The following is a 57211-nucleotide window of genomic DNA, read 5'->3' on the forward strand; positions in this document are numbered from 1 at the left end:
CCGAGGAGCCGTTCCCAGACGCCAGCACGGGACCAGCGGATGAAGATCTGTGCGGCCCGCCACCAAGGACCAAGATCCTCCGGAATGGCCCGCCATTTCGCCCCGTTCTGATGCCGCCAGAGAATGGCCGAGAGTGTGCGTTGCAGGTCCTGCGGTGGCGTCTTGGCCTTCGGACGGCACGCCTCGACCAGCGGCTCCAGCTCAGACCATTGCGCGTCGCTCAGCATCATCCCTCCTGCCTTGGAGAGASGAAAACGCAAGCCCCGCCAGTCCGTTCAGGCGACGACAGGCCCTAGGAAGAACGCGATCTCCTTGTCGGTGAATTGGCGCTTCGCGCCGAAGAAGCGGCGGTAGAGCGACTGAGCACTTGTATGTTCGACGGCACTCAGCAGCCTTTCCCGATCATCCGGCCGGAGCGCGCGAATTTCCAATGGCCAGCCGTCAGGCATACGTTCGACCGCCGCGTAGTGCGAAAGATCATCCATGCGTGGTCTGCCGAACTAAAACGAAATAAATAGAACGCGTCGTTGATTTCGTCTACCCACAGCTAATGAAATTTGAGGCGCTCAATCACGTGCAGCTCTATCGCGCCGAGTTGCGCTGAGCTCATAGGCGCAGCTTATCAAGCTAGTCTTTCAGATGCGCCTGACACAAAAGCTTATACGCGCTAAGCATTGTCTCTTCCGATCAAGCGGCATCTTTGTTAGGATCCTATAAGGACCACACAACACACTCGCCTCGCCGGGCGCGCGACGGCTGTCCGCTGCTTCAGCGGCATTAACAAGTTGTTCTGAAGCGCCATACTCGGCAGTCGAATAAGCGTCCGCTCATTCCGGCAGGATAGCCGCCAGGGCAGAGGCGACGAGGCCGCAGACTGGCGCTGGCGAACGTGCAGTTGGTGACGGTGTCGGCGCACCTTCGCAATGGCGGCGAACTGTGAGCCGGCGTGACAACTCAGGGCTGCCTGCTGTTGAGGTACACGTGGGCCTGTACGCAACCTGCTTGATAACAGACGTAGGCACCTGCTTCTGTCCACATCCAACACGGCCGCTTCGGCGGGTTGCTCAGAGCCGTCTCTTTGTCGAGAGACCACTTGGCCACGTAGGCCGGAGTGCATTCCCGCGTCGGTATGGCTCCGCTTTGATCCGCCGCCGCTACTGAGCCAACGGCAAAGAGCAACGCAGAGGCAGTCAGGGTGCACCTCATCCCGTCAAGATAGCCGCCGGTGCGCGGGTGTCGAGGCTGCGCAGCTTTGAATGGCCTCCGACCGCAAAGCGCTCCGGTCGAAAATTCATGGCATCCCAGGAAGAACAGTATTGCGAGCAATCGGAAACGATGTATTTTGTTGTTTCCGTGCCGAACAGGTGCTACTCGTCCCTTCTTGGCGGTCGAAACCATGCTAACGCTGGCTGTTCCGTAACAGAGCAATGGAAACCGCTACGCCGAGCGACGGTGCATTGCCGTGGCCAATGCGAACTGGTTCCGCAAGCCGGCATGCCGCCCGGCGCGGCACTCGCTTCGAGGCGCTGGAGCCGCTGCGCCAGGGGGTGCGCCGTCACTTCGGGGCCGTCGCCATGGACGTGGCGCGCGGGCTGAGCGTCCGGCACGATCACGGCGGTTGCTACATGGCGCACAATTTCCAGACTGAGCTCGCCTTCTTGGGGGTGGCGAGCTCGCCCGCTTTCGTGCGAGCGCCGGAAGGCAACGGCTGCGCTGAGCGCTTCATCCGCACGCTGAAGGAGAACCTGCTCTGGGTGCAGAGCTTCGACACCCTGGAAGCCTTGCGCCACGCGCTCCTGGCCTTCCGGGAGACCTACAACACCAATTGGCTTATCCAGCGGCTCGGCTTCCGGTCGCCCGCCACTGTGCGCAAGGAGCGACTTTCACCCGCGGCTCTCGCCGCGTAGGCTCCTTCCCAGTGTCTCACAAACCGAGGGCGCTACACCGAGACCGAGCGCGCCAGGACGGCACTTGATCGGGACCTATCCTGAAAGGTCAGGGCATCCTACCCGAACATCGGAGTGTGAAAAGCATTCAGTGATCAGCGAATAGGTCTGCGGCGCTACAGCAGGGCCGCCAGCCACTTCAGAACCAGGAATTCTACGAAGGCGCCTAAGAGCGCGGCGCTGAAGCTGAGCACTTCAGAGGCTGGCTCAGCGCTCGAGCGCATATTTAGCCCAATCAGGGTACCAAATGTCGTGCAGATCCGCGCGTTTGTATCGATCCAGGTGCCGCAGGTTCGGCACCTCGAGAACAGCATGAGTCGCTCAGCAGCCCCTGCAGATGCTGTCGATCGTCCTCTTCGTCCGCGCGTCCATCGCCTTTTGTCGCGCGTCGAGCTCCTTTTGCATCGTGCCCCGAGCCCGTTCCTTCTCAGCTGCTTCAGCCATCCCGTCCGTGCTGGCGGGATTAGCCGGATCGCTGCCCTGCTGCACCGTGGAGGGAGTCGGCTGCCTACGCGCGGGGGCTGCAAGCGCCGGGGTGGCTAGTAACACGAGAGCGACAGCAAATCGGATCATGGAGGTGTCCTCCACTGCGGAAGGCCGACGATACCACGCCCGACGGCTGAAAACTCAGCGGTCCCCGATATCAGGGTGGGGTTTCTGCAGGTTTGATCTCCCTAACGTACAACAAGTCTCGCTTGAAAACGAAACGTCCGACTAACCACATTTCTGGAAGCAGCTCTATCCAATAAACGCATCGTCACCGACGACGCGATCATTCTGTCGCACAGTCAGTGAGCCGGCGTCGGCTCACGGCATCATTTTCTCCGACTGCCCGACAGAGATTTGAATCTGATTCTGGCTGCGCCGGCCTAGATCTGCCCAAGTGAGCCGAGGACAGGACGCAGTTCACCCGAGGGGCCGTCCTATCCGATCGAGCGGCGCGCGCGGGAACTGTCAGGATGGAGCGCCGGCACACCCGGAGCACGACGATGCACGATGCCGAGCAGCTTATCCTGACCGCCAAGCCCGACGAGGGTTCACTCGACGCCGGGGCCGCTAAGAAGTTCAAGCGGAAGGGGTACGAGCGGGAGATGCACAAACTTTGAGTGCAGCTCTGCCATTTGCAGGATGGGGTCGAGCGGACCGGCACCCGCATCATCGTTGTGTGCGAAGGACGCGATGCCGCCAGCAAGGGCGGCACGATCAAGGCCCTCACCGAGCGGGTCAGTCCCCGCGTGTTCCGCGTCGTCGCGCTGCCGGCACCATCGGACCGGCAGAAGACCCAGATGTTCATCCAGCCTACATCGAGCATCTCCCAGCGGCCGGCGACATCTCGAACCTGCGTTGGTACGTCCGTCTCGGCCGGCGGGACGATGACGATGATCCGCCGCCCTGTCCGGCTGTGGTAATGCCGCGACCGAAAACACCGCCGAGCGCCGCCGCGCTCGCCGTCTGCGCCTGATCCGTCTCGAACTCGGACAAGGGCTGGCCTTTGTGGCCGGCCCCTATCATCTGTAGCAATCCTACGAAGGTCAGCTCACTCGGCAGCTGCTGGCCTCACCTTTCTCGGCTTGCGGGCCTTCCCGCTTCGCAGCGGGTTCAGCAGCCTTCTTCCGGCCGCGGGTCTTCGGGGCTTCAGCGATGGTCTCAGCGACGGCAGCCGCCTTCGGAGCGGCCTTCCGGCGCTGCTGGCCAAGACCGGCGCTTTTAGCCAACGCAGAGCGCTGAGCCGAGTAGCTCGCGGCCGTCGAAGGGTAGTCCTGGGGGAGGCCGTAGCGCGCCCAGTACTCCTCGATCGTCATGCCGTTCCTGCCCAAGTGCCGCTTCAGGGTCTTGTATGGCTTACCGTCGATGAAGCTGATCAGCGCGTCCGGCGCGATCGACTTCCGGATCTGCACGGGCGTGAGCTTCTCGGCCGACGGTGCTTCGGATGCGCCGACTTGGCCGAGGCTGGACAGTGCCGTGTAGACGCCGGAAATCAAGGCCGGAAGTTCCGTAATCGGAACGCTATTGTTCGATACGTAGGCGGCGACGATATCGGCGGTCAATTCCGTGTGATCATATTGCGGGCTTTCTATGTTGTCATTCATGTGGCGCTCCTACGTGAGACGCGCGCAAGAACGAGCCAACTTATTCCCGAAGTCAAGTTATAGCGCAAAATACCCGGGCGCAGCTTAGGCTTTTACGTTTTGCGGCCGGCACAGCTCCAATCATCGCCCATCGTTCACCGCACTTTACGACTGATTGACTGTGGTGCCGCAATGGAAACGCCTGTTCCGGCGACCAGCGCTCGACCGGGCGCAGCGACCTCTCTGCCGCGAGCTGCGTCCCGACGGACCCTGCTGGCATCCTTGCCGGTGGCAGCTGCGGTTGCGGAAGCGAAGGGTGGGAGCGCGACGTTTGTGCGTCGCTACCGCAGCCCCAGAGCGCACCGGCCCGCTTCGACGTGGATACTAAAACTTACCCCGCTGCTCCTGGTCTGATGGCCACGTTCTGCACTGCGCAGGTCGCATAAGCCATTCAGGATCATGGGCCGGGCTCCGATGACTAAGCGGCAAGCTGAGCAGGTATGCCTAAAGCCCTGTGAAAGAGGGCGTGATCGCGTTGCGACACGCCCGGAATACAAAAGCTTTGCGACAGCCTCGTTCGTCCGGAAGCCGTGGCTCTTTCGATCAAGCGCCGCACTGAGAAACCGCGAGAATGGGATGATGGCGGCATTTCTGATGCCGTTGAGGAGATGAGGGAGAGAGCTATGCCGTATCTGAAATTGACAAGGGCCTTTATCGCTGCTGCGCTCGCGCTCGGACTGGGCGTTGGAGCGAAGGCTTCTCCCTTCAGCAATACTGGACCCGCGGTCGAAGTGTCTGGCGCGGCGGATGGGTTGGTTCTCAAAACGCAGACCCTCGGGATGGAGCGTCGGCACGAGAGAAGGATGGGTCGGCAGGAGCGACGGATGGACCGGCAGGTGAACCGGCAGGAACGGAGGATGGATCGGCACGATCGACGGATGGGGCATAGCTATTGACATCGTCCATCAATCCGCAGCCTTCGTCTTCACCCGCCCCGGCCGTTGCACCGTCGGAGGCTGCGGATCATGTTGGCGGCCGGAAACGGCAGGTCGTGCATTGGATACTCACAGAGGCCAAGAGGATCCTCGGCATCTTCGGCTATCTCTGGGTGGTCTTTGGGCTGCTTATCCTTCACGAGCACATCGTCCTGTCGCGCCACGGCATCGGGTACGGGTTTTACGGACTGGCTTTTATCAATGCCTGGATCTTGGCCAAGATCATGCTCGTGGGCGAGAGCCTTGATGTCCTCCCTATTTTTCGGGGGCAACCGCTGGCGTATCCAATCCTAGCTCGATCGTGCGTATTTGCCGCGCTCTTGGTGTGCGCCTACGCTCTAGAGGAAGTGGCTCTCGGGCTCTGGCATGGAAAGACGTTGGCCGGGAGTGTGCCGACGATCGGCGGCGGGGGCGTTCGCGGATTTGCGTCAGTAGTTCTGATCATGGCTGTAGCGCTGATCCCCTATGTCGCCTTCCGCGAACTCGGCCGGGTGTTGGGGCGGGAGCGCTTGCGTACGCTTCTTTTCCGCGGTGAAGGGGCAGCAAAGACGCTTCGAGACGGGTCGGGCACGGACGCGGATTGATGCGTCGGAGGACGGCCCAACCCCTCAGTCCCCCGCTGAGAAAATCCTGAAGTCCCCATTGCCACCGGTCGGTATTAGTAGATTCACCAGAATCGCCAAGTGGGCAAGCAGGATCGCGGTGGCTGCCGTCGAGGCCTGCAATCACCGCATCGACGACAACGCGGGCATGTTCATCCCGACGCCGAAGATGCAGGGCACCGTCGACCGCGCCGATGCCGCAGCGCGGGCGGTCAACCAGATCTACCTTGACACCGTGGCGACGCCCGACCTGCCGGACAACGTCCTGATCCATGTGCTCCGGGTCTGAGTTCTCTATACGGTAGGGGGCGGGCGTAACTGGTGCGCGAAGATCCGCGCGCTGGGCGGTCCGCGCATCACGCCGAGATGGCTTTTCAAGTACAAGTTGAACCACCTGCTGCGCAGGCCAGGTCGCATCGATCCCAGGGTGCGAAAGGCCCTTATGCTCGAAGACGAGAAGGGCGCCGGCCCTTCAGGCGATCGGTTCAAGTAGCATGAGTTCCGAGGTCCCGCATGGCCTCGGACGGGACACGAGGGGCCGGGCAGGCTGCCGGCGGTCCGCCCGATCACTCGAATCCGGACGAGTCACCGGCTAAGCGTGCAGAAGAGTCCGCCCGAAGTCCGCCCGAGAACGGAAAAGCCCCGGACACGAGGTCCAGGGCATGGAAACCTAAATGGCTGTCCCAAAACAAGGAACGCCCTAATTGTTGGTAGCGAGGGAGGGATTTAAACCCCCGACACAGCATCCTGCGCGCGCCGACCGAACGCGAGTTGGCCGCGAAGGCAGAAACTCTGATCCGCAGGGTTCATGCACGCGAAGAGCTGATCGGCTTCAGCATCAAAGGACCAAGTGCGGCCAGCATAGGCCGGATCAAACTTTACCTGGGGGATGTCATGGTTGAGGTCGCACAAGCGAGCAACTGATCCCATTCGTCTGCGGTCACGAAGCGCCACATCGCGGGCCGTGTGTGGCCCGTCGGATCAAGCGGGGCGTCCGGCCCGGTGTTAGTGTGCCCAACAGCAAAGGGTTGATGCTGCGCGGGCCCTGGGTCCACCCCGATCACGCAGATTGGGCGCGGGCCGCCGCAGCACATCCCGAGCGAGGAGACAGCCCCATGAACAAGATCCTTATCGCGGCAACGGGCATCGGCGCCCTGATCCTGACCAGCGTCACGGCGGACGCGCGCGGATTTCGCGGCGGGGGCGGCGGCTTCCGGGGCGGGGGCGRATTCCATGGAGCCGGGATGCGGGGCGGCGGCTTCCGAGGGGGCGGGTTCCACGGAGGGCGCGTGGCGGGCGGCTATCGCGGCGGCCTCCGGGGCGGCGTGGCGGGCTATCGTGGCGGGTATGGCCGCTACGGGTACAGAGGTGGGTATGGGCGCTATGGCTACCGCGGTTATGGCCTCGCGGCGGCCGGTGTCGGCGCTGCCGCCTATGGGGCGCACCGCTACTACGGCGGCGGGTGTGGCGCCTACAGCTACTACGACGCGAATTACGGCGGCTGTGTGCCCTACTGAGCGGTCGCGCCAGCGTCCTACGGGTGTGGCCACCCTGGCGTGACCCAATGCAGCCTCTGTCCCCGGCGGCCTCATCCAACCGGCCAACGGAGACACCGGGCCGTGGCGAGAAGCGGTGCCGGAGGAAGTCTGGCCTGTGCTGCGCGTCTGCGCTCAGTAGAGCCAGCGAAAGCCCCGCCTTATCCGTTCGCGCCCCATCTTGCCGCCCTGGAGATGATTTCGAAACAGCCTGTCCATGGCATGCACCGCCAGGCCATACTCACCCCTGCAGTTCTCTGCCCGCTCCTTGGGCAGGTCGCCGCGCTCCACAAGGTAGCCGAAGGCGCGCCGGTCCGAGCCGTATGCGAGGCAAAGCAGGTTGTAGAGGCGCTGGTAAAACAGCCCGTGATCATCGGCGTAGGTGGCTTTCTCCTGCTTGTCCTCCGCGCCGTAGCTGATGAACAGGATGGAGCTGCCCGCGATGATCTGTCGGGCCTGGGCCGGCTTCAGGCGGAGCAGGACGAGCGCGGCGAACTGGTCGGCGGCGTCTTCCTCGCGGCCGAGCACAGGTACGTCCAGCAGGTCGAACAGGGCATGCCCGGTCTCGTGCAGGAAGACCTGCGCGACTGGGCCGGAAACGGCATCGTGAAGCGACAGGCTGCCGAGGGACGGGGCCCTGCGTGCTCGATCGCGCACATCCTGGATGTATTCGTAGCAGACCGTGACCGAGCGGGTCTTGGGCTCGTACCAAGCGTTGCTCTCGCCGTCGCACTCGGACAGGCGCAAGGTCATGGCCCGCGGCAGCCGGACCATACCGACGATCTCGCGCAAGCCCTCAAGGACGCGGCGTGCGCGCATCTCCCGGTATATCTCCTGTGCCTGCGCGGCCTTCGGAACCTGGTAGACGGTCCGGATCGGGCTGCCCGTATCGGCCCGGGAGGCGCTGATCATCAGGGTGAAGGCTAACCCGGCGAGGGCAAGCGGCCGTGGCATCGTCCCGCCTCCAGGGCTTCGGGGCGTCGGCAACATYGGACAGCGCGGCCAACCCTGGCGGGACCCGCGCCCCTGCTYTCGGTCACCGTCTACGTCGCCTCACCCGCCCTAGAGGCGGGTGAGGCGAATSCTCACTCAGCCCTCGTCGTCGTCGTCATCGTCCATGAGCTCCTTGCGGCGATTCTCTGCGGCGTCCCGCAATCCCCCGATGACCCGGGTGACGACCACGCGCATCCGGCTCTTCTGATCTGGAGAGAGGGTCTGGTAGAGCGGCTGCCAGGCATCCGCGAGCTTCTTGAGCCCGTTGGCGCGCTCGTCCATGATCTCGGCCCGCTCGCGCATAAGSCGGAGCGGGTCGGGGTCGGCGCGCTGGGCAGCGGCSCGTCCCTGCAGGTTGGACAGCCGGGTGTAGCGCGCATCGGCGCGCGTGCGGATGGCCTCCTCGATGGCCGGCCAGTACTTCTGCTGGTCGGGCGTGAGYTGGAGGGCGGCCTTCACCACCCCGATCCGGGCATCGGTCAGGGCCTTGAAGTCCGTCTGGGTCAGCTTTCCAGTCTCACCGAGTGCGCCGGTGCGGGACACGTCCTCCGCCAAGGCCAACGGGCCTCCGGCGAGCACGAAGACGGCAGCCATGGCAATCAAGCGCTTCTGCATATTGACCTCCCATCGGCGAAAAATTTGCTGATGAACAACAGCGTGGCGTCAGACTTGCTGTCTGATCCAACGGACGAGGCTAGTAGTGATGATATCCGTGGCGCCGGTGGACGCGCCGGGCGGTCCTGCGGGCCGAGCGATGCGCCATCCCGACCGCCGTCACGGTCTTGATGACCAGCCCATCGGACACCGCAGCCGCATCGACCGCGGGTCGGAGATAGCTCAAGGGGGCGGCCTGTGCGCCGCCCAGCGGGACGAAAGTCAGCGCGGCGAGAACGCACAATCCGGACACATGACGGCACAGCATGGTCATCTCCCTCGGTTCAGCCCTGTATCGCCCCAGGTACTCGTTGGTCGTGATCGGTCTCGGGCCAGTCATGGCGCGGGCGAGGCGGGATCATTCGCCCATGGCACGGGGTCTGCCGCGCTGCGGGCGTGACGAGAGCCAAGCTTCACCTGGCCCGGGACCGCAGCCGTTCTGGAGATAGATCACTGTTCCGGACGGCCTGCTTGATCAACAGGGTCTTTGCCACGGGAATTTGCGGCTGCGGGCGCGAGCCCCGGGCGCGTCGCAAACTCGGAGTTGGGACACAGAAGTGCCTCTGCCGCTCCGCTTTCATTTTTGGTTCGTGACGGGAAGTCCGAAGCAGTAGGCGAGCAGCTGGTTGTGCTCGCAGGCCATCCACGCGCTCGAGAACTCAGAGCCCTTTTGCGGCCACAGCATGGCCGCGAAGCCCTGGATCGTACGCCGCGCCACGTGGAACGAACGAGCGCAAGCCACCGCCTTGCGGCGTGGGGCGTTTGACCCGGAAAGTGGTCGCTCTCGATGCCCTGCTGCAGGTGCTTGGCGACGTAGTAGGTAGGTGTGCGGGGGGCAGCCCCCCCTTGCGGCTCTCGGCTATGGCTGATGGGTACGGGCCAGCGCCATCTGTGCAAATGCGATCCGGCGCGAGCCGCGGCTGATCCTGCAGCATCTTGCAGAAGAATCGCTTGACGGCGTCCAGATCGCGGTTGGCCGTGAGCAGGAAGCCGGCCGCCTCGCCGTGCTTGCCGCTCGCGCGGTAGAGGTAGTGCCACCGTCCGCGGACGCGAATGCAGGGCTCATCGACGCGCACCGACCCGCGATGCGGTTTGCGGAACCGGCGCAGGCGGCGCTCGATGGCGGGGGCGAAGGCCAGCACCCACCGGTTGATGGTGGAGTGGTCGGCTGTGAGGCCGCGCTCCAGGAGCATCTCCTCGATGCCGCGGTAGCTCAGGGCGTCGCGCAGGTACCAAGAGACCGCCTGGACGACGAGGCTGGCCTCGGAGTGCCGGCCCTTGAAGTCGTCCCGGGCTTCTCGCTTCAGCTTGAGGGCGAGCGCGTTGAGGCTCAAAGGCCGGCTCCGAAGCGGAGCGCGAAGCTGGGCGGCTGCGGCTAACGACCCGTGAACGCCCGGCATTCGCGTTTGCAACAACCCCTAATGGATCACGTACGGTCCTGACTCGCTCAGATCTCGCCTGCGCGGCTGCCTCGCGTAATGCCTCTGGCTCAGCCRGGCCGATGCGCTGCACGCCAGGCGGTAGGGGTCTGCCCGGACCACCGCCGGAAAGCCCGGGTAAATACGCTGATCTCGGCAAACCCGAGCACGCGCGCTACCTGCGTGAAGGTCATGTCGGTTTGGGTCAGCAGCCGGCGAGCGATCTCGAAGCGGATCTCATTGACCAACGTGCTGAAGGAGAGACCTTCGCGCCGGAGATGGCGGCTCAACGTCCGGCGATGCATCGAGAACAGAGGTGCAATTGCCTTGGCCGAACAACCATCGCTGGGAAGACGCGCCCGGAGGACGCGCCGGACCTCCTCCCCAAAGCTGTCCGCCGCGACGGCGCTCGGCGGCCCGAGGCGATCTGCGAACAGGCGGCGCAACACGGCCTCCGCCACAATCTGTTGCTCAAGGCAACTTGCCGGAAAGACCAAGCCCGCCGTGCCCGCGTCGAAGCGGATGGGTGCGCGAAAGAAACGGGCGAACGGCCCCAGGTCGGTCGGAGGGGGATGCGGGAGCAGGACCTCGGTCGGCGACCACTCGGATCCGCGCAGCATACGCAGGACGTTCACGCCGGTCGCGACCGCACCGTCGGCGATCTGATCCGCGCACTCAGTCCCAGGTGAACCACTGGTGTAACTCAGGCGCGCAGTGTCGCCGTGCTGGGTCAGCATGGGCGCGGCGGTGGCATCCTCTCTGTGTAGGTGCCGCACGACCTTCGTCAGGATCTCGCCAACGGTCGGCGACTGGGGCATCAGGGCGCCCACGAGTCTGAGCGAGGCGAGGAGGTCCCGCTGGCCCACCAGCAGTCCAAAATGCGGACAGTTCGTTCGGGCGACGCAGAGACTGATCAGTCTGCTAAGCTCCGGGAGCGCTCGCGAAGGAGCGTCGTTCTCACCAACAGCCTGGCTGGCTGAGCGGATCTCGTCGTCCAGATCAACGCCAAGGTTCGGTAGGACGGCAGCGATTGCCTCAGCGATGCCGATGCGCAGCATGTCGACAGCGCCTCTTTCGCGGGGCACGCGGGCGTGAACGACTATCGGCGGGGGCGTACCGGCGACCGGGGGCTGCCTTGTCCGCCTGGATGGCGGCCCTTTAGGTTTGCGGGCGCGCATCGGAGCTCCCGCGCGATGGCGAACACCGCCGTCACGTGAGATCGACCGTAGCTCATGCTCCGACGGCTGCTTGATCTAATGGACCGTTCAGGCTGCCGGACGTGAAGAAACGGCCGATGATCGAAGCGCTTCCGAGGTTCCCGCGTGCTGGTAAGTCACTGAGCTGAGAGGTCCTGCTCCTGGCCCAGTAAATCAAGCAGTTCGACCAAGTCTTCTCCATGCCGGCGCCGGCGCTGGTGAGTTTCGCTTGGGAGCCGTCGGGGAAGACCCCACGCATGCCATTCATCTTGATGGCGCTGGCCCTACCGTTCGGGACCTTCGAGAGCCCTTCACGGGCAGAACCGCGCGACTGCGTCGCACAGGGCGAGGCCCCGATCCCCACAGACGCGCAGATCAGCCGCGTGGAGCAGGAGGCCATCACGACGCCACCGCTCTGTGCGTGGTCGCTTCTACGGAGCACTGGGGCTTTTCGCTGCCCATGGCGCTGCTCTACGGCGTGGTGATTGGCTGGGTTGCCGGTGAGATGTGGGTAGCCTCGCTGCTGCATGGTGAAGCAAAGCACTGGACGCGGTTTCCCGTGCTGCGTGGGCGGGTGCGCAGGCGGACGGCTTAAAACCTTTAAAATTTAAAAGTTTGTAGCTCACGACGGTGGCCGGGTGCGAAGCCCGGCCAATCGCGTTTCGGCTTCGAAAGGGCGAGGGGCGCTCCCCGGCCGACTGCCCTACGAGCAGCTCTCAGAAGCATCAGCGCCGTTGACCTGCCGTCGGCAGCTTCTCTGTAGTGCGCCCACTCACGGCGCTTGTCCTAGGGCATCCTGGGCCCTTGCTGGCACTTGCAGGACCCGGAGCTTTGTGAGCGGCTCCCCTGCGGCCGTTCAGTCTGCGTCGTAGATGAGCGACGCCAGCACGTTGCCGTGTGCAATCGTGCGCTGGCCGACATCCTTGGTCACGTCCTGCCCCGGGTAGTAGTAACCGAGCGTCCTCTGCGCCGCATCCAACGCCTTCTGCCTTTTCCTGTCGTCGGTGCCATTCCCGTGGATCGGGGATGAGGTGGTATCTCGAACCTAAAGCTGGGCGACTGCTGCGATAACCTGCTAGTTTCTGCGCGCGGTGATGAATGAGACAGAACAATGCGTGCGGCCGACCTCGGTGAGATGTCGACCTTCCTAGCGGTCGCCAAGCATCGCAGCTTCCGGAAGGCCGCGACGGAGCGCGGCGTCGCGTCCTCAGCGGTCAGCCATGCCATCCGCAGCCTTGAGGAGCGCATCGGGGTTCGGTTGCTCCAGCGCACGACCCGGTCCGTTGCCCTGACCGATGCGGGCGAACGCTTCCTCGCCGAGCTTTCACCCGCCTTCGAGCAGATCGCGAGGGCCCAGGAGAGCCTGAACACCTTCCGGGAGACGCCGTTCGGCACCGTAAGGATCAACCTGCCGACCTCGATTGCCCCTTTCCTGCTGCGCGACGTCATGGTCCCGCTGATCGAGGAGAACCCGGGCCTGAAGCTCGACGTCGTGGCAACCGACCGCTTGGTCGACATCGTCGAGGAAGGTTTTGACGCCGGTGTCCGATTTGGCGAGGTTCTATCCCGGGACATGGTTGCCGTCCGGATCGGGCCGGTGCAGCGTCTCGTCGTGGTGGGCTCGCCGGAATACCTGAGCAAGAACCCGCGTCCGGAGCACCCGCGCGATCTCGCTCGGCACACCGGAATCCGGTACCGCTTCCCCAGCGGCAAGATGTTCAACTGGCGGTTCGAGCGGGGGGGCGAGGCCATAGAGGTCGAGGTCGACGGCCCGATCGCCCTCGACGATCAGTCCCTGATGATCGAGGTGGCCGCCAAAGGAGGCGGCCTCGCCTACGTCTGGGAGGATCGCGCCAGACCGTACCTTGATGCCGGGACGCTGGTCCTGTGCCTGGAGGAGTGGTGCCCCGTGAAGGGCGACCTGTTCCTCTACTATCCGAGCCGGCGGCATGTCTCCGGAGGTCTCAGGGTCCTGGTTAATCGCATGAGGATCTGATGCTGAGGACGGAATGAACTGAGGAGGCCGGGGATGCGTGAGATGGTGGCCTCTTCGGCGAAGAATTTACTGTAAGCAGGCAGGCGGAAATCCACCCGTTCCAACCGAAGAACGGACCGGCGGGTCCCGACCCAACCCAGTCGTCGGGACCGCCGTCAGCGCTTCTCGGAAGCGGCCGTTAGTCAGTCGTCCGGCAGCTTCGGCTCGGGGTGGCAACCGGACCCTGGCCTTTCACCCCAAAGCGGACGTTCCACCTCTCAACCAAAGCAGGCGCAGGTCTAGGAGTGCCGCGCTCGCTCTCTGCTGCCCTCGATCATCGAACGGATCCGCGCTGCCATCGTGTCGATGGCGAACGGTTTGGTCAGCACTGCCATACCGGGCTTGAGTTGCCCGTTACCAAGAATGGCGTTCTCCGCGTAGCCGGTGATGAACAGCACCTTGAGGTCAGGGCGACCGACCCGTGCGGCGTCCGCCATCTGCCGCCCGTTCATGCCGCCCGGCAGACCTACGTCCGTGATCAGCAGGTCGATGCGCGCATCCGATTGCAGGACCTTGAGCCCCGCAGCGCTGTCGCCCGCTTCGATCGACGTGTAGCCCAGGTCTTCCAGGATGTCGGCGACCAGCATGCGCACGGTCGGCTCGTCGTCTACAATGAGGACCGTCTCGCCCTGTTCGGAGCGTGGCAGGTCGGACGCCCCCATCGAGGCGTCATCGTCCTCGACCTCGCCGTAGTGGCGCGGCAGGTAGATGCACACCGTCGTGCCCTGTCCGATCTCCGAGTAGATGCGTACCTGCCCGCCCGACTGCTGGGCAAAGCCGTAGATCATTGAAAGGCCAAGACCAGTGCCCTCACCGATCGGTTTGGTGGTGAAGAACGGCTCGAAGGCCCGCGCGATCACCTCAGGCGACATTCCGACACCCGTGTCGGTCACACACAGCGATAGGTACTGACCCTCGGGGATGGCCTGCTTGGTGGCTGCCCGCTCATCGAGCCACTTGTTGGCGGTCTCGATGGTGATGCGACCGCCGTCTGGCATGGCGTCGCGCGCGTTGATGCAGAGGTTCAGGAGCGCGTTCTCAAGCTGCGAAGGATCAACCAGAGCGGGCCAGAGGCCGGACGCGCCGACGACCTCAATCGGGATGTTCGGGCCAACCGTGCGCTGGATTAGCTCCTGCATGCCGGTCGCGAGGCGGCTCACATTGGTTGGCTTGGGATCGAGCGTCTGGCGGCGCGAGAACGCGAGCAGGCGGTGCGTCAGAGCCGCCGCGCGCTTCGCTGCCCCCTGGGCCGCCGTCATGTAGCGGTCCACGTCAGTGAGGCGGCCCTGCTGCATGCGGGTCTGCATCAATTCCAGCGAACCGGAGATGCCCGCCAGCAGGTTGTTGAAGTCGTGGGCCAGCCCTCCGGTGAGTTGCCCAACGGCTTCCATCTTCTGAGCTTGGCGAAGGGCATCCTCGGTTCTGCGGAGGGCCTCGGCCTGCTCCTTCTCGGCTGTGATGTGCCGTCCGCTCGCGTAGATCAGTTCCTCCTCGGGAGCGGCGACCCATGAGATCCAGCGGAAGCCCCCATCCTTGTGGCGGTAGCGGTTMTCAACGACCGGCAGGTTCTCGACGCGCGCATGCTGAAGCGCGCGGTCGGTCAACGCCTCATCGTCCGGGATCACAAAATCGAACACCGGCCTGCCGATCACATCCTCAGGTGTCCAGCCGAGGATCGCGGTGAAAGCCGGGTTGATGGCTTTGAACACACCGATACCATCGATGATGACCTGGATGTCCTGCGAGTTGCGCCAAAGGCGGTCACGCTCCTGGGTGAGCTTAGCGAGTTCCCTGGCCTGCGCTCGCTCCTCGGAGACATCCCGGGCACTGCAGTAAAATAGACCGCCCTCGGGCACAGCGACCCACGTCAGATCGCGGTAGTCACCAACTTTGGTTCGATAGCGGTTCTCGAAGCGTAGGACCGGCTCACCTGCGAGCAGCCGTTCGAAAGCGGCTTGTGTTTTGGGCAGGTCATCGGGATGGATGAGATCCAAGAACGAAATCTCGGCCGTTTCCGCCTGGGACCATCCGAGCACGGCCTCCCAAGCCGGGTTCACCTGGAAGAACACGCCCGCGGCATTGGCGACGACGAGGAGGTCCGTGGTGACCTGCCATGTCCGACTGGACCAGTTCGGCGCATCAATGGACACGCCCCCCTCTTCTCGGTTGCCGAGCGCGTGATCGCGGTCAGGCACGCGGGGCTGCCTTCACGACCTCAACGACCTCTGAGCGCAGGGCTGGGATATCGTTCGCCTCCTCCCGTGACAGCAGGCGAAGCGCAGCCCGCACGACCTCACTTGCGCTCGCGTAGCGACCCGAGTTCAGACAGGCGCGCACAAGCGCGTCCTGCTCTGCGGTGATGGATACAGTGAGGGTTCGCCGCGTGGTCATGGTTGAGCCGTGCGCTGTATGAAGATTGCTTACAAGCGCTCTGATGCCACACCGGCAGCGATCCCGTGTACGCGCCATGCTTCAAGGTTTCTGGCGCTGAAGCAGACCTCCCCAGGGTCGGCTGTGGGTCGAGAGCAGGCTCATCGACGATGTCCGCTTGCATCCTGAAGAGTTTCGGGCGCCGTGAGGCGTACGAAAGTCGTGGATGAACGAACCCGCGGGATGGCAGGCTGGCCTATGGGGATTTGGGGTGAGCGTCACCCCCAATGGCGGAGCGACGGCCGGCAAACCTCGCCGGTGGCGTGCCTGGGAGTTCCCGGACTGGCGCGGTCCCAGCGCTTGGCGATGCGAACCGGAGTTCGGCCACTGCGGGTGCGCGGCTCATCCTGACGTTCGGCACAGGGTGAGGCATGCCCCGGGGCGCGGTTCCTCGGGTGGCTGGCGGCGTCAGGCCATGCCGGGTCATGGCGAACCTGCCCGGTGCGACGTGGAGCGGAACGGCGGCCCACGGGGCTGATGCCAGCCCGCGAAGGACCCAACGATCGTCATGGGACCGCCGCAGCAGGGGCAAGGCGGCCGGGCCGGGCCTGGGCTGTCCTGCGGATCGGGTGCGTCGGCGGTGGGGCGAGGCGCGGCCGGGACGCCGAGGATCGCGCGGATGTGGTCCAGGCCGACCACCCGGTTCGAGCCTGTGAGAAGGCCGTAGTGCCGGATGCGGTGGAAGCCGCGCGGCAGGACGTGAAGCAGGAAGCGCCGGATGAACTCGGTGGCCGACAGGGTCATGATCCGCGGCCGTCCGGCCTCATCGCGCCGGTAGTCCTTGACGCGGAAGCTGACGCTGGCCCCGTCGAAGGCGAGGATGCGTCGGCTGGAGATGGCGACGCGGTGGGTGTAGCGCGCCAGATAGGCGAGCACGGCCTTCGGTCCGGCAAACGGCGGCTTGGCGTAGACCACCCAGCGCTTCCGCTGCACCGGGGCGAGCGCGCGGGCGAAGGCCCTGGGATCCGAGAGTGGGGCCAGGGGGCCGAAGAAGGCGAGCGCCCCGGCCGCGTGGAGGGCGGCGAGCCCTTCGAGGAACAGGCGGCGGAACAGCAGGCCCAGCACCCGCACCGGCAGGAGGAAGCCGGGGCGCGCGGCGATCCAGCGGGTCCCGTCCGGGGAGAGGCCGCCGCCGGGGACGATCATGTGGACATGGGGATGGTGGGTCATGGCCGAACCCCAGGTGTGGAGCACGGCGGTCAGCCCGATGCGGGCCCCGAGGTGCTTCGGGTCGGCGGCGATCCGCATCATGGTGGTGCTCGCCGCCCGGAACAGCAGGTCGTAGACGGCGGCCTTGTTGTGGAAGGCGATGGCGGCGATCTCGGCCGGCAAGGTGAAGACGACGTGGAAGTAGCCGACCGGCAGGAGGTCGGCCTCGCGCGCGGCGAGCCAGTCGCGGGCGGCCGCGCCCTGGCACCGGGGGCAATGCCGGTTGCGACAGGAGTTGTAGGCGACGCGCAGGTGGCCGCATGCGTCGCAGCCCTCGACATGGCCGCCGAGGCTGGCGGTGCGGCAGCGCTCGATCGCCGCCATCACCTTCAGCGTATCCAGGCTCAGATGCCCGGCCTGCTCAGCGCGATAGGCCGGACCGGCGACCCGGAAGACGTCGGCCAGCTCGATGGTGGCGGCCGTCGTGGCGGGCATCGCCTCAGCCCGGCGCGGGCCCCTGTCTGTGGAACAGGGCGAGCCTGTCGAGCGGGCTGGTCACGGCCCGCACCGTGCGGGTTGCGACCTTGGCGTAGAGGGCGGTCGTGTCGAGCCGGCTGTGTCCAAGCAGGACCTGGATGACGCGGATATCGACGCCGTCTTCCAGGAGATGGGTGGCGAAGGAATGACGCAGCGTATGGGGACCGACGCGCTTGGAGATCCCGGCCGAGCGCGCCGCCTCGACGACGATGCGGTGAAGCTGGCGCGTGCTGATCGGCCGTGCCCAGTCCTGCCCGGGGAACAGCCAGCCCTGGCGCTGCAGGACACCCTGCCGGTGGCCCTCGCTCCACCAGCGCCGCAGCAGGTCCAGGAGATCGGCCGACAGCATGGCGTTGCGGTCGCGCCCGCCCTTGCCGCGCTCGATCCGCAGCATCATGCGGGTCGAGTCGATATCGCCGATCCGAAGCGCGGCGACTTCGGCCACGCGCAGCCCCGCGCCGTAGGCGAGGGACAGGGCGGCAAGATGCTTCAGGCAGACCGTGGCATCGAGCAGACGCCCGACCTCGCCGGCGCTCAGCACGTCGGGCAGGGTGCGCGGATGGTTGAGGCGGACCAGCCTGCGGGCGAGGTCGGGGCGGTCGAGCGTCTGGACGAAGAAGAAGCGCAGGGCGGAGACGCTGGCGTTCATGGTCGGCACGCCGAGGCCGACCTCCTGCTGGGCGATCTGGAAGCGGCGCAGGTCGTCTCCGGTCGCGGTATCGGGCGATCGGCGCAGGAAGGCGGCCAGCCGCCCGACGTCGCGGATGTAATTGCGCTGCGTCGCTCGGGAGAACCGGCGCAGGGTCATGTCGTCGATCAGGCGCTGGCGCAACGAGCCGCCGGCAGCGGCGGGAACGGCCAGAATGGTCATGGAACGGCTCCGCTCGAAGGTAACCGATCGGCTGGCATCACGCCCGGTTTGAGCGCGGCGTGCTAATCTGCTCAGATGGCGGTCGACGAGGAGCGCATCGACGAGGCGGTACTCGCTCTTCTGTGGCTGACGCTCCACGACGGGCGTCGGGCCTGGAAGGGTTTTGATTGGGCTGCGCTTGGCCGTCTCCATGCCAAGGGGCTCATCGCCGATCCGGTCGGACGCGCCAAGTCGGTGGTGCTGACCGACGAGGGATTGCGCCAGTCCGAGGCGCTGTTCCGGACCCTGTTCACACGGCCCGACTGACGCGCCAGAGCCGGAGCGCTCTCAGGCGACCGCTTGGAGCGTGGGTGTGCTCGGGTAGGCCCAGGGCAGAAGCTCGTCGAGGCGTCGCTGCGGATGCCCCTCGACGATGCGGGTGATGACGTCAGTGAGGTAGGCCTGCGGCTCGACGCCGATGAGCTTACAGGTCTCGACCAACGAGGCGATCGCCGCCCAGTGCTCGCCGCCGCCGTCCGAACCAGCAAACAAGGCATTCTTCCGATTCAAAGCCAGCGGCCGGATCGCGCGCTCGACGGTGTTGGAGTCGATCTCCACGCGCCCATCATCGAGGAACAGGTTGAGCCCCGCCCAGCGGCTCAGGGCGTAGCGGATCGCCTCCGCCAGGTTGCTCTTGCGGCTCAGGAGGCTGAGCTTCTCCCGCAGCCACGGCTCTAGCGCCTCGATCACCGGCCGGCTTCGCTCGTGACGGGCCGCCCGTCGCTCCTCGGCCGAGCGCCCGCGGATCTCGGCCTCGATCCGGTAGAGCGCGGCGATGCGCGACAGCGTCTCCGTCGCAATCGGCGAGGCCGCGGCGAGGTCATAGAATTGCCGACGCACATGGCTCCAGCAGTGGGCCAGCCGCACTGCGCCACCCTTGGCCAAGCTCTCGTAGGCCGCATAGCCGTCGACCTGCAGCACGCCTGCAAACCCGGAGAGATGCGCGATCGGTCGTCCGGCCGTGCGGTCGGGCGCGTACACGTAGGCGACGCCGGGCGGATCCGTCCCACCCCAGGGCCGGTCGTCGCGCGCATACGCCCAAAGCTGGCCGGTCTTGGTGCGGCCGCGGCCCGGATCGAGCACCGGTGCCGTGGTCTCGTCGGCAAACAGCTTGCCCGAGCGCTTGAGCGTCTCCAAGAGCCGCTCGTGCACGGGCCGGAGCAGGAAGGCGGCGCGCCCGACCCAGTCGGCCAGCGTCGAGCGGTCGAGGCTGACGCCCTGGCGGGCGAAGATCTGCGCCTGTCGATACAGCGGCAGGTGGTCGGCGTATTTGGAGACGAGCACCTGCGCGACGAGAGCGTCGGTGGGTAGGCCGCCCTCGTTCAGCCGCGCCGGCGCGGGTGCCTGCACGATCGCGTCCCCGCAGGCGCGGCAAGCGTAGCGCGGGCGGCGGATCACCAGCACCCGTACTTTAGCCGGCACCACGTCGAGACGCTCAGAGACGTCCTCGCCGATCCGGTGCAGGGCACCCGCGCAGCACGGGCAAGCGGTGCTTGATCCTCCCTCGGTTTCACGGACACCTCTGGTACGCTCATGCTGAGCGGGGAAGGTGTCGGATGGCGAAGACGAGACGAGAGTTCACACCCGAGTTCAAACGCGAAGCGGTCGCCTTGCTGGAGAGCAGCGGCCGGCCGCAGATGCAGGTCGCGGCCGAGCTCGGGATCCAGCCCTCGATGTTGCGGCAGTGGCGCGCCATGCTGAACGGGGCCTCACCCCCGCCGCGGCCGGCAGGATCGACGGGCGCCTCGCCACCAAGCCCGGTCGCATCGCCGTCCGATCAGGCCGCCGAGATCGCTCGGCTGCGACGTGAGCTCGACCGCACGCGCATGGAGCGCGACGTGCTAAAAAAACGTATGGCCCGCCCCGTCTGCAAGGTGGTCGGTGAAGGTGCCCGTGTCCGGTCTGCACAAACGTATCCGGCATGTCGGCGCAGTGGCCGCCGCCAAGATGGAGAGCCGCACGCCCCGGGCCTCATAAGCACGTCGGCCTCGAAGAGCCGCTTTTTTTGCCAGGCTTCCGGAACGCCGCTCGACCGTCAGGCCATCTTCACTGTCCTCCCGCAGACCTCATGGACCCGCGCCGGCCTCTCGTAGTCCGGTCAGGGTCGACGTTTGCGATGTCTCAGGCGTGAGCCGGCTCCGGCTGCCGCTCGAAGCTCACGCCCTTCCGCAGCGTTGCCCAGGCGATCCGAGCGAGCTTGGCGGCGAGCGCGACGACCACGGCGTTGTAGTGCGCCCGCGCCAGCAGACCGCGCAGCCATTGGCCGGTCGCGCCCTCAGCTTTAGCCATCGAGGGCAGCGCCGCTCTCGCCCCGTGGATGAAGAGCCCGCGCAGGTAGGAGTTCCCCCGCTTGCTGATGCCGAGCAGCTTCGGCTTGCCGCCCGTCGTGTGCTGGCGTGGTACGAGGCCGAGCCAAGCCGCGAGATCGCGGGCACGCGTGAAGGTGCTGCCGTCATCGACGGCAGCACGCAGAGCCGTGGCCGTCATCGTTCCGATGCCCGGGATCGACACCARGCGGCGCGCCGCCTCGTCGGCACGAGCATGCTCGACGAACTCGYGATCGAGCGCCGCTATGCGGCGATCGAGGTCCGTCCACTCGKCGCGGACCTCTYCGATGAGGGATCGGATGCGTGGTCCGATCTGCGCCTCAGGGTCCTGCATCAGAGCKCCGATTGCCATCTCGAACTTGCGCCGGCCCTGCGGGAAGGTGAGACCWCGCTCCAGCAGGATCGCGCGGAGCTGGTTCATGAGCATGGTGCGCATKCYGACCAGCCGCGACCGRACCCGRTGCAGGCTCTGCATRTCGAGCTGYTCCTGYKCCTTSAGGGGCACGAAGCGCATGGTCGGGCGTGTGGCTGCCTCKGCGATSGCCTCGGCATCACGRTCGTCGTTCTTCTGCGCTTTGACGTAGGGYCGAACATACTCCGGCGACATCAGACGGACGGTGTGCCCCTGCGCTACGAGCAACTGGCCGAGATGATGGGCGCCGCAGCAGGCCTCCATCGCGACCACACAAGCCGGTAGCTTGGCCGTCAGTCCGACGACCGTCTCACGCCGCGCGCGGCGGCGCAGGACGACAACTCCAGCCGCATCGAAACCGACAAGGCTGCAGCTGTTCTTGCCGAGGTCGATACCCAGCACGGCGATCGAGCTCTTTGCCATTCCAGATCCCTCCACGTGTCCGTGGCAGGAGAATGCCACGATGGTTCAGTGAGGGGCGGGCCATCCCATAAGCCATCGGCATCTTCGCGGAGATGCCCAAGTGACCTTTGCCTTCATCGAGCAGCATGCACGCACGTGGCCGGTGCGTCTCATGTGCCGCGTGCTCGGAGTGTCACCCAGTGGCTTCTACGGCTGGCGGTCACGGCCCGAGAGCGCCCGCTCGGCCTCCAACCGCCAGCTCCTGGACGACGTCCAGCGCATCCATGCCGCCCATCATCGGCGCTACGGTGCCCCGCGCGTGCATGCCGTCCTGCGGGCCGAGGGCCGGTCTGTCAGCCGCGGGCGGGTGGAGCGCCTGATGCGCCAGCACGGCATCCGCGCCCTGGCGGGGCGTCGGTTCCGGCCGTGCACGACCGACAGCCGCCACGATCTCCCGATTGCCCCAAACCTCCTGAAGCAGGATTTCTCGGCCGCGCGGCCCGGCACGGTCTGGCTGGCCGACATCACCTACCTGCCGAGCGGCGAGGGCTGGCTGTACCTGGCCGCCGTCCTCGATCTGGCCACGCGCAAGATCGTCGGCTGGTCGATGCGCGATCACATGCGGGCCGAGCTGAGCGTGGCTGCGCTGATGATGGCCGCCCAGCGGCAGCGACCGGCCGCAGGGCTCATCTGCCACTCGGATCGCGGCAGCCAGTACGCAGCCGAGACCTACCGCAAGCAGCTCGCCAGCATGGGGGCGAGGCCGTCGATGAGCCGGACAGGATGCTGCTACGACAATGCCCCAATGGAGAGCTTCTTCCACACTCTCAAGGTCGAGCTCGTTCATCAGCGGCGATGGGCAACCCGAGATGAGGCGCGACGCGACCTGTTCGCTTACATCGAGGGCTACTACAATCGGCAACGCATCCATTCGGCGCTCGGCTATCTCACGCCCGAGCAGGCCGAGCAAAACGCGAGCTAAACTCCCCGTGTCCGCGAAATCAGGGGAGGATCAAAAGGAGCTCGACGCGCGACAAAAGGCGATGGACGCGCGGACGAAGAGGACGATCGGCAGCATCTGCAGGGGATGCTGAGCGACTCATGCTGTTCTCGAGGTGCCGAACCTGCGGCAGCTGGATCGATACAAACGCGCGGATCTGCACGACATTTGGTGCCCTGATTGGGGTAGATATGCGCTCGAGCGCTTAGCCAGCCTCTGAAGTGCTCAGCTTCAGCGCCGCGCTCGTAGGCGCCTTCGTGGTGTTCCTGGTTCCGAAGTGGCTGGCGGCCCTGCTGTAGCGCCACTGACCTACTCGCTGATTGCTGAATGATTTTCACATCCCGATGTTCGGGTAGGATGCCCTGACCTTCAGGATAGGTCCCGATCAAGTGCCGTCCTGGTGCGCTCGGTCTCGGCATAGAGGCGGGCGAGGGACCGACAGACGCGTATTGCCTCATGCGGGCTACACGGTGGTTTGTGACAAGCCGCTGAGCATGCGGTCCGTGTACGTCGTCGACGAGTGCAAGCCGCTTCAGGAGGCAGCTCCGTGACGGACTGGCTCGCCGGCCAGGGCTACGTGCGGCACCGTGAAGGTCCCGGAGGGGACTGATGCGCCTGACTGTTCCGACGTTGATGTTGTCCCTCGTGGGATCCGCAGCGCACGCGGATCCTGCGAATTCGCCTCAAGATCTCTGTGAGGCTCTGGGCGCCAGTGCGCGGCATGCCAAGGCGGCACCCGAAGCGACAGGATCTGAAATCATCGTCCTTTTCACGCTCAAGCGCGACGGTACTGTTCAAGGCAAGCCGAGGATTACGTACTCACGGCTGATCGGCGACAATGTCGACCAACAGGCATTCATCGCCGCATCGCTTTCGGCATTAGCCAGCTGCTTCCCGCTTCCGATAACTTCGGTTGAGTAGGGTCATAGCCGGTTGACCGATCAGGCTTCGGCTCGTCAGCGGGTCGCGTGGTGCATGAGAGGCTCTAACTACCCGCCTCCTCGAGGAAGCGGCGCCGAAGGTGGAGCGTCCGTGGGAGGAAGCTACAGACCTTGTGCGAGAGCTTCGCGAGCGATGCTGCTAATTAGAGCGTCTCGCTTGGCCTGCCGAATGACGATGCGGGCGGCAGTTCGGGCATTGGCGGCCCGAAACTCGCCTCTCGGCGCTCCGTCGCGCAGCGCACGCCATGCCAGCTTGCGGAACCAGTTCGCATTCGCCACGGCAATGCACCGTCGCTCGGCGTAGCGGTTTCCATTGCTCCGTTCCGGAACAGCCAGCGTTAGCATGGTTTCGACCACCAAGAAGGGACGAGTAGCACCTGTTCGGCACCGAAACAACAAGATACATCGTTTCCAATCGCTCGCAATACTGTTATTCCTGAGATGCCATGAATTTTCGATCGGAGCGCTTTGCGGTCGAAGGGCATTCGAAGCTGCGCAGCCTCGACACCCGCGCACCGGCGGCTATCTTGACGGGATGAGGTGCACCCTGACTGCCTCTGCGTTGCTCTTTGCCGTTGCCTCAGTAGCGCCGGCTGCTCAAGGCGGAGCCATACCGACGCGGCAATGCACTCCGGCCTACGTGGCCAAGTGGTCTGTCGACAAAGAGGCGGCTCTGAGCAACCCGCCGAAGCGGCCATGTTGGATGTGGACAGAAGCAGGCGCGCACGTCTGTTATCAAGGAGGTTGCGTGCAGGCCCACGTGTACCTCAACAGAAGGCAGCCCTGAGTTCTCACGCCGGCCCACAGTTCGCCGCCATTGCGAAAGTGCGCCGACACCGTCACCAACTACACGTTCGCCAGCGCCAGTCTGCGGCCTCGCCACCTCTGCCCAGGCGGCTATCCTGCCGGGATGAGCGGACGCTTATTCGACTGGCGGGGATGGCTTTTCAGAACACCTTGTTAATGCCGCTGAAGCAGCGGACAGCCGTCGCCCGCGTGGCGAGGTGAGTGTATTGTGCGGTTCTTGTAGGAGCCTAACAAAGATACGCTTGATCGGAAGAGACAATACTCAGCGCATCTGAGCTTTCGCGGCAGGTGCACTTTAAAAAGGGGATTGATAAGCTGCGCCTATGAGCTCAGCGCAACCCGCCGCGATAGAGCCGCACGTGATTGAGTGTCCCGCTATTCAGTAGTCGCGGGTCGACAAAAATAATGATGCGTTCTATTTTTCTCGTTTCAGGTCTGCAGGTCGCGCATGGATGATCTTTCGCACTACGTCGCCGTTGAGCGTATGCGAGACAGCCGGCCACTGGAAATCCGCGCGCTGCGGCCGGACGATCGGGAAAGGCTGCTGAGTGCCGTCGAACATACAAGTGCGCAGTCGCTCTACCGCCGCTTCTTCGGCGCGAAGCGCCAATTCACCGACAAGGAGATCGAGTTCTTCCTAGACGTCGACTTCACKAGCCATGTGGCTTTGGTCGCGGTTGCGGAAGAGGCCGGCGAACGCGTGATCGTCGGCGGCGCTCGTTATATCGTGACCCAGTTCGGCCAAGCCGAGATGGCGTTCACTGTGGTAGACCGGTATCAGGGTCAGGGCATCGGTGCCGTGCTGATGCGGCACCTCATTGGTCTCGCCCGGAAGAGCGGGCTGGCCGAACTGACAGCGGAGGTTCTGCCGGACAACGCCCCTATGCTGAAGCTGTTCGAGCGGTGCGGACTACCCCTGAACATGAGGCGCGAGGCCTCGGCCGTCCACGTAGCTCTTCAGCTTACTTGAGCGCGCATCCGCGCATTGCGTCGCTCTCCGCGGAGGGCGGAGGGCGCCAGCGACGATGCACCTGCCCGTAAGTGCCGGATGTGAGCTGTTCTACGCGTCGGCCAAATTACGATTGCTTCAGTTGTTGAACTGGGCAAGCAGCGGTTGCCGTAATTACTGAATCGGCAGATTGAAAGCAGTCACCGCGTAATCTGCTGCGGTAGCCAGGAACGCGGAGGCGAACAGCTCCGTCTCTGAAAACTTGGTAACTGGATCGCCGAAAAGCCGCTGCGGGTGCGCCCACTATTCGAGGCTGACCTCGTCCGCACCGAACTCATAGGGTGCATATGCTGGGTGTCGGTAGGATGGGCCGACCGGAACGCGGGTGTAATAGCCGTGAACGGGTTCCGCCTGCATCTGCAACCCTGCGGGCACAGCACCATAATCATAATGCCGCCGATGTGATACCGTCCTAAAGCCACGTGCTCTATGGCTGACAACCAATGGATCATTACCTCCTATTGTGATTCGTGCGCTTCCTGAGCCCTCAGTTTCGATGATGCTGAATAGTGCTGCAGCATTTGAGGGGGATAAGCGAACACATCCGTGCGACGCCGCCCGGCCGAGCTGTCTGACGTGCCGAGTGCCATGGATCGCATGCCCGACCGACGTGAAGAAGACGGCATGAGGCATCGGTGCATTGTCGTACTTGCGAGAAAAGTACACCTTTTCCAGCCGCAAGGCCCTGAATGATCCGTTTGGGGTTCTGTGTCCCGGTAATCCGGTTGACACTGGCCAGTGATAGAGAGGCTGCCCATCAACGGAGACAGCCATCTGTTGGCTGGTTTGATCGATCCTAATGCGGACCTCGGCCACAGCTGGGAGGGAGAACACCGCCGTCAGCAACGAGCCCGACAATGTAGCGAGCGAACGGGAGCGCATGGTAACCCCTCAGGGGCGAGACGGCGAAGTCTTTAGAAATTACACGGTCGCACGCCTCAGGTTCCGTAATACGTGAAATTGTTTAGCTCGATGGAAGTGACGAGCGATCCAGGCGGGGTGGTCATAGCTGTTCTGGCGGTGCTCAGGTGGTTGATGCCAGCACTGGCGGCGAAGGCGGAACTCGCGTGTAGATAGGAGGGAAACCGGTACCTCTTCCCGGACGGCAGTAACATCCTCAACAAACGAAAGAATGTCAGTTGCAAACGGGCTCAAGATCTGCGGCAATAAGGCCCACGGTTTATTTTTCACTCTGCTTCAAACAGCAAAATGCAATTTCGATTTTTGTGGAGATCCAGCTTAAAATTCGACTCGCGGCCATCACCGTACATTCGGCAACTCTCCCCAGTTTCCACTTTCCAGCGCACCTGCTCCACCAGCGGCAAGCTGCGATGCGCAGCCGGCAGGGCATCCGTGTCGGCACGCTCGCCCTCGGCTGACTTCCGGCAATGAAAGCTTGGGCCGTACCAGGGCGCAATATATGCTCGCCAACGGATGCCGTGCGGTTTCCAGCGCCGTGACGAACACGGCCCGGACGTTAATGTGCACATGACGACCGGAGGCGACGAGCGGGACGTCTTCGAAGATGCCGATCGTGAGGATGCTGGCGTCATTGATATGCGTGACGAGTCGCCCGACGTACTCGACGATCCATGTCGCTGCCGCGTGAACGGCGTCGACATCATCGCCGTATGTCTGTCAGGCGGTCACATGCATGCTGGTGGCGCTCGAAACAGTATCCGCTTCCTGGCATCCGATAATGTACGATCGAACACGGTGCATCTAATCCTCATATGGGCTTCAATGCAGGATACAAAACGCGTTGAGAATGCCGTCATGAATCCAACACAGGCTCGAAACGGACCGAATTGTGATGAGTGTACGGAGACTTGGGCATATTACTGCATTTTGACCTCACTTCCGCCGCTAGTGTGGCCTTGGCGATACAGCTTGGCCGTATGTACGCTGCTACCCTTCCGCTGATTAAGCTTCAATCAGGGGAAAGCACCGTCATGAAGAAACTTCTGGCCGCGTTGTCCACGTTCACAGCCCTCGCCGGCGCCGCTTCGGCTGCCGACCTGCCGCGCCGCGCGGAGCCCCCGCCGGTGTTCACGCCCGTCCCGGTGTTCACCTGGACCGGTGGGTACTTCGGTTTCAACGCTGGCTATGCGTTTGACGCCAGCAGCCGCAGCACCGGCTCGGCCTTCGCGGTGCCGGTGCCCTTCGCGACCCCCGGAACTACGGCCGTCTTCCGCAACAGCAGCCAAGACGGCTTCTCGGGCGGTGGCCAGATCGGCTACAATTACCAGTTCAACCCTGGTCGGGGTGTGGTGATCGGCTTCGAGGCCGACGCTCAGTATCTCGGCTTCGGCAGCAACCGGAATAACGCCGTGATCGTCGGCGGCGCGCTGGCGCCGGGCTTCTTAGTCACTGACCCGCGCGGTCTCTCCAGCCTCGACTTCTTCGGCACGGTCCGCGGCCGTCTCGGCTACGCCTTCGACCGCACTCTCGTGTATGGCACCGGCGGCTTCGCCTACGGCTCGGGTAGCGCGAGCCGGAACTTCGGCGGGTTTGCTGGCAACGACAGCTTCCGCACCGGCTGGACCGCAGGCGGCGGCATCGAGTTCGCGCTGGCCAACGACGCGTTCCTGAACTTCTTCCGCTCCTCGGCTGTAACGGTGAAGATCGAGGGCTTGTACGTGAACCTGGATCGCGGCACTCGCAACCAGGGTGCGTTCGTGATCGACACCGTCAACAACGTCCCGGCCGTCTTCAACCCCGTCGGACGCCGCTCCGACGAGTTCGCCGTCGTCCGCGCCGGCCTGAACTACAAATTCGGTTCGTACTAAAGTCGAGCCAAGCCGGACCGCTCCCGACATTGCGTCGGGGTGTGGGCGGCGGGCGGCGAGGGACTGGTCCTCTTCATCGCCTCCTGCCGCGTAAGATGCCACAATTCGGTTGACCGTTGCATCCCCAGCCCGATCAACCTGGCCGCAAGGTCGGCAGCGCCTCAGGAGCACCCGCTTCTGGGGCGTTTGTCGTTCTGCAAAAGCCTGAGTCATTCACCGTACATTAGCGCGTGGCCGTCGAACGACGTATCAGACATCCTTTGCTGCGCCTCCGCGGTGCCCGCAATCGCCGCTTCACATCGAGCTGCGCCAGCAACTTGCCCAAGCGCAGGAGATGCTCATCGAGGCCGCAATTGACGCCGGGCATCTGCAGGCGCGGATCAGAGCACTCCAGGCGGAACTCGTCGAGGTGCGCGCCAACCGGGATGCATGGCCGGCGGAGGCGATGCGGCTGAAAGGTGCCGCGCCATGAACGGCCTGATGGAAAGCCAGTAGCTGCAACGGCTAGAGCGGGGTTCGTCCGATCGGAAGCTGCGCTGGGCGGCTGGGGGTTGGCGGGGCAAGGAGGAGAGACCATGCCGACAACCTTGTCCGTCGATCTGCGCCAGCGCGTGGCGTCCGCGGTTTCGTCCGGGGCGACCTGCCGGCAAGCCGCCGAGCGCTTCGGCGTGAGCCGGGCTAGCGCCAGCCGTTGGTCGCAGCAGAAGCGGCGCGTGGGCCACGTCGCGCCCAAGCCGCTGGGCGGCGACCAGCGCTCCCGCCACATCGAGGCTCATGCCGACCTCATCCGGCAGACCTACCAAGCCCGCCCGCAGGTCCTCCTGCGCGCGTTGCGTGAGGCTCTTCAGGAACGCGGGGTCGCGGTCAGCACCAGCTCTCTGTCGCGCTTCTTCGCCCGGCACCGGATCACGCGCAAAAAGGGGCTCTGCACGCAGCTGAGCAGGAGCGCGAGGACGTAAGAGCGGCGCGTGAGGCTTGGTATGAGGCGCAGCCCGAGCTCGATCCGGACCGTCTCGTGTTCCTGGACGAGACGGCGGCCAACACCAGCATGGTCCGCCGCGATAGTTGGGCTCCGCGCGGCGAGCGCTGCCGGATCGCGGCGCCCGCTGGTCATTGGAAGACCACCACGGTCATCGCCGGGCTGAGGACGAGCGGGCCCGAGGCGGTTGCGCTGCTGGACGGGCCCGTGACGGGCGAGCGCTTCCGAACCTACGTGGCCGAGACGCTGGTCCCGACCCTGAGGCCGGGCGACACGCTCATCCTGGACAACCTCGGCGTCCACAAGGTGGCAGGCGTGCGCGAGGCGATCGAAGCAGCCGGAGCCCGGCTCTTGTACCTCCCGCCGTACTCCCCTGAGTTCAACCCGATCGAACAAGCCTTCGCAAAACTCAAAGCGCTCCTGCGCAGCGCGGCGGCGCGCACGGTCAGCGATCTCTGGGCGGCGATCCACAAAGCCTTCACGCGCTTCTCGCCCGAAGAATGCCGCAACTACTTCACAGCTGCCGGCTACGAGGACGACGCTTGTGCTTCAAACTGATTGGGCCGCGCTCTAGAGCGTGTTATGAACCAGCCAGCGACGAATATTTGCATCAGCTGATGCGCCTCTGACGCAAATTCCCGGTCTGATCTTTGGGGAGCTTGGCGCCCGGGGCTGAATGCTCCGCTCATGAAGAGCAACCATAGCACGGCCGGAACTAGCTACTGCTAGACGCGAGTAAAATCAGTGACTTACTGGGCTGCAGGTTCATAACAGCCTCTAGGGCCCAGGCGGGTCCGGCATGTTGTGCCGATACGACCAGATGAGGCCCCACTTCGCGCTCGTCAGCGTTGCCACGCCCGGCTGGTGTCCCAGGAACCTGCCCGTCAGCTCCGTGGCCTGGGCAATCGCGACCTGCATCGTGGTAGCGTCGAAGATCGCGTTCTCGACGTCCACTCCCCCACGGGGTCGGTGCCGAGCAATCCGTAGCTGGTACTCCGGGGCAGAAGGCATGGAGCTGAAGCCTTCACTCCGCTTTCGGCTTCGGCTTCGGCCGGGGAAGCTCGACGATTTTTCCGGTGAGCGGATTGAGGATGTGCAAAGCGGTACGCCTAACGCAGGAACAGCCGACCTCTACCGGATCACGACGAGATCGAGGCCGCAGGTAGAATTGAGCGTAGATCGTTAAAGATTGGCGCTCCTCACGGCTCTCGCGAATTACATCGCATCGCCGCGGGCTAGTTTCGCTGATTGAACCAGATTGCCCGGGGTCACGTGCTGAAGACAGGCTGATGCCAGGGCGATTTTACGCTGGGGCATGATCTCCTAATCGGGGCAGTATGGCTATTGAATACAATATAAAACTTGTCATTGTGCGCGATCGAATAACTCGCGGCCGCGGAAACGCGGTTTTTGTAACTGTCAGATAAGGTACGAAAGTTGCTTGAAGCCCTTGACCCGTGTCTCATTGCATCAACCTATGTTTTCGAGAGCCGTCTGATTTGGAAACGGGGGCTGCGTCATGGCGAATTCTGTCTGGTCAGGCGCGGGTAGTCGCTCGAATCCGTCTCCCGCAGCCGGAACTTCCAGCTCGCCTGAGACGCCGCTCGTCGGCTTCATCCATCCCCAGGTCGCGCAGGCAGTCTACACCGTCCTCGTCGAACTCGGCGCAAATGCCGACGCCCTCGTGGCCGAGGTCGGCCTCGATCCGGATTACTTGGACGGGGGCAACACCCTGGTCTCCTACGCCGTGTTCGGCCGCCTGATCGCCCTCGGAGCCGAGCGCACCGGCTGTCGCCACCTAAGTCTCCTCATCGGCCAGCGGACGGCCCTGGCCTCGCTCGGGCCAATGGGCCTGCTGATGCGCAACTCGGACACGGTTGGGGACGCCCTGCGCGCTCTCGAAGAGCACGTCGGCAGGCGGAACTGGGGCGCGGTGATCGGGCTCGGCACGTGTGGCGGCGTAGCGGTCCTCAGTCACTCACCCTACCGCCCAGGAGCTGAGGGGGCAGCCCACAATTCTGAGCGGGCGCTTGCCACCATGACCAACCTGCTGCGGGAGCTGTGCGGGCCCGGCTTGGCTCCGTTGGAGGTGTTGCTACCGCGCTCCGCCCCGCGGGACACGCGGCCCTACAGCGCCTTCTTTCGTGCGCCGCTCCGGTTCAACGAGGAGGTGGCCACGCTGGTGTTCCCGGCCGAACTCCTGGAGCAGCCGATCGCGGGCGCGGACCCGGTCGCCTGCCGAGCCCTCAAACGGCAGATCCGCCAAATCGGCGTCGACCAGCCGCATACCCTGACGGACGAGCTGCGCCGCTTCCTTCAGACCAGTGTCACCCAGCTGCGCTGCACAGCCGACCGGGTTGCGCACAGGCAAATGACGAACCGCCGCACCATGGCCCGCCGGTTGCGGGCGGAGGGCACGAGCTTCAAGCAGCTCACCAGTGAGACGCAGTTCCAGGTGGCACAGCGGCTGCTGGTCGACACCGGGTTGAGCGTGACGCAGGTCTCAGAGGCCCTGCACTTCTCCGAACCCGCAGCCTTCACGCATGCGTTCCGGCGCTGGTCGGGCAAGGCCCCGAGCGTCTAGAGGCTGGAGAACCGGTCGACGGACGCTAAAGCACAGCGTGAGGATCCGCGGCCTGAGCCGCGGTGTCGTAAACGGCTGCACTGAAGACTGTGCGGCGAGGCGCCCGGCGACCCTTGGCTGCCAGCTCAGGGGCCCGTGGGAACTCAACAGGTCCGTTGCGGCGTTGATGCCTTGCGACCGCGTAGCTGGCTGACCAAGCACCAGTTGCAGGCCGTCAGATCTATAGTTCTGGCGCTTCCGCTATCCTGGCTGGGCATGAGCGACACCACCGACGATCCCTTCACCCCCGAGCAGCTGACCGAGCTGGTCCTGATGCAAGCGGAGAACTCGGCGCAGATCGCGAAGGACCTCACGGCTATGGCGCATCAGTCGCTGGCGGCCCTGGTGATGAACGCGCTCCTGCTGCACGAGTTGGAGCGCGTCGGCCTGGTGAGCCACGAGGACGTGATCACTGAGGCCATTCGGCGGGCGAAGTCGATCCATCCGCCAGAGCTAGGCGCCGGCGTGGCCCGGGTAATCAAGACCGTCTTCGACGGGGAGGTGCGCGCCGAAGATTTCTCCACCGGCATCGGCGGTAGTCAGACGGACGCAAAACATTGATGCGTCGGCCCGGGTGCTGCTGGGTGCAGGAACGATTGGCGTCTGGCGCCGCAGGGTTAGAGCTGTTGCCGGTCAGGTAGCGGAGGCCAAGTCGTCCTTGTAGCCGGCCGCGGCGAGGTAGTTGCGGCACTGCTGCGGAGTGAAGCACGAGAAGGCCTGCCGGATCGCCGCCCTGAGTTCCGAGATCGTGCAGGCTGCCGCGCTGAGCAACAGCGCCGTGAGCTTGACGAAGGCTCGCTCAATCGGGTTGAAATCAGGGCATCTCAGCCCCGGCCTATTCCAACAACGACCTTCTTTCCACCAGGGCCGGAATTTCTTCGACCAAATTTGGCGAGCTGCTGCGCAGCACAGTGCACTCCTCGATGAGGCACGCTCGTTGCGCGAGATGTCGGGTCTGCGACAAAGCTGTTGTTAGATAGAGACTGCAACGCAAAGGAAAGAAAAGTATCCTCCGTGATGTTGCCCTGGATGTTGCCCGAGGCGCTGCCACCGAGCTTTTCAACTAAATTCTCGGAGAGGAAAGATAAGGCAAAGCTCGTGCGGTGACAGACGAAGCCGGCGCAGATCCGTTCGCGGTACCTGCCCCGCGAGGCCACCAATATCCGGGCACGGCTTTCGATGGATGTCCCCTCGGATCAAGCGACGTCGTCCGGACGGTAATACAGATGAAACGAGGCGTGTTCCGGCGTCTGTCGATCTTACTGAAAGGCATGCCCGTCCGTCTCGGGCTGCATCCACCTGTCACGAAGTCAAAAGCCATGACCCTCGGGATCTTACCTCCCCTTGTTCTTGCCGCTTGCCTGACCTCGCCTGCGCTTGCCCAGTCGGTGATCGACGTGGACCAGCCGGCGGCGCTCATCCACGGCAACTATTGCGGGCTCGGCAACAACGCGCCTCGTCTCCCCATCGACGCGCTCGATGCTGCCTGCGCCCGGCACGACGCCTGCACCCCTGCCGGCGGCCTCCCCTTGCGAGCATGCAATCTGAGGTTCCAACGAGAGACGGCGTTTATTTCGCGTGATCGGCGGCAGCCCGACGACGTGCGTGCGTTGGCGGGCTTCATCTCCGCTGGCGCGGCTCTTCTACCCTTCGACCCCGTAGCCCCGGTCGTTGGCGCCAGCGTGCCGGCGGCCGGACGTTATAGCGGGAATCCGCCCGGCCCATACAGGCCTGCCTACTACGCCTACTAGCGCCGTCCCGGAGCTCGCTAGCTGCTAACCAGGATTGAGGTCCAGCATACAGATGATCGCGCACAACAGGTAGGCGATCCGGGATCAAAAACGTAGTACCGTTTTCGTGGCTGGGGACATGGAGAATGCTATGCGCAAATTTGTTTTGGTGTCCCTGGCCGCGCTCGGCATGGGCTCGTTCGTCGCCGCGGATTCCGCTGAGGCCCGCGGTGGCTTCGGTGGCGGCGGCTTCCGAGGCGGCGGTGGCGGCTTCGGAGGTGGTGGTTTCCGCGGCGGCGGCTTTGGTGGCGGCGGATACCGCGGTGGTGGGTTCGGCGGTGGCGGCTGGCGCGGCGGCGTAGGTGGTTATCGAGGCGTGGCTGGTGGCTACCGCGGCGGTTTCTACGGCGGGCGCGGCTTCTACGGCGGGCGCGGCTACGGCTACCGGGGGTACGGGTACGGTGGCCGCGGTTATGGCTACGGCGTCGGTGCAGGTCTTGCCGGTCTCGCGGTCGGCACGGCGGTCGGGGCTGCGGCCAGCAACTACTACGGCGGCTACGGCTACGGCGACTCCTACTATGGCGGCTACGCCCCCGCCGCCTACGGCTACAGCTACCCCACGCAGGGGTACGGCGGCTGCACCTGCGGCTACTAACACCAGTTCATGAACACCGGGTCCACTCCGTACAAGCCTGCCGCAAACGCGTACCCGGTGGTGTTCACCACCAATTAGGCATTCCGACCGAGCTTGCCGCCTTCGTGTCGGATCGGCTTACGATCCACATCGCAGTGTTCTGCGTGTCGTCGGAACCGCGGCCGAGGCGCTTCCTCCGTCCGGATACTCAGGCTTTTCGGCAAGACGCGCGGCCGCTGTGAAGATCGGCTCTCAGCCGCTGGCATTGATCTTCAGGCGGCAAAGACGGCTTATGAGCTGACCGATCAGCCGCATCAGCGAAGAAACTTTACGAGAAGGGCGAGCTTTTCTGGGAAAAGCGCAGATAGATCAAGAGCATGGCGAGTGACGTTGCGTTGAGGCATAGCGCCCAACCGTAACTTGTCATGTGATGTGCGCCAATTGGGTTTCCAACGGTGCCTAAGCCGATGAGAGATCCTAGCACGGCGAGCACAGTGAAGAGGCATGCGAATGCAAGCATAACACCCTCCCTAACACGGATCGATAATAGCCTCAGTTGATCTGAGTAGCTTGCTGATCCGAGAGCATTCTAATCACCGGTCACGCTTACTTGCAATAGGGCTTGCAGCACCGCGAACTGCCGTCGGTAGGCGGGGAGCCGAGAGCGGCAAAGATACCCGCAGGTCACTCCTACCGGGCCGTGGCGGCTGCCGACGGAGCATCTATGGGGGCTGCTATGGTGGGCGTGGTGTCTACGGCTACCGGGGTGGCGTCCACGGGTACCGCGGCGGAGTCTACGGCGGGCGACGCGTCGGCGTCTACAGAGGCGGCTTCCATGGCGGCCGAGGCTTTCGCCGGTAGGTGAGGAAGGGGCAGCACGCCCGGTCCGACTGTCGGACCGACAACCGGATGGGTTGAGGTGACCCGTCGCATCAAGCGACCGATCTGGCGGCACGGCACAATCGCTCAGGCGCTCGCCATGCTGGCGATCCGGGATAGAGCGATGTCTGCCCCTCTAATCATGCCTCTAGCGATGGCGGCTATGTTCACGGCCGGGGCCATCCTGATCCTGCAGCTGGAGCAGCATGCCGAGCACGTCAGAGCCGTGCTCTGGGTCACCTACCTCCTCCTGGCAACATTTAACGCTCTAACTCTGCTCGATCGCCTGGCCAACGACCACCGAAGCCCGCGGGTCGCGACGACCGAAGTGGAGAGCCGGACATTGTCATCGCAGGTACCGGGGTTAGAGCTGATTGAGGCTAACTGGCGACCGCTGAAGGCTAATCAGTGATCCTGATTGACGAATTGGTATTAATATAAGCTGTCTAATAGGCGGAGGCCTAAGCGGTTGCGCGTGCGGATTGTCCAGTCGAATTGAGCTGCGGGCGCGGTTGCCGTGCGCATTGGGGGCGGCCCGCGGGTTCGCATTCGCGGCCGTCCTGGTGACGGTCAGCGGTAGATCAAAACGGGCAGTTTGGAATGCGTGAGAACTTTCATGGTCTCACTGCCAATGACGAGGGCGGAAATGCCACGACTGCCATGCGAGGCCATGACGATGAGGTCACAGCCCCGGGCGCCGGCGGTTTCGATAATGGCCTCGTACGGTTGCCGGTCCTCGACTTTCACGACCTCGCAAGGGACACTAACCTGCTTGGCTTCCTGCTCGGCTTCGGTGAGCCTGCGCTCGGCCTCGGCATGTGCATCTCGCCTGAACTGATCCGCGTACGGGTTCGACGGCCCCAAAGCCAATGTCGGGAGCCGGTGAACTACCGTGAGCACTGTCACCTTCGCTCCGACAGTCTTAGCGAGCGACATAGCTTGCTTCACGGCCGAGGCGGAAAGTGGCGTCCCGTCGGTAGGGACAAGAATGTGCTGGTACATCGGGATCTCCCCCAGACATCCGCGAGTCACGCTCCAGTGGTGTTCTGAGCCGACCCGTAGGGCTCGTTCCGGTTTATAGCAGTAATCACCTACTGAGTTGTAGGGCTGAAGCTTCCGGGGCCATTTCTGAGGCTCCAAGAAGGTCCTTATGGCTCGACGAGCTCGGACAGATGCAAGTCGGTGGTCAGGTGGCCGACCGGCGGGCAAACTCGTCCGGGAGCCTGTCGCTCATTGAAAACCACGCTCGTCGCAAGCCATTCGTTTAGACCAAGTCAGCCGACGTAATCTTCGCCCGCGTCGCCCACTTCTGCAAACGGACTTCTCACTCAGACCATTAGCAGTGTCGATCGGCCGACTTGGCGCTCTAAGTCAACAGGATGACCAGGACCATTCCCCAGATTGTCAGAAGCGTGTTGCTGACCGCATAGGTCACCGTATAGCCGAGGCCGGGGATTTGACTCTTTGCCCGATCGTTGACCATCCCAAGCGAAGCCGTCGTGGTGCGGGCGCCTGAGACAGCCCCAAGCAAAATGGCGTCGTCGAAGCGGAACAGGTACTTTCCCGCATACATAGCAAGAACAAGCGGTAGGGTAGTGGCGAATATACCCCAAAGGAAGATGCCGAAACCGAGCTGCTGCAATCCGGCGATGAATTTCGGTCCCGAGGAGATTCCAACAATCGCAATGAAAACGTTCAAGCCGACCGAGTTCATGAACCAGACCGTCGAGGACGGGATCCGCCCAAACTTAGGGCGCACGGAACGCAACCAGCCGAAGAATAGGCCCGAGATCAAGGCGCCCCCGGATGTTGAGAGCGTCAGCGGCACCCCGCCGACGTTGAAGACGATCGCCCCCACCAGTGCGCCAATCGCGATCGCCGCGCCGATGAACATAACGTCGGCCACATCGGTCGCGCGGTCGGGATATCCGATCGCGTTGGTGGCCAGGCTCACGTCCTGACTGCGGCCTACAAGCGTGAGAATGTCTCCGCGATTGATCTTGGTGCTCGGCAGGATCGGGATGTCGATCGCGGTAGCTCCCCGTGTAATTTTCCGTAAAAACACTCCTCGCGCCCAGGGACTTTGCGCCAGCTCTGCTAACGAGCGGCCGTCGACTTCCTTGCTAGTTACGTAGACATCAAGACCCTCAACGGGAACCGCGAGCATTTCCCTGTCATCTACTTCTTCCGCCGCCGTGCCGATCAGATCTACCAGAACCTCGCGCCGTCCCGCGACAGCAACCACATCTCCCGCCTGGATGACGGTATCAGCGTTTGCATCCATGATCTCCCGACCGCGGCGAACCCGTTCGATATAGATCCGCTGCTCCGGCAGCATCCGCTCTGCTTCTTCCGCCGTCTTCCCAACGATGATCCCGTCCGGCCGAACGCGGTAGGCACGCAGATCGAACTGGTGCCATGCGGTTCCGGGCCCCCCGGCTACCCTTGTCCCGCCATGCTTCTCCTCGTATCGCCTGCAGGCATCTTCGAGATCGATGCCCAACAGCGCCGGGCCGAGCAGAGCGATGACCACTGCAGAACCGAGCGTGCCGAAGATGTAGGTAATGGCGTAGGCTACCGGCATCGCATCGAGGAGAGCCTTGCTTTGATCTTCGGGAATCGGCAACCGGTTGATCGCGTCGGTCGCGAGACCCATGGAGGCAGAGATCGTCTGCGAGCCAGCATAGAGACCAGCTGCGGACCCCGCATCATAGCCCCCAAGCTTCGCCGCAAGATAACCACCCGCGAGGCAAAACACGCAGACAACGGCGGCAAAGAGGGCTTGTGGAAGACCATCCTTCGCGACACCCCGGACGAATTGTGGTCCCACTGCGTAACCGATCGCGAACAGGAACATAAGGAAGAAGAACGGCTTGAGCGGCCCAGTCACGCTGATGCCGATCTGGCCGATGATCACGGCGGCAATGAGTGTCGCCGTCACGGCGCCGATCCCAAGACCCTTGTATGTGAAGGATCCGAAATAATAGCCGAATGCGAGGGCGATAAAGATAGCGATCTCAGGATACTGACGAAGCGTGTTTGCAAACCACTCGAACATGTAGGCCTCCTATTCGGGTTCGCTTCGTCCCTCTGCTTGCAACCTTATCTATGCCGCTCTCCGGCTCCCCTTCGGAGTCGCGGATGATTTGGCTCGACGTTTCGCTGCGATAGCATCCGGTTTGAGCAGCTTAAGACCTCTCGTCTTCTCGTAGCCGTGGATCTCCTTCACATCGAGCTTACGCATGAAATCCACGGTCTCTTGCGTCAGTACTTGGCCCGGCACCATGATCGGGAACCCGGGAGGATAGGGAATGACGAAGTTGGCCGAGATCATCTCCGGCCCCTCCCGTAGCCGCCGATCGCATTCCGGACCGAACAGGGGCACGTATTCACAAAACGAAGGATCGTAGGCGCTGAAAAATGCCGCGCGGATATCGCCTTCGGGTGTGTTTTCGCCTGAGTCTTCGCGGAAAATCTGGTGAAAGTGACTGAAATTCGGCAGATCCGGCACGTCGGTCATCAACGACTTAACGCGAGTCTCAAAAGTGGCGCGTTCCGCTTCCCCGCCGGCGGCAAGCCCGTCCTCGATATTGCGAGCGATCTCCACCAAAACACGAATCAGGTGGGCGACATCGCTACGAGTATTGTTGATGTTCGACTGCAGCAGTACACTGTTTCGCGACGTCTTGTTGAGCTGAATGTCGTATTTGCTCGCCAGCAGGCCCTTGAATTGCGTGCCGTCGAAGCCCGCCGTGCCACAGACGAGCGTCATGCGCGTCGGATCAAGATAGAACTCATCCTCACTCATGGCGCGAACGACGTCGGCCCAAGTCGCACTCGGATCAAGGTAGTCCTTGAAACCGGACTGGCGGTACTCCGCCGGGATCATGCCCTCGGCTCCAAGGACGTTGAAATAGCGCGACACCAGCGGATGCGTGTTGACTGCCTTTCGGATTCTGAGCGCGATCTCGATCGCGTTCATGACCAGCCCGTAGCCCTCGAGCTCCATTTGACGGCGGGCCACGTCGAGGCTCGCGATGAGCTGCTGGTTAGGGCTGGTCGAGGCATGCGTGAATACCGCCTCGCGGAACTGCGCCTGCACGGTGTGGAAGTCGACATCCTTGACCAAGAGCATGGAGCCCTGCCGTATCGCGGACATCGATTTGTGGGTTGAGTTCGTCTGGTAGACCCGAAGCCGTACCTGACGTGGGTCGGGCACCAACCGCGTCTTCAGTAGCACCTCATCCGAAGGCTGGCTTCCAAGCTCACGCTGCTGGTCCTCATAGGCGTCGAGCGAGGCAGGATCCGTCAACCAAGCTTCGATATCGGCTGCCGCTCCCATCGCGGTGCGAGGACGAAGGAAAGGCGAAAACCGCGCGAATCCAGACCAGGCCTCGTCCCAGAGGAAGATCAGATCCGGCTTGATCGCGAGGCATTCCTCCATCACCCGGCGTACGTTGTACATGTGACCATCGAAGGTGCAGTTGGTCAGATCGAGCAGCTTGACCCGCTCCAGGCGACCATCAGCGCGGGACGCGAGCAGCGCCCGCTTGATTTCCGCCAGCGGGACGGCTCCATACATCGAGTATTCCGTCATCGGGAACGCCTCGACGTAGATCGGCTGCACGCCGGAGAGCACCATGCCGTAGTGGTGCGACTTGTGACAGTTCCGGTCAACGATGGCGATGTCGTCAGGCCCGAGCAGAGCTTGAACCGCCATCTTGTTCGAGGTCGAGGTCCCGTTGGTCACGAAGAAGACGTGGTCGGCGCCGAAGGCGCGCGCTGCCATGTCCTGCGCCCGCTTGATGGTACCGGTCGGTTCGAGAAGGCTGTCCAGACCGCCCGTCGTCGCACTACTCTCGGCTAGGAACAGGTTGATGCCGTAGAATGCGCCGAGGTCGCGGATCCAATCGGATTTGAAAACCGACTTGCCGCGCGCGATCGGGAGCGCATGGAAAGTTCCGACAGGCCGCCGCGCGTACCGCTTAAGATTATCGAAGAAGGGTGTCTCGTATCGGTCCTGAACGCCCTCGAGGATCGAGAGGTGGATTTCCAGAGGCTCTTCGACCGCATAGAAGATTCGGCGCACGCAATCCGCGGCCGGATCGCCCGCGAGTTCCTCAACCCGGCGCTCCGAGAGGATGAAGATGTCGAGCTCCGGCCGGATGCGCTTCAAAGCGCCGGCAAGACGCAAGGCGGAAGTGCTGCGATCGTCGTTCACGCCCAGTGTTTGCAGAACGTCCCGCAGCACAGGCGCGTCAAAACGCGACCGGAATGTGAAGCCCTCCGGCACGACCGCTGAAATGATGGACGGGTTGATCGCCGCCGCGCAGAATGCATCTTCGAATGAACCGACGAAAATCGGCTCGTAAACGAACGCATCTTCAGGGCGGCGAAGCCGCTTCACCTCTTGGGCGAGCGCCGGCCACCGAGAAGCTGGTTGCGCGGACACGAACAGCACTTCAAAATAGGGGCGGCGCACGTCTGCCTCGCCCAGACCAGGGGGCATTACGTCGCCGACCTCGTCCGGCTCCAGCTCGGCACGCGGATCCCATTCCGTACCCCGGTCTCGGTAAGCCCGTGTGAGCAATGCATTGGAGATCCGGAGCGCCATGCGGGCGGTCCCGCTCGCGTCGTTCTCCGCGACACGGTCGCGGAGCGCCGCCAAGAGCTTCGGTCCCGGATAGGCGTGGTACCCCTCAACCGGGTCGATTGCCTGGATAGCGGTTTCAAGATCCTCCCGCTGCTTGGTGCCAGCCTGCCAGGCTTCGGCAATGACCGCGATATCTCGCCATCGATCAAATCGACCCGAGTGCATGAGCAAAAACTGATCGATGCGCTGCGTGGGCTTATTCGCGCCGCGATCGACCGAACGGGGGCTGAGGCTCTTCGAAGAGCGGGTATTCGCCTTCGCACTGAACGGGGTGCGCGTTTCATCTGCCTTCGACATCAAGATAACTTTCTTCTAGCCTAGCCAGCTCAGGCGAAAGCTGATGACAGGCCTCATCTATCGATGTACGTTAATGCTGCTCCACCCAACCTCGCTTGATCGAATGGGACAGGGGCCTTGCTTCCTTTGAGATTTGTTGTAGTCGCAATCACAAACTATATCTTCAGAACTCGATTTATTTCAGCGCAACCCAAACGGGTTGGAACCGATACAATGCCAATTTCTCGAAGGATTTTGATGCTTTGGGTCGGTTCTATAAGCGGATTTGCTGGATCAATCGCTTACAATTACATTGCGTTTGATGAGATGCTACCATTTAATCGCATCTTACTTTCGATCATTGTCACTCTGGTAGTGGCTTGGGCTTTATTAAAACTCGCAAATAAGGTGAGAGATCTGCGTTGATCTGACAGCTGGGAGTACGACCATTGCGGCGCGGGAGCTTCCAACCAGCTGGACGCCTCCAAAAACCAGTCTGACGGCAGCTTCTGGAAGGGTGGGCTGGGAGTTTGGGCGCTTTGTGGATCTCACGCGACCTACACGCCAGCCCGATCCGGGCCGGATCGCCTCCCTCCTGGTCCTCAGACCGTCCTCGTTCGGGAGTCGTTGAGCCAGACCGCCCGGTTCATGTTGTAGACGAGGTTGGCTAGCCCGATCTTCACTGCGGCGCGGGCCATGACGATGGTGCGCACGACGAGCGCCATCGGCCCCTTCTGCCGGGCGAAGACGTGCTCGACAGCGGCGCGGACCTTCGACTTCCGACCGTTGGCGCGGGCGACGTTCCTCGCCATCGGTTTACCTGGCGGCTTCTTGCGATGAATGCGGGCTCGCCAGTTCAGCGATTGTCGTCCGGTTCAAGCTCGTCGTGAACTGCCGAGCTCGGGCCGATATTTCGACGACAAGCGTTTTGCGATGTCCCGAGCGATCAAGCGGTGCGGGCATATAGGATCCACACTGGACCACGATGTCGTTTGTTGCGGCGATGACACCTGTTGGCGCGCTTTGGATCACAGTGGAGTGTACGAGATGCGACGCATAAGGCTCGTGGTGTTTGTCGCTCTGTTCCTTGGGAGTTGGCTTAGCTTGGGCTCACCGGAGAAGGGGCAGTTTGGCGTCAGCGTGGCCGAGGCGGCCGGGGGCTGCGGCCTTGGCTTTCACCGCGGACCGTATGGTGGCTGCCGGCGGAACGGCTATGGGGGCTACTACGGTGGGCGGGGTGTCTACGGCTACCGGGGCGGGGCCGTCTATGGCTACCGTCGCGGCGTTTATGGCTATCGGGGCGGGCGCGTTTACGGCTACCGCGGGGGCCGGGTCTACGGCGGACGCGCCGCTTACGGCCGTCGAGTCGGCGGTTTCCACGGCGGCCGTGCCTTTTACGGAGGCGGTCGGTTTCGCCGCTAGCGCGCCATCGGAGCAGAAAGAAACCGATAGTGGCTGACTGCTTGGTCGCTGAAGTTGCGATTGCGATCGTCCCGTCGTTGGATGAGGATTGGTGGTCGGCTAGTCATCTGCGACGGTGCTGAGGAGACACGAGAAGCACCGTGGTCATCCAGGCCGGCAACATCACCTGGCCAGACTTCTTGAGGGGGACAGGTCCAGGCAAATCGAGGCCGCCCCACTTGCCACGGTTGAATGTGCGTCAGCCGCAGCGCGTACTGTCTAAGATAATGCGCCTCGGCCGGCTGCAGGCGTACGACAAAGTCTGGAAAGGCGGCCGTAGAAGGGACGGTTCCGTTCGGCGGCGGGAGTGCCCGGCATGATCACGACCGCTCAGCTTGCGTCACGGGCACTAGGCGAATACCTCGCCGCCGAGCTCCAGAGCACGTTCGGTACCAGCCAAGCGCCTTTGGCCGAGAGGGTCGGCGCCGCTGCGCGCCTTGCCCTTGAATGCTTGGGGAACTCTGACGCGCTTTACCACGATTTAGAACACACCCTGCTTGTGACGCAGGTCGGCCTCGACATTTTGCGCGGCAAAACTCTACTTGAGTTCACTTCGCCCGAGGACTGGGCACACCTGCTGGCCGCCTGCCTCTTTCATGACATCGGATACGTCCGAGGCGTTCTGAGAGGCGATTGCCCTGTGAAGGGATATATCATCGACGATGCGGGCCACCGCATCGTGCTGCCGCGTGGCGCCTCAGACGCGGCGCTGACCGCCTACCACGTCGACCGATCCAAATTGTTTGTCGCCGCGCGATTTGGCCAATCGGAAATCCTGGACGCGAACCGCGTCATGCGCGCCATCGAGCAAACTCGCTTTCCGGCCAAGCCCAGCGCCCTAGACAGCCATTCGGACGATGAGGCCTGCCTGGTCCGGGCGGCGGATCTGATCGGGCAGATGGGTGACCTACTCTACCTCCGTAAAGTCAATGCGCTCTTCCACGAGTTTGAGGAGGCCGGGACCAACGCCACCCTGGGCTACACATCGCCTGGCGATCTGGTCGAACGATACCCGGAGTTCTTTTGGCAAAGCGTATCTTCGCATCTGGAGAGCGCGCTAAAGTACTTGGAGGTGACGGTGAGCGGGCGCCAATGGATCGCCGGCCTGCAGTCCAATGTATTTCGGGCGGAACGCACAGCCGCGTTCGGACGGTCTCACGGGCTTGAGAACTGGTAGGAGCGGATAGCGCCTCAAGACGGGCACTTGGCCGCAACCCACACCTCGGGTGCCACGCCCTGCTTCTTCAGCAGCTTACATGTCTGCTTCTGGGCGGCTCGTCTCTCTTGTTTTGCCGTGAGCATAGACCGCCTCAAGCTTAGCAATGCCAGCCGTCTCAGAGCTCGGGGTGATGAGAGCCCCACAGCTGCGAGGTAGCGCAGTGCTAGCGCAGCGCCCTGATGTCCTCTGCCCTATCAATGACTTAGCCGTGCTCGCGTTCAGATCATAATCCTTGTGTCGGGGGTTCAAATCCCTCCCTCGCTACCATCGAATTCACCCGCCCAGTCCATGACTCGGCGGGTTTTTCATTGCGCCGCGCAGTTCGGGCGGCGCGCGACCGGCTGATGCCGGTTCGGTGAGATCGAGCGAGCTGCGGTCGGCCGCGATTACCGGACCACCTCGTGTCACCCGACCGGGCCTGCATCCAGCGACATCCGGAATCGCAGCCGCACCACCCCGGAATCGTCGCGAACGGCGGCGACGAAATCCTGCCGTCCGGGTCCGTCGGACAGACTCTGGGCAATCCGCATCATGATCTTCACCGCCTGGGACCGGGCCGATGCCAGATCAGGCAAGTCGTATCCCTCCCGGTCGCGGACGATGTCGGTTCCGTCGTGCAGATCGATGAGGAAGCGAGGCATGAGGCGGCGGCTCGGCGAGGCGGGTCCAACATCAACGCTACGCAGTTCCCGCGCCGGAATGCGTACTCCTTTTTCGGTACCGCGCGGCATCCGAGGGGGCGCTGCGTGGCGGTCACGGGCCAAGGGGGAGTGACGCCCTGCCGCGCCGTGACGCGAAGACCCTTCGTCACCGCAACTCGATCACGCGACCAACGCGGTCGCCGACACCGCGGATTCAGATCACCGCCGGACCGCGGAGGCTTCGGAGCCGCGTCGACGGATTGCGCATCCACGGCGGTTCAAACGCCGAGATCCGCTCCCCGGCCATCACACATGAGAGGAGAATGCGGCTACGACCGGTCTGAAGGCGCCGACGATCGCGGGGTCGAGCCGGCCCGCCATGCCCTCCAGAATCGCATAGGCCGCCTCGCTGTCCATGGGCGGCTTGTAGGGCCTCTGCTCGATCAGGGCCGCGTGAATGTCACAGACGGTGACGAGGCGGACGAGGTCGGGAATGTCGGGTGCCCTCAGTCGGTCCGGATAGCCGGAGCCATCGAGCATCTCGTGGTGGGAGCGGACGACGCGCAGCATCTGCGGCTCGAAGCCCTGATCGACGAGCATGCTGTGCCCCTTTTCCGGGTGTAGGCGCATCACCGCCAACTCGGTCTCGTCGAGCCGGCCGGGCTTGTTGAGGATCGCCGCCGGAATATGGATCTTGCCGACGTCGTGCAGAAGCGCCGCCTTGGTCAGGCGGTGACGCTCCTGCTCCCCGAGGCCGAGGCTCGCCGCGAAGGCCGCCGCCAGCCCGGCGACGAGGAGGCAGTGCTGGTGCGTGGCATCGTCGAACTGGCGCACCGCCCGGACCCAGTCCCTGATACCGGTATCCCGGATGGCGTCGTCGATGGCCTGGGTGCCGTTGTCGATGACCCCGGGCGTGATCGGCTGATCCGGGACGAAGACCGAGGCGTAGAAGCCGCGGACTTCGGCGGCCGTCCGCACGGCGCAGCTGGGCAACGGCGCTTCATCGGCCGGCGCCGGCGTGCGAGACATCCCGAGCGCGCTCCGCAGCAGATCCGTGTCGAACGGCGCGCTGAATGTGTGCGTCGCACCGAGCATCACCCCGAGCATCCGGGTCCGTGGGCTGTCGGTGTGCAGCAGGACGACCAGGGGGGCACCGCGGCGGTTCTGCAGCAGGAAACCGCGCAGGCGCCCGACGGTCGCGGCGCCGAGATCGAGGACGTCGGTGATCAGAACCGTCGCGGCGCCGGCCGACGCATCCGCGGCGAAAAGGTCGTGGATCTCGCAGGGTCGGTCACCGGAGAGGTCTTCCGCGAGGCGCCTGCTGCGCGCGGGATCGTCCGTGATCAGAAGTATCCGGCCCATCGACGCTTCTTCCGGGTCGCGCCTAGGGAAACATCGCGTCGACCGTATCCTGCGAGACGGTGGCCTCGCCCGGCAGGACAGGACCGTTCAAGAGGGCCGCCTCTCCGCTACGCTTGTGGGAACCGAGCTTCGCCGGCATGGGAGCCTCGCCGGGGCCGGACCAGAGGCGCAGCATCTCGCCGACCCGTTCCTCCACCAGCACGATGATTTTGACCACCTTGGAGATCCGCTGGCCGGTGAGATCCTGGAAGTTGCAGGCCTCGAAGATGGTCTGCATCTCGGCCTGGATCGCCTCCGCATCGGTCCGGGTGGCGGCGTCGTCGGACCGCTTGACGATTCCGCGAGCGAGGGACTCCACCGTCTCGGAAGCTGTCAGGATTGCGTTGGTGGCCTCTTCGGTGCCTTGCACCACCGCGTGAAGTTCGTCGCGGACGCGACAGGTTTCCTGTTCCTGCCGGAGATCGGCGATCTCCTCGCGGGTCCGGGCGATCGCCTCCGAAATCGAGACGAGCTGGCGCCGCAGGAGCCCGACACCCTCTTCAATGGAGACAGCTTGAGGCAGAGCGCGGGCCATGAAATGGATCGCCATTCCGTTTATTTCAGCAGAGGAAAATATCAGTAATGTATTAATCTGCGCTTAATGGGGCTTATCTCTCGAGGATTCGTCGACCATCTCCGTCCGGACTCTCAGAGACTCCGCTTCCTCGACGGCCTCTCGCCCTCAGTTTGCGCGATGTCGATCAATTGGCTTGGCCAACAGAAAGCGTTCGATTTTTTGGGCGCTGTCGCGGCCGTCGCGCCGACCCACAGCGCCGTCCGGGTGCAATTCAACCAATAATTGATGTTAAAGATTGTATTTCAATCCTACATGCGAGTCGAACGCGACGGACAGTCAACTTTGACTCGCCGTGCATGAAGAAAAGTAAGTTTTTGATGCTCTCCTGCATCGCGGAGCGCACAGATTTGAGCTGGAATGTGAGAACGGCACTTCGACCGGTGGTTGGCTGGCTCGACGCCCGCCACCATGCTGCGCGCCTCGCGCAGGCGCGCGACGGTGCGACGGCCGTGGAGTTCGCTTTGGTGGCGCTCCCGTTCTTTGCACTGGTCGGCGCGAGCCTCGAGAACGGGATCGTTTTCTGGGAGCAGGAAATCCTGCAGCAGGCCGTCGCCGACGCGAGCCGTCAGATTTACACAGGCTCTTTCCAGACCGCGAATGCCGGGACCACCGATCCTGCGACGTTGATGTCCCGTTTCCGGACGGCCATCTGCACGCAATCGAACGGCACGCCGCGCGTGACGATCTTCAACTGCGCCAACGTGCGCGTCAGCGTCACGCAGGCCGGCAGTTATGCCACCGCGACCACGGTCTCGCCGGTGGCGACCGATGCCAGCGGCACCAGCAACTGGAACGCCAATTTCGCCAGTTATTCCTGCGCCGGCGCCTCCGCCATCGTGGTGGTGCAGGCCGCCGTGGACATCCCGGTTTTCTTCCCGCTGCTCGGTGCGGCCACGCCGAGCCTGCCGAACCGGCGCCGGGTGATCCAGGCCGCGACGGTGTTCAAGGTGGAGCCCTACACCACCCAGTCCGTGTGCTCCTGATGGGTGAATGGCGGGGAGCCCTGGCGCGCTACCGACGCGACGAACGCGGGATCGCCGCGGTCGAGTTCGCCTTCGTGTTGCCGCTGCTCATCGTCCTCTACTTCGCCACCGCGGAACTTACCCGCATGGTCGACGCGAACCGCAAGCTGACGCTGTTCGCGCGGACGCTGAGCGATCTCTCGGGGCGCGCGGACAATCCGAATCCCTCCGCCGACAGCATGGCGACCATTGCCGGCGCCGCGACCGCAATCCTCCGTCCGCTGGATGCGTCGGGTCTTCAGATCGTCGTCAACGCCATGGGGGTCGAGTCGATCTCGGGCACGCTCTACGGGGGTGTCTGCTCTAGCTGGCCCCAGAATGCGGCGAAGCGTCCGGCGCAGCAGCTCAACGGAACCAACGGCCTCCCCCCGACGCCGGCAGTCTATCAGTACGACGGCGCACGCTACATCCTGGCCGAAGTCACGATGACCTACACGCCGATCATCGGCAGCGCCCTGTACAAGTGGATCTTCGGCACCCGCGGACTGACCTTCACACGGCAGGTCCCGTGGTCCGAGCGCACCGCGAGCGAAATCATCATGCCAGGCGGCGTGGCCTGCCCGGTCTTCAACTAGCGACCCAGGGGCGACAGGTGTCCGTTTTCCCAGACCGGGCCACCCGGTATCTCAGGCAGCTCACCCGGGCGTACGGGCAGGCCCGGTCCGGTCAGGTCGCGCTCACCTTCGCCCTGGTCACGATGCCGATCCTGTTCGCCACGGCGGCGGCCGTGGATTACGGCCGCCGCAATGCCGCGAAGGCGCAGCTCGACGCAGCCCTCGATGGCGCCGTCCTGGCCGTCATCTCGCAGAAGACGAACACGATTTCGACGACCAACCTCCAGAACATGGAGGCCCAGTTCCGAACCGAGGCCGCCAAGGTCCCGGGCGTCACGGTGACCTCGTTCTCGCCGGGATCGCCGGTGACCAATTCGACCACCCTCAGCGTGACGGCCAGCTACACGGCGACGGTGAAGACGACGCTCGCGTCGATGATGAGAATTCCCGCGATGAATATCAACGGAATTTCGTCAAGCGTCCGCAATATGTTTCAGTATATCAACTTTTATCTTCTGCTCGACAATTCGCCATCCATGGGGCTCGCGGCAACCGACACGGATGTCGCCAATATGAAGATCGCGACCGGCGGCTGCGCCTTCGCGTGCCACCAGCACACCTTCGATAGCAAGGGGAATATCACGGGCGACAGTCAGAGTGATTTCTACCATGTCGCGTTGAAGAACAACATCAAGCTCCGCATTCAGGTGTTGCGTGATGCCGTGTCGGCGCTCGTCGATCAGGCGAATGCGAGCATGTCGCTACCGCAGCAATTCCAGATGGAAATGTGGACCTTCAACGACTCGACCACACAGACCCGTCTTCAAGCGATGACGCCGACACTGAGCCAGATCAAAACTGCCGCTCCGAACATCGACATCGCATATGCATACTACAATCAGTCGGACAACCAGACAGATTTCGAGCGTGCCATCACGAAGATGAACAGCACGATCCCCGCCAGCGGGAACGGTATCACCGCAGCGACGCCGATCCGTTTCCTGTTTCTCGTAACCGATGGTGTCGAGGATACCGCGGGGAGCGTCACGAACCAAAGCGCCGGCTTCCAGTATCAGAGCAACCGATTCATCGGGCCGTTCAGCCCGTCGACGTGCAATGCGTTGAAGAGCAATAACGTCCGGATCGGGATTATTTATACGCAATACCTGCCGATCTACGACAACAGCTTCTACAACAGCTATGTCCGACCGTACGAGTCGAAGATCGGGCCCGCTCTGCAGTCTTGCGCGTCCGACGGCCTCTACTTCCCCGTGGCCTCGGGCGGCGACATCACCGCTGCCATGCTCAAGCTGTTCTCGACGGCGGTCGCGTCCGTCCGTCTCAGCAACTGATCGGTTCCCGGGCGCGGACGGCGAAGTTCAAAATAACGCTGTCTCTCGGTACGAGCGGTGCCATTCGCATTGCCACGACCGGGATTGCCGCTCCTCCAGAATGGAGCCTGCCACCTCGCCGTCGTCTCGAAAAACCGCGTGGCCGTGCCAACCCAGGACTCCGCCGTGGCGGTGAAGCCGGGTTCCCGATGCTGAGAACGTCGATCTACGACATTACGGCGGCGATGTTCACCACTCCGCGCCGCGCGGAGATCGCTGCCGGTCCCGCGCCGTTACCGCGTGCGCCAGAGGGCAGCGATCAGGCACAGGGCAGCCAGTGCCAGGGCGAACAGCAGCCACCACAGGGTTCCCGGACCGGCCTGGGTGAGCACCACCGCCCCGACCGGGGGCGCCAGAGCCTGGGCGACCAGGGCCGGCCGGGCGAGGCGGCCGATGATCAGCGGGTAGCGAAGGGGGCCGAACAGGGCGAGCGGCACCGTGCCCCGCGCGATCGAGTAGATCCCGTTACCCCCGGCATAAAGCACCAGCCAGAGCGCGACGCCCGGTAATCCCAGTGCCAGCAGCCATAATCCGAGGGCGATCAGGCTGAAGGCCGCCGTCAGGGTCCAGAGCGGGTGATGCCGCCCCTTCAGGGCCATTTCTGCGATGCGCGCGCTCACCTGCGCGGGTCCGATCAGCGCCCCATACGAGACCGACGCGGCGAGGGATACGCCCCGCGCCTGAAGCAGGGTGAGCAGATGGACCGAGACCTGGGACATGATCGCCCCGCCGAGGATCAGGACCCCGGCAAACACCAGGAACGCCCGCCGCTCCCGCACCGACAGGCGGCCGGCGCAGGAGGGCTGCCGCTCGTCGACCGGCGGCAGCGCCGGCGCGGGCGGGATCATCAGCAGCACCAGCGGAAGCGTCACGACGATGTGCAGGCCCGCATAGGTGAGGCACGCGCCCCGCCAGCCGACATGTGCCACGAGGAAGGCCGATAACGGCCAGCAAACGGTGCTGGCGAACCCGCCCCAGAGGGTCAGGGTCGTGATCGCCGGCCGGGCCGTCGCTCCATAAAGGCGGCCGAGGGTCGCGAATGCCGGATCGTACAACCCGCACCCCATGCCGGCCCCGAGGATCAGCCAGCCGGCAAGGTAGACCGGCAGGGACGGCGACAGGGCGAGCATCGTTAACCCGGCGGCCAGCAGCACGGCCGCCAGGGCCAGAATCGGCCGCCCGCCGCGCCGGTGGATCGCTGCGCCGACATGGGGCGAGGCGAGCGCCGCAACCAGGAGGCCGAACGCCAGTCCGCCCACCACCCAGGCGAGGGGCCATCCGGTGCTCTCGGCGATCGGTCCGGCCATCACCGCCGGCAGGTAGAACGAGGAGCCCCAGGCGAGGATCTCGACCACCCCGAGGGCGGCGATCACCGGCCAGCGGCGGGTCACGGGTGGCGCGGCGGATCCGGGGTGATCTTCGATGGCGGCCACGAGGAGCCTAGCGCGGGCCGAGCAGCGGCAGCCAGGTCGCCAACGCCAGCAAGGTTGTCAGGAGCACGGGCGGGGTGATGATCAGGCCGACCTTCATGTACTGGCCCCAGGTGATCGTCTGGCCTTTGCCCGCCAGGACGTGAAGCCAGAGCAGGGTGGCGAGGCTGCCGATGGGCGTGAATTTCGGTCCGAGGTCGCAGCCGATGACGTTGGCGTAGACCATGAGCTCGCGGGTCAACGGTGACAGGTCGGGGGCCTGCTGGATGGCGAGTGCCCCGATCAGCACGCTGGGCATGTTGTTCATGATCGACGACAGGAAGGCTGCGGCGAAGCCCGTGCCGACGGTGGCGATCCAAGGACCGTGGCCCGCGAGCCACGTTAGGCCCTGCGCCAGCGCGACGGTCAGGCCGGCATTCCGCAGCCCGTAGACCACCAGGTACATGCCGAGGCTGAACAGGACGATCTGCCAGGGAGCGCCGGCCAGCACCTTGCGAACGGGGATGACGCGGCTCCGTTTCGCCAGGGCCAGAAGGACCGCCGCACCCGCGCAGGTGACGATCGACACCGGCACGGCGAACGGTGCGGTGACGAGATACGCGAGCAGGAGAAGCAGCAGCAGCGGGAATGCCGCGCGGAAGACCCGTGGATCGCGGATCGCGCCGGCGGGGCTCTCCAGGGCCTCCGATGGGTAGGTCGCCGGGATGTCACGGCGGAAATACGCTCCCAGCACGACGAGCGTCGCCGCCAGGGAGACGAGGTTCACCGGCACCATGACCGCCGCGTATCTGCCGAACGTCACGTCGAAGAAGTTGGCCGAGACGATGTTGACCAGATTGGAGATGACCAGCGGCAGGGATGTCGAGTCCGCCACGAATCCGCAGGCGACGATGAAGGCCAGCGCGGCCGGCGGTTTGAAATCGAGCCGCAGCAGGATCGACAGCACGATCGGCGTGAGCAGCAAAGCCGCGCCGTCATTGGCGAACACCGCCGCGATCATCGCACCCAGGAGCACGATCAGCGGGAAGAGCCGTCGGCCGCGGCCCCTGCCCCATCGGGCGACGTGAAGCGCCGCCCAGTGGAAGAATCCGGCCTCGTCGAGGAGTAGCGAGATGATGATGAGGGCGACGAAGGTGAAGGTCGCGTCCCAGACGATGTGCCAGACGACCGGGATGTCGCCGAGCTGGATTACGCCGGCGGTGAGGGCCGCAGCCGCACCCGCCAGGGCGCTCCACCCGATGCCCAGACCCTTCGGCTGCCAGATGACGAAGACGAGGGTGACCAGGAAAATGGCGAGCGCGAGCATCCGGGCGTCTTGATCTCGTCGTTTGTCGTCACGCTCAGGCGGTCGCGACCCGGCGGCCCAGCACGTCCACCACCCGTTCCCCATCCTCCTTCACGAACTCGCCCTGCTGGGGCGGCAACAGGTCCAGAACCAGCTCGGAGGGCCGGCACAGGCGCACGCCCCGGGGCGTCACGACCAGGGGGCGGTTGAGCAGGACCGGATGCGCCGCGATCGCCTCGAACAGCTGCGTGTCCGTCAGGGTCGGGTCGCCGAGGTTCAGTTCGGCATAGGGCGTGCCCTTCTCCCGGAGCACGTCGCGTAGCGACAGGCCGGCGCGGGCGAGGAGCCGTTCCAGAAGCGCCCGCACCGGCGGGGTCTTCAGGTACTCGATGACGTGGGGCTCGATGCCGGCGTTGCGGATCATCGCCAGGGTGTTGCGGGACGTTCCGCAATCCGGGTTGTGGTAGATCACGACATCGAACGGATCAGACATGGGCGGTGTCTCCGGATGGGCAGAGGCTCGTGGCCAGGGTTTCGGCCGTGGGCGCGCAAACCTCCGGTCGTCCCTGGCAGCAATCGCGCATCAGGAAGGCGACAAGAGCCGAAAGCGTCGGATACGCGGCGCTGTAGATGATCGAGCGGCCGTCGCGGCGCGAACTGACCAGTCTCGCGCGACTCAGCTCCTTGAGGTGATGCGAGACGGTCGCAGCGGAGACTCCGACGACGTCAGCGAGGGAGCCGGAGGCCATCCCCTCCGGACCGGCGGTCACGAGCGCCCGCACGAGCCGCAGGCGGTGCTCCTGTGCGAGGGCCGCGAAGGCCGCCAGGGCTTGCGCGTCGTCCATTTCCATTTCAATCTTCAAATGACGATTTGAACGTAAGGGAAGGTCTCGTCTTGAGCAAGAGCCCGTCTCCAGCCCCGTCGGCCCGTGACGGGTTGCCGAACGTGAGCGCGGCCCATTTCGTGGCACCGACCCGTGTGCCCCTGCCGGCGGCCCAATTCCGGCATGCCCCCCGGTTCCTCGTTCTGTACGGGTCGCTCCGCGAGCGCTCGTTCAGCCGCTTCCTGGGCCACGAGGCTGCCCGCCTCCTCGAAGCCATGGGCGGCGAGGTCCGCATCTACGACGCCGACGGGCTGCCCCTGCCCGACGACACGACCGCAGACCACCCGAAAGTCCAGGAACTCCGCGGCCTGTCGGCGTGGTCGGAAGGTCAGGTCTGGGTGTCGCCCGAGCGGCACGGCACCCTGACCGGGGTGATGAAGAGCCAGATCGATTGGCTGCCTCTGTCCGAAGGGAGCCTGCGACCGACCCAGGGCCGGACCCTCGCGGTGATGCAGGTCTCGGGCGGCTCCCAGAGTTTCAATGCCGTGAATGCCCTGCGCGTGCTCGGCCGGTGGATGCGGATGATCACCATCCCGAACCAGTCTTCCGTGCCGATGGCCTACCGGGAGTTCGACGACGCAGGCAGGATGAAGCCGGGTCCGCTCTACGACAGGGTCGTGGATGTATGCGAGGAGCTCATGAAGTTCACGCTGCTGACCCGCGAGCGTTCCGATGACCTCGTCGATCGCTACAGCGAACGGAAAGAGCGCGATCCGGATCGGCTGCAGGCGGTGGCAGCGGATATCGGTTTCGCGAAGCGGTAGCCGTTCGGCCCCTACTGGAAGCGGCGCATTTCCGGAGCCAGTGACCGCCCCGCATCGAGCAGGGCGCGAACCTTCCGGGTTGCGTGCAGGAGAATATCCGGCCGCGCGTCGTCGTAGGAGGTCTCATCGACGAAGCTCTGCAGGGCCTCCGTGAGGCGGTCCTCGATCTCGTCCATCAGCGCCAGCCCGCCCGGACCTTCCCGCCGGAGATGCGCATCGGCCAGTGCCAGATACGCCGCGCTCGCCAGCAGGAAGGCGATCCCGTTCGCTTCCTGGGCGGCGTCGCAACTCCCGTCGCCACCATTCGTGCCGTCTGCGACGTCGTCGTCCATCGGCCTATGTACTCCCCATCCGCTGCCCCCGCTCTGCGGCGCGCGCAGCGCGAAGCAAAGTAGAGAAAAAGGGGTCGGTCCCGTGACCATTCGGGCATCCGGGTACGCTTTCGCGTCGTCAGCCGCCCGGATCGGCTTGGTCTTGAGCAGCGCGCCGGTCGCGCATCCTGCGGAGAGCGCGACGCCATGCGGACACCACTGCCTCCCGCCTCCGGGCGTCACCATCCCGGCTCCGATCGAGGGGCCGAGCGTCGCTGTCCGCGGTTGCGCGTCGGGCGTTGGGATCTTGGTTCATCGTTGCCTCCCTGTCGTGTCGAGACAGACAGACACCCGATCCGCTGACGCCGCGGTGAGCCCGCACACCTGGGCTGCGAAAAGCGCGTGCGGTCGGACACAAGCGGTCGCTTGGCTCCCGTGGAGGCGTTGCGGGCACGGGTCGGCCGTCGGAGAGCGCAGTCGCGGCGCGTAACGCTCTGCGGGCGCCGCGCCGTGTCTCGATCGGTTCGACCATTCGCGACCGAGCAATTTTTCTGATCGTGGACCGAAGAGTTTTTCAGCAGCGCGGTCCTACTTTTTCAGAGTATTGTCAGCAGCCGGCATCAGCCTCGTGCAATGCCGCAAATATTGATGCGGTGCAATATCGATTGTATGCAAAACTCAGCTGATCCCAGGGGCCGACATGTCCCGGCATCGACGGGGCGGCGCATGGCAAAGTCGGAGGCGGCGGGCGTGAAGGCCGGCCGCACGTCCCAATGCCGGGGAGGATCACAGGCTCCATGAGGAAGAACAAGGTCATCTCGGCGGAGGAGGCGATCGCGCTGATCCGTGAGAACGACGTGGTGACCACCACGGGGTTCGTCCAGAGCTGCATCCCGGAGGCCCTGCACGCCGCCCTCGAGAAGCGGTACGTCGAGACCGGATCGCCGCGTGGACTGACCCTGATCATGACGGCTGGCGCCGGGGACAGCAAAGGGCTCGGGACAGGCCGTCTGCATCACGACGGCCTGCTCACGCGGGTCATCGCCGCCAATTTCGGCCGTATGCCGAAGGTCGCCAAGGCGGCACAGGACAACCTGATCCGCGGATACAACCTTCCGCAGGGCGTCATTTCGCAGCTCTACCGGGCCTGCGCCGCCGGCCAGCCCGGGCTGTTCTCGAAGGTTGGCCTGAAGACCTACGTCGATCCGCGCCACGGCGGCGCGAAGGTCAACGAACTGACCACGGAGGACATCGTCAAGCTCGTCGAGGTCGATGGCGAGGAATGGCTCTTCTACACCGCCACCAAGATCGACGTGGCCTTCATCCGCGCCACCTCGGCCGATCCCTCGGGGAACCTCTCCTACGAGAAGGAGGCGCTGACCCTGGACTGTCTCGCGCAGGCCATGGCGGCCCGCAACAACGGCGGCATCGTCATCGCCCAGGTCGAGCGCATCGTCGATGACGGCTATCTCTTGCCGAAGGACGTGCGCGTGCCCGGCATCCTGGTGGACTGTGTCGTGGTCGCCGAGCCCGAGATGCACCGCATGAATTACGGCGTGATGCACGATGCGGCGCTTGCAGGGGAGATCCGGGTGCCGGTGACCGGCATCAAGCGGATGGCCCTCAACGAGCGCAAGATCATCGCCCGCCGCGCCGCCTTCGAGTTGCCGCCGAACGGCGTCGTCAATCTCGGCGTCGGCGCGCCGGAGGGCATCTCGTCTGTCGCCAACGAGGAGAAGATCACCCCCTACATCACCCTCACCACCGAGGCCGGGGCGGTCGGCGGCGTGCTGGCGTCCGGCTCGAGCTTCGGCGCTGCGACCAACGCCGATTGCATCATCGACCAGAACCAGATGTTCGACTTCTACGACGGCGGCGGTCTCGACATGACCTGCCTCGGCATGGCGGAATGCGATGCCGCCGGCAACGTCAACACCTCGAAGTTCGGCGGCAAGCTGAACGGCTGCGGCGGCTTCATCAACATTTCGCAGAATGCCCGCACGGTGGTGTTCGCCGGGACCTTCACGGCCGGCGGCCTCGAGATCGCGGTCAACGACGGTCAGATGCGGATCGTCACCGAGGGCAGAGCCCGCAAGTTCGTCGGCGCGGTGCAGCAGAACACCTTTTCAGGTCCCTACGCCGTCGAGCGCTCGCAGCCGGTCCTCTACGTCACCGAGCGCTGCGTGTTCCAGCTGACCGCGGACGGCCTGGAACTCATCGAGGTTGCGCCGGGGATCGACATCGAGCGCGACATCCTCGCCCACATGGATTTCGCGCCCGTCGTGCGCAATCCGGTGCCGATGGATTCCCGCATCTTCCGCGAAGAGCCGATGGAGCTGATCTCGGATCTGCTCAACCTCGATCTCAAGTCGCGCGTGAGCTACGATGGAGAGCGAAACATCCTCTTCATCAACCTCGAAGGCTGGTACTGCCGGGTGAAGGGCGACATGGACGAGCTGCGCATGACCATCGTCGAGGCGTGCCGGAAGGCGGGTCAGCGGGTCAATGCCGTGATCAACCACGACGGCTTCCGGCTCAACGAGAACTTGGTCGACGATTACGCCGGCATGGTCCAGTACGTGCAGGCGAATTACTACGCGACCACGACTCGCTACGCGACCAGCGCGTTCCTGCGCCTGAAGATGGAGGAAGCGCTCAACAGGCGCGGTGTGGCGCCGCACGTCTTCGAGCGGAAGGAGGAGGCGCAGGCCTTCGTCAGCAGCACCGAGGACAGGAAGGCGCGCAAGCGCATCTCGCCGGCGGTCGCCTCGGCGGCCTGAAGACGGGGCTCTTGCGGCGCCGCCAACCCGGGCGTGGTACGGGGTGCTGGCCGCCTCAGCAGTCAGGCAAGCCGAGGATCCGGCGCGACTCCTCGGCCAGGATCGCGTGACGGACCGATTCCGGGCCGCCATTCGGCGTGTCTTCGGCGGCCTGCGTGACGAGCGTCCTGAACCGTTTCCGATCCAGTCCGCGGCCGCGCAGGCTTTGGAGGGCGGCGTCCAGCACCGCCTTGACGGCGTGGGCGCGCTGGCGCTCGCGCTCGAGTTCGTCGGCAAGCTGTCGATCCCCGAGTTGGTCCGCGTCTCGTAATCCCTTCGAGAGAGGCTTTGCCACGGCGGAGAAACCCGCCTCCTCCGAGTGCACGCTTGGCTCTTTGCCCTCTGTGAGCACCTTCGTTCCCTCTTCCAGCAGGATCTGATGCTGGACCGCTGCCGAGGGGTGCGCCGGGACATTCCGGCTCGCCGCTCCGATCAGGCTCTTGAATCTGTCGCGATCCAAGCCGAAGCGGCCGATGCTCGATCGGAGGGCGCGAAGGACGGCGCGGAGGGCGTCGGTCCGAT

Annotated in this window: 49 protein-coding genes and 7 pseudogenes (1 of these 56 cut by a window edge); 26 read left to right on the forward strand and 30 right to left on the reverse strand. The window is 64.2% G+C overall.

Annotated features, from left to right (window positions below; translation table 11 throughout):
• Together ACXJKQ_RS04495 and ACXJKQ_RS04500 are read right to left on the reverse strand one after the other, a co-directional pair.
• Positions 1–227 (reverse strand): transposase (locus tag ACXJKQ_RS04495; protein WP_457104579.1); only part of this gene is annotated, 227 nt, incomplete at its 3' end.
• Between the two features lie 48 nt (positions 228–275).
• On the reverse strand, positions 276–485 hold the full coding sequence (locus tag ACXJKQ_RS04500) for a hypothetical protein (protein WP_457104580.1): 210 nt from the start codon (positions 483–485) through the stop codon (positions 276–278).
• A 1008-nt stretch (positions 486–1493) separates the two neighbouring features.
• On the opposite strand from ACXJKQ_RS04500, the pseudogene ACXJKQ_RS04505 reads away from it, so the two are divergent.
• Positions 1494–1907 (forward strand): annotated as a pseudogene (locus ACXJKQ_RS04505) (integrase core domain-containing protein); the annotation flags it as partial.
• A 1028-nt stretch (positions 1908–2935) separates the two neighbouring features.
• Positions 2936–3309, forward strand: a pseudogene (locus ACXJKQ_RS04510) (polyphosphate kinase 2); the annotation flags it as partial.
• 169 nt (positions 3310–3478) lie between these two features.
• On the opposite strand, the gene ACXJKQ_RS04515 reads toward ACXJKQ_RS04510, so the two are convergent.
• Entirely contained in the window at positions 3479–4036 is a 558-nt protein-coding gene (locus ACXJKQ_RS04515; RefSeq protein WP_457104581.1) for a MucR family transcriptional regulator, read from the reverse strand.
• 1030 nt (positions 4037–5066) lie between these two features.
• Here ACXJKQ_RS04515 and ACXJKQ_RS04520 point away from each other — a divergent pair.
• From ACXJKQ_RS04520 to ACXJKQ_RS04530, 3 genes are all read left to right on the forward strand, one after another.
• Positions 5067–5594, forward strand: coding sequence for a hypothetical protein (locus tag ACXJKQ_RS04520; protein ID WP_457104582.1), 528 nt, complete (start codon positions 5067–5069; stop codon positions 5592–5594).
• Positions 5595–5712: 118 nt separating this feature from the next.
• On the forward strand, positions 5713–5901 hold the full coding sequence (locus ACXJKQ_RS04525; protein WP_457104583.1) for a hypothetical protein: 189 nt from the start codon (positions 5713–5715) through the stop codon (positions 5899–5901).
• An 826-nt stretch (positions 5902–6727) separates the two neighbouring features.
• A complete protein-coding gene (locus ACXJKQ_RS04530) occupies positions 6728–7129 on the forward strand; it encodes a hypothetical protein (protein ID WP_457104584.1) in 402 nt (133 codons plus the stop codon).
• 153 nt (positions 7130–7282) lie between these two features.
• On the opposite strand, the gene ACXJKQ_RS04535 is transcribed toward ACXJKQ_RS04530, so the two are convergent.
• The 6 genes from ACXJKQ_RS04535 to ACXJKQ_RS04560 form a co-directional block, all read right to left on the reverse strand.
• Positions 7283–8101: a DUF4344 domain-containing metallopeptidase gene (locus ACXJKQ_RS04535; RefSeq protein ID WP_457104585.1), complete on the reverse strand. Its 819-nt coding sequence runs from the start codon at positions 8099–8101 to the stop codon at positions 7283–7285.
• A 135-nt stretch (positions 8102–8236) separates the two neighbouring features.
• The gene (locus ACXJKQ_RS04540) at positions 8237–8755 is read right to left on the reverse strand and encodes a Spy/CpxP family protein refolding chaperone (RefSeq protein WP_210028603.1); all 519 of its coding nucleotides are present in this window, start codon (positions 8753–8755) and stop codon (positions 8237–8239) included.
• A gap of 79 nt (positions 8756–8834) precedes the next feature.
• A complete protein-coding gene (locus ACXJKQ_RS04545; protein WP_210028601.1) occupies positions 8835–9062 on the reverse strand; it encodes a hypothetical protein in 228 nt (75 codons plus the stop codon).
• Positions 9063–9453: 391 nt separating this feature from the next.
• Positions 9454–10128, reverse strand: a complete 675-nt coding sequence (locus ACXJKQ_RS04550; RefSeq protein WP_457104586.1) for an IS6 family transposase — start codon at positions 10126–10128, stop codon at positions 9454–9456.
• A 155-nt stretch (positions 10129–10283) separates the two neighbouring features.
• Positions 10284–11270: an AraC family transcriptional regulator ligand-binding domain-containing protein gene (locus ACXJKQ_RS04555; RefSeq protein ID WP_457104587.1), complete on the reverse strand. Its 987-nt coding sequence runs from the start codon at positions 11268–11270 to the stop codon at positions 10284–10286.
• A 994-nt stretch (positions 11271–12264) separates the two neighbouring features.
• Positions 12265–12387 (reverse strand): hypothetical protein, encoded by a 123-nt coding sequence (locus tag ACXJKQ_RS04560; RefSeq protein ID WP_457104588.1) that lies wholly within the window; start codon positions 12385–12387, stop codon positions 12265–12267.
• A gap of 132 nt (positions 12388–12519) precedes the next feature.
• On the opposite strand from ACXJKQ_RS04560, the gene ACXJKQ_RS04565 reads away from it, so the two are divergent.
• Positions 12520–13404 (forward strand): LysR substrate-binding domain-containing protein, encoded by an 885-nt coding sequence (locus tag ACXJKQ_RS04565; RefSeq protein ID WP_457104589.1) that lies wholly within the window; start codon positions 12520–12522, stop codon positions 13402–13404.
• A gap of 278 nt (positions 13405–13682) precedes the next feature.
• On the opposite strand, the gene ACXJKQ_RS04570 is transcribed toward ACXJKQ_RS04565, so the two are convergent.
• The 4 genes from ACXJKQ_RS04570 to ACXJKQ_RS04585 all read right to left on the reverse strand — a co-directional run bounded on the left by ACXJKQ_RS04570 (position 13683) and on the right by ACXJKQ_RS04585 (position 18430).
• Positions 13683–15638 (reverse strand): PAS domain S-box protein, encoded by a 1956-nt coding sequence (locus ACXJKQ_RS04570; protein ID WP_457104590.1) that lies wholly within the window; start codon positions 15636–15638, stop codon positions 13683–13685.
• Positions 15631–15912 (reverse strand): type II toxin-antitoxin system ParD family antitoxin, encoded by a 282-nt coding sequence (locus ACXJKQ_RS04575; RefSeq protein WP_457104591.1) that lies wholly within the window; start codon positions 15910–15912, stop codon positions 15631–15633. The genes ACXJKQ_RS04570 and ACXJKQ_RS04575 overlap by 8 nt, the downstream gene beginning before the upstream one ends.
• Positions 15913–16296: 384 nt before the next feature.
• The gene (locus tag ACXJKQ_RS04580; RefSeq protein ID WP_457104592.1) at positions 16297–17517 is read right to left on the reverse strand and encodes an IS91 family transposase; all 1221 of its coding nucleotides are present in this window, start codon (positions 17515–17517) and stop codon (positions 16297–16299) included.
• Positions 17518–17521: 4 nt separating this feature from the next.
• Positions 17522–18430: a tyrosine-type recombinase/integrase gene (locus ACXJKQ_RS04585; RefSeq protein WP_457104593.1), complete on the reverse strand. Its 909-nt coding sequence runs from the start codon at positions 18428–18430 to the stop codon at positions 17522–17524.
• Positions 18431–18505: 75 nt separating this feature from the next.
• On the opposite strand from ACXJKQ_RS04585, the gene ACXJKQ_RS04590 reads away from it, so the two are divergent.
• Positions 18506–18736 (forward strand): DUF6429 family protein, encoded by a 231-nt coding sequence (locus ACXJKQ_RS04590; RefSeq protein ID WP_457104594.1) that lies wholly within the window; start codon positions 18506–18508, stop codon positions 18734–18736.
• Positions 18737–18757: 21 nt separating this feature from the next.
• Here the strand turns inward: ACXJKQ_RS04590 and tnpC are convergent.
• Positions 18758–20014 (reverse strand): annotated as a pseudogene (tnpC, locus tag ACXJKQ_RS04595) (IS66 family transposase); the annotation flags it as partial.
• An 11-nt stretch (positions 20015–20025) separates the two neighbouring features.
• Here tnpC and ACXJKQ_RS04600 point away from each other — a divergent pair.
• Positions 20026–20319: pseudogene (locus tag ACXJKQ_RS04600) on the forward strand (transposase); the annotation flags it as partial.
• Positions 20320–20590: 271 nt separating this feature from the next.
• On the opposite strand, the gene ACXJKQ_RS04605 reads toward ACXJKQ_RS04600, so the two are convergent.
• Positions 20591–21610, reverse strand: a complete 1020-nt coding sequence (locus ACXJKQ_RS04605; protein WP_457104701.1) for an IS110 family RNA-guided transposase — start codon at positions 21608–21610, stop codon at positions 20591–20593.
• Between the two features lie 91 nt (positions 21611–21701).
• Between ACXJKQ_RS04605 and ACXJKQ_RS04610 the strand changes: the two are divergent.
• The 3 genes and pseudogenes from ACXJKQ_RS04610 to ACXJKQ_RS04620 all read left to right on the forward strand — a co-directional run.
• Positions 21702–22592: pseudogene (locus tag ACXJKQ_RS04610) on the forward strand (IS3 family transposase); the annotation flags it as partial.
• A 627-nt stretch (positions 22593–23219) separates the two neighbouring features.
• On the forward strand, positions 23220–23531 hold the full coding sequence (locus ACXJKQ_RS04615; protein ID WP_210028610.1) for a hypothetical protein: 312 nt from the start codon (positions 23220–23222) through the stop codon (positions 23529–23531).
• A 1275-nt stretch (positions 23532–24806) separates the two neighbouring features.
• Positions 24807–25328, forward strand: a complete 522-nt coding sequence (locus ACXJKQ_RS04620; protein ID WP_457104595.1) for an N-acetyltransferase family protein — start codon at positions 24807–24809, stop codon at positions 25326–25328.
• 282 nt (positions 25329–25610) lie between these two features.
• On the opposite strand, the gene ACXJKQ_RS04625 is transcribed toward ACXJKQ_RS04620, so the two are convergent.
• On the reverse strand, positions 25611–26249 hold the full coding sequence (locus ACXJKQ_RS04625; RefSeq protein WP_457104596.1) for a L,D-transpeptidase: 639 nt from the start codon (positions 26247–26249) through the stop codon (positions 25611–25613).
• A gap of 1070 nt (positions 26250–27319) precedes the next feature.
• Here ACXJKQ_RS04625 and ACXJKQ_RS04630 point away from each other — a divergent pair.
• From ACXJKQ_RS04630 to ACXJKQ_RS04650, 5 genes are all read left to right on the forward strand, one after another.
• Positions 27320–28156 carry an outer membrane protein gene (locus tag ACXJKQ_RS04630; protein ID WP_457104702.1) on the forward strand — a complete coding sequence of 279 codons (837 nt, stop codon included), beginning with the start codon at positions 27320–27322 and terminating at the stop codon, positions 28154–28156.
• 334 nt (positions 28157–28490) lie between these two features.
• Complete coding sequence (locus tag ACXJKQ_RS04635; protein ID WP_210028614.1) at positions 28491–28628, forward strand: hypothetical protein; 138 nt, start codon at positions 28491–28493, stop codon at positions 28626–28628.
• 103 nt (positions 28629–28731) lie between these two features.
• A protein-coding gene (locus ACXJKQ_RS04640; protein WP_457104597.1) for an IS630 family transposase occupies positions 28732–29693 on the forward strand; the annotation gives its coding sequence in 2 pieces (ribosomal slippage) (positions 28732–29068 and positions 29068–29693; 963 coding nt in all).
• 961 nt (positions 29694–30654) lie between these two features.
• A complete protein-coding gene (locus tag ACXJKQ_RS04645; RefSeq protein ID WP_457104598.1) occupies positions 30655–31719 on the forward strand; it encodes an AraC family transcriptional regulator in 1065 nt (354 codons plus the stop codon).
• 255 nt (positions 31720–31974) lie between these two features.
• Positions 31975–32319: a hypothetical protein gene (locus tag ACXJKQ_RS04650; RefSeq protein ID WP_457104599.1), complete on the forward strand. Its 345-nt coding sequence runs from the start codon at positions 31975–31977 to the stop codon at positions 32317–32319.
• A gap of 72 nt (positions 32320–32391) precedes the next feature.
• Here ACXJKQ_RS04650 and ACXJKQ_RS04655 read toward each other — a convergent pair.
• A pseudogene (locus tag ACXJKQ_RS04655) lies at positions 32392–32577 on the reverse strand (IS630 family transposase); the annotation flags it as partial.
• A 500-nt stretch (positions 32578–33077) separates the two neighbouring features.
• Here ACXJKQ_RS04655 and ACXJKQ_RS04660 point away from each other — a divergent pair.
• From ACXJKQ_RS04660 to ACXJKQ_RS04670, 3 genes are all read left to right on the forward strand, one after another.
• Positions 33078–33509, forward strand: a complete 432-nt coding sequence (locus ACXJKQ_RS04660) for a hypothetical protein (RefSeq protein WP_457104703.1) — start codon at positions 33078–33080, stop codon at positions 33507–33509.
• 130 nt (positions 33510–33639) lie between these two features.
• Positions 33640–34143, forward strand: a complete 504-nt coding sequence (locus ACXJKQ_RS04665) for a hypothetical protein (protein ID WP_457104600.1) — start codon at positions 33640–33642, stop codon at positions 34141–34143.
• Positions 34144–35041: 898 nt separating this feature from the next.
• Entirely contained in the window at positions 35042–35413 is a 372-nt protein-coding gene (locus ACXJKQ_RS04670) for a hypothetical protein (RefSeq protein ID WP_457104601.1), read from the forward strand.
• Between the two features lie 158 nt (positions 35414–35571).
• Here the strand turns inward: ACXJKQ_RS04670 and ACXJKQ_RS04675 are convergent, their stop codons facing one another.
• The 4 genes and pseudogenes from ACXJKQ_RS04675 to ACXJKQ_RS04690 all read right to left on the reverse strand — a co-directional run.
• Entirely contained in the window at positions 35572–36003 is a 432-nt protein-coding gene (locus ACXJKQ_RS04675) for a universal stress protein (RefSeq protein ID WP_457104602.1), read from the reverse strand.
• A gap of 364 nt (positions 36004–36367) precedes the next feature.
• Positions 36368–38059, reverse strand: coding sequence for an aspartate-alanine antiporter (gene aspT, locus ACXJKQ_RS04680; RefSeq protein ID WP_457104603.1), 1692 nt, complete (start codon positions 38057–38059; stop codon positions 36368–36370).
• Positions 38060–38107: 48 nt separating this feature from the next.
• Positions 38108–40819 (reverse strand): decarboxylase, encoded by a 2712-nt coding sequence (locus ACXJKQ_RS04685; protein ID WP_210035594.1) that lies wholly within the window; start codon positions 40817–40819, stop codon positions 38108–38110.
• 713 nt (positions 40820–41532) lie between these two features.
• Positions 41533–41784 (reverse strand): annotated as a pseudogene (locus ACXJKQ_RS04690) (IS5/IS1182 family transposase); the annotation flags it as partial.
• 193 nt (positions 41785–41977) lie between these two features.
• On the opposite strand from ACXJKQ_RS04690, the gene ACXJKQ_RS04695 reads away from it, so the two are divergent.
• Both ACXJKQ_RS04695 and ACXJKQ_RS04700 read left to right on the forward strand, forming a co-directional pair.
• Positions 41978–42352: a GCG_CRPN prefix-to-repeats domain-containing protein gene (locus tag ACXJKQ_RS04695; protein WP_409518629.1), complete on the forward strand. Its 375-nt coding sequence runs from the start codon at positions 41978–41980 to the stop codon at positions 42350–42352.
• Positions 42353–42707: 355 nt separating this feature from the next.
• A complete protein-coding gene (locus tag ACXJKQ_RS04700) occupies positions 42708–43568 on the forward strand; it encodes a metal-dependent phosphohydrolase (RefSeq protein ID WP_457104604.1) in 861 nt (286 codons plus the stop codon).
• Positions 43569–44014: 446 nt separating this feature from the next.
• Here the strand turns inward: ACXJKQ_RS04700 and ACXJKQ_RS04705 are convergent, their stop codons facing one another.
• The 3 genes from ACXJKQ_RS04705 to ACXJKQ_RS04715 form a co-directional block, all read right to left on the reverse strand.
• Positions 44015–44341, reverse strand: a complete 327-nt coding sequence (locus tag ACXJKQ_RS04705; RefSeq protein ID WP_457104605.1) for a DUF6894 family protein — start codon at positions 44339–44341, stop codon at positions 44015–44017.
• A 216-nt stretch (positions 44342–44557) separates the two neighbouring features.
• Complete coding sequence (locus tag ACXJKQ_RS04710) at positions 44558–45613, reverse strand: HD-GYP domain-containing protein (protein WP_457104606.1); 1056 nt, start codon at positions 45611–45613, stop codon at positions 44558–44560.
• A gap of 22 nt (positions 45614–45635) precedes the next feature.
• Complete coding sequence (locus tag ACXJKQ_RS04715; RefSeq protein WP_457104607.1) at positions 45636–46202, reverse strand: protein phosphatase CheZ; 567 nt, start codon at positions 46200–46202, stop codon at positions 45636–45638.
• A 323-nt stretch (positions 46203–46525) separates the two neighbouring features.
• On the opposite strand from ACXJKQ_RS04715, the gene ACXJKQ_RS04720 reads away from it, so the two are divergent.
• From ACXJKQ_RS04720 to ACXJKQ_RS04730, 3 genes are read left to right on the forward strand one after another with little or no spacing between them, the layout of a single operon-like run.
• Positions 46526–47212, forward strand: coding sequence for a TadE/TadG family type IV pilus assembly protein (locus ACXJKQ_RS04720; protein WP_457104608.1), 687 nt, complete (start codon positions 46526–46528; stop codon positions 47210–47212).
• A complete protein-coding gene (locus ACXJKQ_RS04725; RefSeq protein WP_457104609.1) occupies positions 47212–47826 on the forward strand; it encodes a TadE/TadG family type IV pilus assembly protein in 615 nt (204 codons plus the stop codon). Before ACXJKQ_RS04720 ends, ACXJKQ_RS04725 begins: the two co-directional genes overlap by 1 nt.
• A gap of 17 nt (positions 47827–47843) precedes the next feature.
• Complete coding sequence (locus ACXJKQ_RS04730) at positions 47844–49157, forward strand: TadE/TadG family type IV pilus assembly protein (protein ID WP_457104610.1); 1314 nt, start codon at positions 47844–47846, stop codon at positions 49155–49157.
• A gap of 272 nt (positions 49158–49429) precedes the next feature.
• Here the strand turns inward: ACXJKQ_RS04730 and ACXJKQ_RS04735 are convergent, their stop codons facing one another.
• Genes ACXJKQ_RS04735 through ACXJKQ_RS04750 form a run of 4 tightly spaced genes read right to left on the reverse strand, consistent with a single transcriptional unit; the run spans position 49430 to position 52756 of the window.
• Positions 49430–50587, reverse strand: a complete 1158-nt coding sequence (locus ACXJKQ_RS04735) for an MFS transporter (RefSeq protein ID WP_457104611.1) — start codon at positions 50585–50587, stop codon at positions 49430–49432.
• A gap of 49 nt (positions 50588–50636) precedes the next feature.
• On the reverse strand, positions 50637–51932 hold the full coding sequence (locus tag ACXJKQ_RS04740) for an arsenic transporter (protein ID WP_457104612.1): 1296 nt from the start codon (positions 51930–51932) through the stop codon (positions 50637–50639).
• A gap of 34 nt (positions 51933–51966) precedes the next feature.
• Positions 51967–52404, reverse strand: coding sequence for an arsenate reductase (glutaredoxin) (gene arsC, locus ACXJKQ_RS04745; RefSeq protein ID WP_457104613.1), 438 nt, complete (start codon positions 52402–52404; stop codon positions 51967–51969).
• Positions 52397–52756 (reverse strand): ArsR/SmtB family transcription factor, encoded by a 360-nt coding sequence (locus ACXJKQ_RS04750; RefSeq protein ID WP_457104614.1) that lies wholly within the window; start codon positions 52754–52756, stop codon positions 52397–52399. The genes arsC and ACXJKQ_RS04750 overlap by 8 nt, the downstream gene beginning before the upstream one ends.
• A gap of 50 nt (positions 52757–52806) precedes the next feature.
• On the opposite strand from ACXJKQ_RS04750, the gene arsH reads away from it, so the two are divergent.
• Positions 52807–53559, forward strand: a complete 753-nt coding sequence (gene arsH / locus ACXJKQ_RS04755; protein WP_457104615.1) for an arsenical resistance protein ArsH — start codon at positions 52807–52809, stop codon at positions 53557–53559.
• 11 nt (positions 53560–53570) lie between these two features.
• On the opposite strand, the gene ACXJKQ_RS04760 is transcribed toward arsH, so the two are convergent.
• Positions 53571–53891 carry a hypothetical protein gene (locus ACXJKQ_RS04760; RefSeq protein ID WP_457104616.1) on the reverse strand — a complete coding sequence of 107 codons (321 nt, stop codon included), beginning with the start codon at positions 53889–53891 and terminating at the stop codon, positions 53571–53573.
• 776 nt (positions 53892–54667) lie between these two features.
• On the opposite strand from ACXJKQ_RS04760, the gene ACXJKQ_RS04765 reads away from it, so the two are divergent.
• A complete protein-coding gene (locus ACXJKQ_RS04765; RefSeq protein ID WP_457104617.1) occupies positions 54668–56650 on the forward strand; it encodes an acyl CoA:acetate/3-ketoacid CoA transferase in 1983 nt (660 codons plus the stop codon).
• A 55-nt stretch (positions 56651–56705) separates the two neighbouring features.
• Here ACXJKQ_RS04765 and ACXJKQ_RS04770 read toward each other — a convergent pair whose 3' ends face one another.
• Positions 56706–57211 carry the 3' portion of a class I SAM-dependent methyltransferase gene (locus ACXJKQ_RS04770; protein WP_457104618.1) on the reverse strand. The gene runs 904 nt beyond the window's last position, so only the last 506 of its 1410 coding nucleotides appear in the window; the start codon falls outside the window, past its right edge — the gene reads right to left on this strand; it ends in the stop codon at positions 56706–56708.

The sequence above is a fragment of the Methylobacterium sp. P5_C11 genome, from assembly GCF_054049775.1.

Bases quoted from the DNA above. Each gene is read 5' to 3' on its own strand.
- ACXJKQ_RS04625 (WP_457104596.1), bottom strand. From the start codon at position 26,249: ATGCGCTCCCGTTCGCTCGCTACATTGTCGGGCTCGTTGCTGACGGCG.
- ACXJKQ_RS04500 (WP_457104580.1), bottom strand. From the start codon at position 485: ATGGATGATCTTTCGCACTACGCGGCGGTCGAACGTATGCCTGACGGC.
- ACXJKQ_RS04615 (WP_210028610.1), top strand. From the start codon at position 23,220: ATGCGCCTGACTGTTCCGACGTTGATGTTGTCCCTCGTGGGATCCGCA.
- ACXJKQ_RS04750 (WP_457104614.1), bottom strand. From the start codon at position 52,756: ATGGACGACGCGCAAGCCCTGGCGGCCTTCGCGGCCCTCGCACAGGAG.
- ACXJKQ_RS04580 (WP_457104592.1), bottom strand. From the start codon at position 17,517: ATGCCCGCCACGACGGCCGCCACCATCGAGCTGGCCGACGTCTTCCGG.
- ACXJKQ_RS04545 (WP_210028601.1), bottom strand. From the start codon at position 9,062: ATGCTGTGCCGTCATGTGTCCGGATTGTGCGTTCTCGCCGCGCTGACT.
- ACXJKQ_RS04630 (WP_457104702.1), top strand. From the start codon at position 27,320: ATGAAGAAACTTCTGGCCGCGTTGTCCACGTTCACAGCCCTCGCCGGC.
- ACXJKQ_RS04535 (WP_457104585.1), bottom strand. From the start codon at position 8,101: ATGCCACGGCCGCTTGCCCTCGCCGGGTTAGCCTTCACCCTGATGATC.
- ACXJKQ_RS04765 (WP_457104617.1), top strand. From the start codon at position 54,668: ATGAGGAAGAACAAGGTCATCTCGGCGGAGGAGGCGATCGCGCTGATC.
- ACXJKQ_RS04695 (WP_409518629.1), top strand. From the start codon at position 41,978: ATGCGACGCATAAGGCTCGTGGTGTTTGTCGCTCTGTTCCTTGGGAGT.
- ACXJKQ_RS04685 (WP_210035594.1), bottom strand. From the start codon at position 40,819: ATGCACTCGGGTCGATTTGATCGATGGCGAGATATCGCGGTCATTGCC.
- ACXJKQ_RS04725 (WP_457104609.1), top strand. From the start codon at position 47,212: ATGGGTGAATGGCGGGGAGCCCTGGCGCGCTACCGACGCGACGAACGC.
- aspT (WP_457104603.1), bottom strand. From the start codon at position 38,059: ATGTTCGAGTGGTTTGCAAACACGCTTCGTCAGTATCCTGAGATCGCT.
- ACXJKQ_RS04590 (WP_457104594.1), top strand. From the start codon at position 18,506: ATGGCGGTCGACGAGGAGCGCATCGACGAGGCGGTACTCGCTCTTCTG.
- ACXJKQ_RS04650 (WP_457104599.1), top strand. From the start codon at position 31,975: ATGAGCGACACCACCGACGATCCCTTCACCCCCGAGCAGCTGACCGAG.
- ACXJKQ_RS04710 (WP_457104606.1), bottom strand. From the start codon at position 45,613: ATGGGCCGGATACTTCTGATCACGGACGATCCCGCGCGCAGCAGGCGC.
- ACXJKQ_RS04635 (WP_210028614.1), top strand. From the start codon at position 28,491: ATGCTCATCGAGGCCGCAATTGACGCCGGGCATCTGCAGGCGCGGATC.
- ACXJKQ_RS04675 (WP_457104602.1), bottom strand. From the start codon at position 36,003: ATGTACCAGCACATTCTTGTCCCTACCGACGGGACGCCACTTTCCGCC.
- ACXJKQ_RS04565 (WP_457104589.1), top strand. From the start codon at position 12,520: ATGCGTGCGGCCGACCTCGGTGAGATGTCGACCTTCCTAGCGGTCGCC.
- ACXJKQ_RS04515 (WP_457104581.1), bottom strand. From the start codon at position 4,036: ATGAATGACAACATAGAAAGCCCGCAATATGATCACACGGAATTGACC.
- ACXJKQ_RS04665 (WP_457104600.1), top strand. From the start codon at position 33,640: ATGCGCAAATTTGTTTTGGTGTCCCTGGCCGCGCTCGGCATGGGCTCG.
- ACXJKQ_RS04585 (WP_457104593.1), bottom strand. From the start codon at position 18,430: ATGACCATTCTGGCCGTTCCCGCCGCTGCCGGCGGCTCGTTGCGCCAG.
- ACXJKQ_RS04705 (WP_457104605.1), bottom strand. From the start codon at position 44,341: ATGCCGCGCGGTACCGAAAAAGGAGTACGCATTCCGGCGCGGGAACTG.
- ACXJKQ_RS04645 (WP_457104598.1), top strand. From the start codon at position 30,655: ATGGCGAATTCTGTCTGGTCAGGCGCGGGTAGTCGCTCGAATCCGTCT.
- ACXJKQ_RS04660 (WP_457104703.1), top strand. From the start codon at position 33,078: ATGACCCTCGGGATCTTACCTCCCCTTGTTCTTGCCGCTTGCCTGACC.
- ACXJKQ_RS04575 (WP_457104591.1), bottom strand. From the start codon at position 15,912: ATGGCGCGTACACGGGATCGCTGCCGGTGTGGCATCAGAGCGCTTGTA.
- ACXJKQ_RS04720 (WP_457104608.1), top strand. From the start codon at position 46,526: ATGAAGAAAAGTAAGTTTTTGATGCTCTCCTGCATCGCGGAGCGCACA.
- ACXJKQ_RS04760 (WP_457104616.1), bottom strand. From the start codon at position 53,891: ATGGACGACGACGTCGCAGACGGCACGAATGGTGGCGACGGGAGTTGC.
- ACXJKQ_RS04715 (WP_457104607.1), bottom strand. From the start codon at position 46,202: ATGGCGATCCATTTCATGGCCCGCGCTCTGCCTCAAGCTGTCTCCATT.
- arsC (WP_457104613.1), bottom strand. From the start codon at position 52,404: ATGTCTGATCCGTTCGATGTCGTGATCTACCACAACCCGGATTGCGGA.
- ACXJKQ_RS04740 (WP_457104612.1), bottom strand. From the start codon at position 51,932: ATGCTCGCGCTCGCCATTTTCCTGGTCACCCTCGTCTTCGTCATCTGG.
- ACXJKQ_RS04700 (WP_457104604.1), top strand. From the start codon at position 42,708: ATGATCACGACCGCTCAGCTTGCGTCACGGGCACTAGGCGAATACCTC.